This is a genomic window from Microbacterium sp. LMX7-1.2 (assembly GCF_040675935.1).
Classification (GTDB): Bacteria; Actinomycetota; Actinomycetes; order Actinomycetales; family Microbacteriaceae; genus Microbacterium.
Genome location: NZ_JBEGIL010000001.1, coordinates 502078 through 559041, shown reverse-complemented (window position 1 = coordinate 559041; position 56964 = coordinate 502078). Strand labels below are relative to the sequence as shown.

Sequence of the window (56964 nt, the reverse complement as noted above, 5' to 3'; positions counted from 1 at the left end):
CGACCCCGTCGAGGGAATGCCGACCGTCGAGCTCGACGACGAGGGAGCCCCCACCATCACCATCCCGGACGGGGACGCCCCGACCGAGACCGAGGTCGAGACGCTCAAGAAGGGCGACGGACCCGTCGTCCAGTCCGGTGATCTCGTCACCGTTCAGTACCGCGGCGTCAAGTGGTCCGACGGCAGCGAGTTCGACTCAAGCTGGGGTCGCGGTGCCGTGCCCGCGCAGTTCCCGACCACCGGCGTCGTGACCGGCTTCAAGATGGCTCTCGAGGGGCAGACCGTCGGATCGCAGGTCCTCGTCGCGATGCCGCCGAAGGACGGCTACGGCGTATCCGAGGGCAACGAGCTCCAGAACGAGAGCCTGGTGTTCGTCGTCGACATCCTCGGGACGACGCCGATCGCGCAGGCCGGCTGATCCGTTCGAGCCGAGGGCGTGGCATAGGCTGACGTCATGCGTCGCATCATCGTCCTCGGCTCCACCGGTTCCATCGGCACCCAGGCGCTCGACGTCATCCGCGCGAACCCGCGACGGTTCGAGCTCGTCGGTCTGGCCGCAGGCAGCAACGCCGAGATGCTGGCGGAGCAGGCCGCGCGCTTCCAGGTCGAGGACACGGCATTGGGTGCCGAGCAGGCCGAACAGCTCGTCCGCGATGTCGAGGCGGATGTGGTGCTGAACGCCATCACCGGATCGATCGGACTCGGATCCACCCTCGCCGCGCTCACGGCAGGTCGCACGCTCGCGCTCGCGAACAAGGAGTCGCTGATCGTCGGCGGGGAGCTCGTGCTCGCCGCGGCGGCGCCCGACCAGATCGTCCCCGTCGACTCCGAGCATTCCGCGCTCGCGCAGGCGCTCCGCAGCGGCACGCACGATGAGGTCCGCCGTCTCGTCGTGACCGCGTCCGGCGGACCGTTTCGCGGGCGCACCCGCTCCGAGATGGCCGAGGTCAGCCCGCAGGAGGCCCTCGCGCATCCGACCTGGGACATGGGTCGCATGGTGACGACGAACTCCGCGACCCTCGTCAACAAGGGGCTCGAGGTGATCGAGGCGCACCTCCTGTTCGACATCGCGTACGACGACATCGAGGTCGTGGTGCATCCGCAGTCCATCGTGCACTCCATGGTGGAGTTCGTCGACGGGTCGACCATCGCGCAGGCCTCACCGCCCGACATGCGCCTGCCGATCTCGCTCGGCCTCGACTGGCCGAGCCGTGTCGGTGGTGTCGGGCGTCCGCTCGACTGGACGAAGGCCACATCCTGGACGTTCGAACCGCTGGACGACGACGCGTTCCCGGCCGTCGCGCTCGCGAAGGCCGTCGGACGCGCCGGCGCCACGTTCCCCGCGGTCTACAACGCCGCGAACGAACAGGCCGTCACGGCGTTCCACGAGGGGCGTCTGACCTTCCTCGGGATCGTCGACACGATCTCCCGGGTCGTCGACGCGCACGAGCCGCCGGCATCGCTCACGGTCGAATCGCTCGCCGACGCCGAACTCTGGGCGCGTCGCACGGCGGACGCGCTCATCGCCAAGGTCTGAGCGCAGTCTGCACGCCGACGTCCGTCACCGCGCAGGACGCCGCAGTCAGTCCTCTGGCGCGTAGGGGACGGGCCACGCAGGATCCGGCACAGGCCACCCTGCGGCCTTGAGTGCACGCCGCGCGAGCTCTCGCGCCGAGTACGGCGTGCGCACGCCACGGATGTCGCGGTAGTCCTGGTGGCCGGGTCCCGCCCACAGGATCGCGTCGCCGTCGCCCACCATGCCGACCGCCGCCACGATCGCCGTCTCGGGCGGCGAGAACTCGTGGATCTCGGCATCCGGCTGCGCCGCGCGGGCGCCGGCGACGAGGGTGGCCCTGATGGACTGTGGATCCTCGAAGCGCGGGTGATGGTCGGTGACGACGAGGATGTCGCTGCCCTCCACGGCCGTGCGGGCCATGTCGTAGCGCTTGCTCGCGTCGCGATCCCCGTCGGCGCCGAACAGCATCAGCACCTTACCCGGCGTGACGCGACGCACGGCGGCGAGGGTCTTCTCGAACGCGTCGGGGGAGTGGCCGAAGTCGACGAACACCGCGGGTCCTGTCCCGCCCGAGACGAGCTGGGTGCGCCCGGGAAGGTGCGCGTGGATGCCGCCGTCTCTCGCGAGCGCTCCGGTGATCCGCTCCCAGGAGTAGCCGCCTTCGAGCAGCATGACGATCGCGAGAGCGGCGTTCGCCGCCATGTGCGGGCCGATCACGGGGACGGTCGTCGTGAGGGAGCCGGAGGGGCCGGTCATGGTGAACGTCGTGCCGGCGGCGCGCTCCTCGTCGATCGTGACGACCCAGTCCGCGCGCTCGGCGGCCGCGCGGTCGGTCGCGATCGCTGGCGTCGCCACGGTCACCACGGGGATCTCGGCACGCTGGGCGACGATCGCACCCGACGCGGAGTCGAGGCACACGACGGACGTGATCGCGCGGTCCGGACGGAACAGGGGAAGCTTGGCCTCGAAGTACTCCTCCATGTCGGCGTAGTCGTCGAGGTGGTCGTGGCTCAGGTTGGTGAACCCTGCGACGTCGAAGCGGATGCCGTCGACGCGGTGCCTGGAGAGCGCCTGCGCGCTCACCTCGACGGCCACGGCCTCGACCTCACGCTCGCGCATGAGCGCGAGAAGGGCGTGCATCTCGGAGGCCTCGGGCGTGGTCAGACGAGAGACGATGACCTCGCCGGCGATGTGACGCTCGGCGGTCGACGACAGGCCCGTCACCACGCCGAGCTGGTCGAGGATGCCCTCGAGCAGATGCGAGACGCTCGTCTTGCCATTCGTTCCGGTGGTCGCGAACAGAAGCGGCAGCGGGTCGTCGGCTCCGGTCCCGTACACCCACGCGCTCAGATCCCCGAGCACACCGCGAGGATCGTCGACCACCACGATCGGAAGGCCGGCGGATGCCGCGATGTCGGCGCCGGCGTCGTCGGTGATGATCGCGACCGCGCCCTTCTCCGCGGCCACCGGTGCGAACTCCGCGCCGTGGCGGTTCACCCCCTGGATCGCGACGAAGGCCTCTCCGGCGCGGAGGTCGGCGGTGGCGAGGGTGATCCCGGTCAGGGTCACTCCCGTCGCGTCGCCGCGCACGTCACGCGCGAATCGGGAGGCGAGTTCGGACAGCTCACGCCGGGGCGGGTTCGCGGGGCGGAGCACGGGCGGCAGGCTCGGTTGCTGTTCAATCGACATGTCGTCTCCATGATCTCACGGAGGGACGGTCGAATCGGGGTGCGGCACGTCCCCCGCCCAGACGTGGGGCGGGGGACGTGCGCGTCTCAGGCCCGGCGGCGGAACGCGAGGATCGACACGACGAGCGCGGCGACGCCTGCGACGAGTCCGCCTGCTCCGAGTGCCACGCCGAGCGCGCCTTGTCCGTCGCTGCCTGCGTCCGTGTCCTCGGGCGCGGTCGTGGACTCGTCGCTGCCTGCGGCATCCTGCTCGCCGTGCCCGCCGTGCCCGCCGGTGGCCTCGCCGACCGTCACGACAGGGGCGGGGGCGTCGAGGCTGTGCGGATCCTCGCCGTCCTCGGCGACCTGGGTCCACTCGGTGCTCCCGACGACGCAGGACTGCACGACGGGGAACACGAGCGTGTCGGGGGTGCTGTCATCGAGGCCCACTCCGAGCGTGACCGCACCGCGCAGGCCGTTCGCCACGGGCGCCACGGCGGTGTACGTCACCGCGCTCACGAGGCCGTCGTCGCCGCGCTCGACGTCGATCGTCCAGTTCGGGTCGATGGTGGGCGCGACCGACGTGAGGCCATCGGGCATCGCGATGCGCAGGGCGGTGGTGGGCGAGTCCTCGCAGCCGTGCGAGAAGGCGAACGTGAGGGTGCCGTGATCGCCGGCCGCGAGCTCATCGGGGCTCACCGTGACGTGGGCGCTGGCAATCGCGGGAACGGCGAGAGCGAGGACGGCGCCGGTGACGAGTCCGGCGACGACCGAGCGACGGGCGGTCGAGGGGCGGGTGCTGAAGGTACGCATGATTACTCCTGAGTCTGAGGTGCGGAGCGCGCCGCGGGCGCGCGGAGACCGCGGGAAGCACCGCCTCGTCGGAGACGGCGCAGGATGTGAGGGGCTCAGACCAGCGCGGGCGGACCCCGACGCGACACGGATGCCGTGAGCGACGGGTCGACGAGAGCGGGCGTCAGCGACGAGAGGGGCTGGCGTCGACGATGAGGGAGGCGGACGGATGTCGAGCGGTCGCGCAGTCGCGCGACGATCCAGCGTGCGATCGCACGGATCAGGGCCTCGCCCCGCCACAGCAGTGCCGTCGTGAGGAGGGCCGCGACGATGTGGGCGACGAGCATCAGCGCATCAGGGGCAACGACGGCGACCACGGGGCCGAAGGACGTCGGATCGACATGATGCTGATGCGCGGCGGTCGACGGCCCGGCGAAGGATCCGGCAGTGGGCGCCCCGAGTACAGCGAAGACGACGTGGAACGCCGCCTGTGCGACGATCACCGCGAGGGCGACTCGGGTGCGCGACGCGCGGCTGCCGACGAGCAGCCCCGCGACAGGGATCAGGAGCACGGCCATCGCCATCACGAGCAGCGGATGCGGGGCCGCTCCGCCGCCGATCGTGTGCGACACCGCGGCGAGAACCGTCGCGACCGAGGACGCCGCCGCTGCACGCACGAGTCGCAGCTGGCGGGGAGTCACGGATCAACCCTAGACCGCCTGCGGCCGCATCCGAGCACGGGCGCCCGACGCGATGTGGGCTGATTCCTAGGCGGAGACCAGTACCGTGGGGGAGTGGAAGCACTGCTCTATCTGGGTGGCATCGTGTTCATGCTGATCGGCCTCGGCCTGTCGATCGGTCTGCACGAGGTCGGTCACCTCCTCCCCGCCAAGCTGTTCGGCGTCCGCGTCGGCCAGTACATGATCGGCTTCGGACCGCGACTCTGGTCGAAGCGCATCGGGGAGACCGAATACGGCTTCAAGCTCCTCCCGCTCGGCGGGTTCATCTCGATGTCGGGAATGTATCCGGCCTCGAAGGACGCCGGTCCCGCCAAGGGCGTGTTCCGTGCACTCGTGCAGGATGCGCGCACCGCGAACGACGAGACGATTGCGGACGGCGCCGAGGACCGTGTCTTCTATCGGCTGCCGGTGTGGAAGCGCGTGATCGTGATGCTGGGCGGCCCGCTCATGAACCTGGTGCTCGCTGTCGTGATCTTCACCGTGCTCGTATCCGGGATCGGCGTGCAGCAGGGCACGACGACCATCGCCTCGGTGAGCGAGTGCGTGCTGCCCGCGGGGTCCACCGCGACCGAGTGCGCCCCCGACGACCCCGCTACCCCCGCGGCAGAGGGCGGGGTCGAGCCGGGCGACGTGCTCGTCTCGATCGACGGCACGCCGGTGTCGACGTTCGCCGAGGCCACAGCGATCGTGCAGGCGTCTCCGGGCGAGATGCTCGACGTGGTGGTGCGCCGCGACGGCGCGGAGCAGACGCTGCGCATCACGCCCGTGAGTGCTGAGCGGACGATCACCGACGCGAGCGGCCAGCCGGTGCTGGGGGACGACGGCGAGCCGGTGGTGAAGGAGGTCGGCTACGTCGGCATGGGTGCCCAGATGGGCTACATCCCGCAGCCGCTCTCAGCCGGTCCGGAGATGGCCGGCGACACCGTCGCACGTGTCGGGTCGATGATCCTCACGCTTCCGGTGCGGCTCTGGGACATCGGCGCGTCGCTCGTCACCGGCGGGGAGCGCGATCCCAACGGTCCGCTGAGCGTCGTGGGTGTGGGGCGCCTGGCCGGCGAGGTCGCGGCCACAGACGCGCCGGTGCTGAATCGCTTCGCCGTGCTGCTCGGCCTCTTGGGCTCGCTGAACGTGGCGTTGTTCGTGTTCAACCTGCTCCCGCTGCTGCCGCTGGACGGCGGTCACATCGTCGTCGCGCTGTGGGACGGCATCCGGCGTGCATGGGCGCGGATCTTCCGCCGCCCGCCGCCCGCACCGGTCGATGCGACGCGACTCGTGCCGCTGACGGTCGTCGTCGCGATCGCGCTGATCGCCATGGGCGCGCTGTTGCTCGTGGCCGATGTGTTCAACCCGATCACGCTCCTCGGCGGCTGAGCTCCGGCACCGTCAGGCGAGCGCCTTCTCCACGAGACGGTGGAGGGTGCGGATGCCGTCGCGCGACAGGATCGACTCCAGGTGGCCCTGCACCGAGGCGACGTGCGGTCCGCCCAGGGCGTACACGTCTCCGGTGGCCGGATCCGCCGACACCTCGACATCGCCCACCTGCGTCGTGCCGGGGGCGACCCGCGCCGTGAACGTGTTGTAGAAGCCGATCGAGGCGTCCTCGCCGAACACGGGGACGGACTTCTGCAGTCCCTGGTGCGGAGCGTCGAGCGGTGTGAGCACGATTCCCAGCCTGTCGGCGAGGATCTGGTGGCTCAGACACACCGCGAGCAGCGGCTTCCGTGCGTCGACCCGCCGGCCGACGATCTCCCGCATGCGGGCGATCCGCGGGTCGGCCCCGTCGCGGGGGTCACCCGGTCCGGGACCCGCGATCATCAGGTCCGCCGAGTCGACCTCGTCATCCCTGGCGTCGCTCCACGGAGCGATCGTCACGTCGAGTCCGAGGTGGCGCAGCTGGTGCGCGAGCATCGTGGTGAAGCGGTCCTCCGCGTCGACCACGAGCGCCGTGCGCCCCGTGAACGGTCCCGTGAAGTCCTCGCCCTGCGGGTTCAGCCAGAAGTCGGCGAGGCGCGCGTTGCGGGAGGAGAGCAACGCGGCGATGTCGGGGTCGTCGGCCAGCGCCTGGCGTCCGCCGGGCTCATCCGCGTCCTGACGGGCTTCCGCGGCACGGTCGCGATCGATCGCGCCGATCGCACCGAGCACTCCCGCCGCCTTGCCGTGCGTCTCGGACACCTCCCCGTGCGGATCGGAATGGCGCACGAGGGTCGCACCCACCGGCACGCTGAGCGAGCCGCCCTGCACGTACACGGTGCGGATCAGGATGGGGGCGTCGAGGTCGTGTCCCCCCGCGTCGTTCGGGGTGAAGAGAGCGGCGACGCCGGAGTAGTACCCCCGGGGCTTCGTCTCGTGACGCCGGATCACCGCGCAGGCGTTCTGCATCGGCGACCCGGTGACGGTCGGAGCGAACATGGTCTCGCGCAGGATGTCACGCGGATCGAGCCGACTGCGCCCGCGGAGCATGTACTCGGTGTGCGTGAGACGAGACATCTCCTTCAGGTGCGGACCGGTGATCCGCCCGCCGTCCGAGCACACCGCGCTCATCATCTTCAGCTCCTCGTCGACCACCATGAAGAGCTCCTCGGTCTCCTTGGTCGACGAGAGGAAGTCCATGAGGGTCTCCCGCGTCGAGCCGCCGGCCGGGTGCCGGAAGGTGCCGGAGATCGGGTTCATCGTCACGATCCCCTCGCGGGCGACGACGTGGGCTTCGGGGCTCGCGCCGACCGCGATGTGGCCGGGGGTGACGACCGCGAAAGTCCAGTACGCGCCGCGTTCGTGGGCCAGCAGTGCGCGGAACCACGTGAGGGCGGCCGTGCGGTCATCCGTGTCGATCTCGGCGGTGTAATCGCGTCGGATCACGAAGTTCGCACCCTCGCCGCGACCGATCTCGTCGGCGATGACCGTCTCGACGATCTGCGCGTAGTCCTCGTCCGAGACGTCGAAGCCTCCGTCGCGCAGCGGGATGCTCTCGGCCGGGAGCGCGGTGAGCAGCTCGGGTGTCGCGATGTGGAGATGCTCGTCGACGACGACGCAGCGCAACGGGGCGCCGTCGTCCTGGGCGACGAACCCGCGCTCGCGGACCTGACGATAGGGGACCATCGCGAAGATCTCGCGGGCCGTGCCGTCGATCGTCAGAGGGATGTCGGCGAGCAGGTCGACGTCGACGACTTCGCCGGTGAGCAGCTCGACGGTGTCGGCGCCGTCCCGGGCGATGAGGACGAAGGACGCCTCCGGGTCGGCAGTGAGCTCGGCGAGGCGAGAGAGGGTCATCGGGGTCTCCTGTGCATGGCTCCGGCTCGGCTCAACGAAAAGACCGCCCCGGAGGCGGTCTGGATTCGTGGGAACGCGAACACACCGCCTAGGAGGCGGGCCACCAGGTGAGGTTCGCGAGCATGCGCCGAAACTATCACACCGCCGATGCCGGCGACGGGCGCGTGACGGTGGGCTGACATCCAGCCCTCGTGCATCTCAGCGGCGTAGGCTGAGCATGTGCCAGCAGTGAATATCGGAATGCCGAAGATCCCCGAGGTCCTCGCCCCGCGACGCAAGTCCCGCCAGATCAAGGTCGGCAAGGTGCTCGTCGGGGGCGACGCACCCGTCAGCGTGCAGTCCATGACGACGACGAAGACCACCGACATCAACGGCACCCTCCAGCAGATCGCCGAGCTGACGGCATCCGGCTGCGAGATCGTGCGCGTGGCCGTGCCGCACCAGGACGACGCGGACGCGCTCAAGATCATCGCGATGAAGAGCCAGATCCCCGTGATCGCCGACATCCACTTCCAGCCCCGCTACATCTACACCGCCATCGACGCCGGCTGTGGTGCGGTGCGCGTGAACCCGGGCAACATCCGGGAGTTCGACGGCAACGTGGGCAAGATCGCCGCGGCTGCCAAGGCTGCGGGGGTCTCCCTCCGGATCGGTGTGAATGCCGGCTCGCTCGACAAGCGCATTCTCGCCAAGTACGGCAAGGCCACGGCCGAGGCGCTCGTCGAGAGCGCCGTGTGGGAGGCCTCGCTGTTCGAGGAGCACGACTTCCACGACTTCAAGATCTCGGTCAAGCACAACGACCCGATCGTTATGGTCAAGGCCTACCGGCAGCTCGCCGAGCGGGGCGACTGGCCGCTTCACCTCGGCGTCACCGAGGCCGGCCCCGCGTTCCAGGGCACGATCAAGAGCGCCACGGCCTTCGGCATCCTCCTGGGCGAAGGCATCGGCGACACCATCCGCGTCTCGCTCTCCGCTCCTCCCGCCGAGGAAGTCAAGGTCGGACACCAGATCCTGCAGTCGCTGAACCTGCGCGAGCGCAAGCTCGAGATCGTCTCGTGCCCGTCGTGCGGTCGCGCTCAGGTCGACGTGTACACGCTCGCCGAGAACGTCACGGACGGCCTGAAGGACATGACGGTCCCGCTGCGCGTGGCGGTCATGGGGTGCGTCGTCAACGGTCCGGGCGAGGCGCGTGAGGCCGACCTCGGAGTCGCGTCCGGAAACGGCAAGGGTCAGATCTTCGTCAAGGGCGAGGTCATCAAGACCGTGCCGGAAGCGGACATCGTCGCGACGCTGATCGAGGAAGCCAATCGCATCGCGGCCGAGATGGGACCCGACGCGCCGCTCGGCACCGCGCAGGTCGTCACGGCCTGATCCACCCGCGTCGATCTTCAGACAGGAGACACCGATGCCCTCTTCCGACCTTCCGGCACCCGCGCAGAGGATGATCGACGCGATCAACGCCGCCGACACGGAGGCCTTCGTCGATGCGTTCACCGCCGACGGGTTCGTGAGCGACTGGGGCACGGTGAAAGCCGGGGCCGATGGTGTCCGAGCCTGGGCTGCGAGCGATGCCATCGGAGCAGACGCGCGGATGACGGTGCTGTCGTCGTCCACGGAGGGCGACACCACCCGCATCCGCTTCGACTGGGTCAGCCGCAAGTTCACGGGGGAGTCGGACGGCATCTTCGTCGTGGACGGCGAGCGGCTCGCGAGCTTCACGATCCCGCCTTCCCACTGAACCTTCGCCGTCTGCTCGTCGTTGTCGCTTCGTGACATGGCGGGCCATCATCGCTTCGTGCCCCGGCCCTAATCTCGACGTATGAACTCCCCTCGTCGCGTACCCCTGACCATGGCAGCGATCGCCGCCGTTGTCGTCACCCTGGCCGCGTGCGCGCCCGAACCGCAGGAATCCGCGTCGCCGTCGCCGCGTCCCTTAGCCACAGCGGCGCCTGAGCCGACGCCCACCGGACCAGTTGCGGCGTTCGGCGGAGACTGCTCCGCCGCCGTCGACACAGCCGCGGTCACCGCCGCCATGGGGGAAGCGATGTCGTTCTGGGAACCTGCCTGGGAGGACGGCGCGGATGCGGAACTGGGAGGTCTGCGATGCGGCTGGACCTCGGACCAGTATCTGTCCGGATTCGCCACCGTGTGGGTGTACCCGGTGGCGGTCCTCGACCCCACATACGTGTCGGGGGAGGAGTCGAACTCGTGCCAGACCGCCGATCCGATCTGCATGGCCTCGGAGGTCTTCGGCGGCACATGGGTCGGAGTGCAGGCTTACTCGAACACCGCTGCGACGCAGATCGAAAGGCTCCGGCCGCTGCTCGCCGACATCGGCGAGCGCGTTGCGGAGTCGGCGCCGCCCGTGCCGGGTCCGCGGCAGGGGTGGTGGTTGCCGGTGGCGACCTGCGAGGAGCTCGCAGCGTCATTGACTACGGATGGGTTTCCCAGCACGTCCACCGATGATCGCCCCGCGACCGGGCCTGTCTTCGTGGACGGCCCACGATCGCGGGGATGCTCGCTGAACATGGAGATAGAGGGCGAGGAGCGAGGCGTCACCCTTCTTCTCGACGCGGGCGCCGGCCGCGGCGTGGAGGCCGTTCTGACGCGCGATCCGTCGCAGCGCATCGACTTCGAGGGACGGACGTTCGCGAATGCGCCTGAGCAGTACCCGCTCGACGGGAATCCTGGGCTGATCATCGGATCGGACGGCGTCAATCTCGTCTCCGTCCTGCGGAGCGATGGGGACGGACAGGCGGCGCTCGACGCCCCCATCCTCGCGGCCCTGCTGAAGGCCCTCGACGGGTGACCGCGCTCGACCGCACGCGCGCTGTGGAAGAGTTGATGTCATGACCGCTTCGCCCTCGTCCACCGTCGTCTCGTTCGCGGAAGGCGCGGTCCGGGGAACCGGCACCGTCCACAGGGTGGAAGAGCAGGGTGCTGGCGCGGTCGTCATCGTGGACCGGACGCCCTTCCACCCTGTGGACCACACCTGGCCGGACCAGCCCGGTGACAGCGGCGTCATCGATCTCGACGGTTCCTCCGTCCGGGTGACGGAGGCGGTCATGGCCGCCGTGTCCGACGAGGGCGTGCTCGTGATCGGGACGGACATCCCCGTGAAGCGCGGCGTCGAGGGCTGGACGTGGCTGGTCGCTCATCCGATCGAAGGCGAGGCGCCGACGTGGCTCGTCCCCGGCGCGGAGGTCGGGCTGTACGTCGACGAATCGCGCCGCGCCGGCCTGAGCCGAGGGCACACGGCGTGCCACCTCGCCTCACTCGCTCTCGATCTCGCGCTCGCCGACCTGTGGCGCAAGGACCCCGGCGCAGACGCACTCGGGACTCCCGACTTCGAGGGCAGGGCGAACCAGTCGAGCCGGATCCACGAGGACGGCTCCGTCGACGAGTATCGCCTCGGCAAAAGTCTGCGTCGTGCGGGATTCGACACCGAGACGTTCGGCGCCACACTCGACGACCGGGCCGCGGCGATCAACGCGAAGCTCGCAGACTGGGTGGCCTCCGGCGTCGGGAGTCGTGTGGTGCCGGCCGGTCCGACGATCGTGGACCGACGCACCTGGCAGTGCGCGCTGCCCGAGGGGACGGCCGAGATCCTGTGCGGTGGCACGCACGCGGCATCCCTCTCCGAGTTCGCGTCGATCACGGTCGCACTCGATCTCAGCGACCCGCAGCTGCTCGTGATGACGACGACCGTCGTGCCCGCCTGAGCGCGCTGGCCGAGCTCAGCGCACGAAACCGCCCTGCACGCGGCCGCCCGCGCGCTCGAGCTCCTCGTCGACGCGTGCGGCGAAGAGGTCGAGGTCATTCGCGAGGAGGGGAGCGCTCAGTCGTTCCGCGCGTAGTGGATCAAGAGCGCGGAGCCGTCGGGGCAGCCACTTGCCGGCCGCGATCCATCGACCGGCCTCGAGGAGCATGAGCTCTGCGATCCGTTCGAACAGCAGGGATGCCTCCACTCGGCGCTCGAGCGGATCGGTCGCGTCGCGGAGGTCGTCGAGCACGTCCGTGATCACGTAGCGGCGGAACCGCGACTCCGCATCGTTCAGGACCGGACCCGCGTCCAGCACCGGGCGCCATGTCGAGCGGAGACCCTCGAGGCCTCCGTCGTCGCGGATAGCGGTGCCCTCGATCAGCATGTGCACGATGACGGGTCGATGCTGATCGATGCTGCGCTGCGCCCATTCGTCGAAACCGCTGTGGGTGTAGGCGAAGACCTCGACCACTTCGCCGCGGAAATCGTGCGTCGAGGCTTCGCTCTGCCGGTCGTCGTCGAAGAGATCGTCTCCGAGCAGCAACAGGTCGATGTCGCTGCTCGCCGTGCGGTCGCCGCGACCGGCGCTTCCGGCGACGATCGCGATGGCGGCGCGTGGGAAGCGGGCGGCGACGAAACGCTCGGCGACCGCGAAGGGGCTCTCTGCTGCCGAGTGCGTCACAGCGCGAATTCCACGGTCCCGGCGGAGATGTCGGTGTCGACGATACGGAGACGCACGACGGATCCGGGCGCCGTGTCGGGCGGGACGGGAGCGGATGCCGTGACGGCGGGCTCCGCGATCTGCACGGTCGCCCGCTCGCCGCGGACCTCGATCACGGTCGCGTCGACGACCGTGCCGATCAGAGGGGAGAGCAGGGCTGCCTCGACGCAGTTGACGGTCTGCGCGTCGAGCCTCGAGGCGCGCTGCCCGGACTCCTGCATGAGCCCGGGGATGTCGGCCAGCGAGTCCCTGGCCCAAGGCGGGACGTCCCGCCCTTCCGAGACCGCGAGGCAGATCGCCAGCGACCAGCGATCCACGAGACGACGGAGCGGTGCCGTGGCGTGGGCGTACGGCGCGGCGATCGCGGCCTGTTCGGTGGACGAGGGGAGCGAGCCGTCGAACGTCGCGTAGCCGGCTCCGCGGAAGAGCATCGCCGCCGCCTCCAGCACCGGGAGTGTGAGGGGATCCGCTCGATCCAACGCCCGGAGGTAGTCGCCATAGCGCCCGGTCGTCCACGGTCTTCCGAGGGCCTCGGTCTGGTGTCGGAACGCGTCGAAAGCCTTCTCGTCGGGCTGGGGCATCGTCCGAAGGATGCCGACCTTCGCGTCGAGCATCAGCGACGCGGCGGCCATGCCGGTCATGAGCGAGAGCTGGGCGTTCCACTCCTCGACGGGGAGCGGATGCCGTCGCTCGATCGCGTAGCTGCCGTCCTCCGTGCGCACGACCTCCTCCTCCGGGAGGTTGAGGCTGGCTCCGCCACGCAGCCGCTCCTGCTCGAACCGCAGGGCACCGATCTCGGGGAGCAGGGCCGCTGGACCGTCCTCGCCACGGTCCAGCGATGCCTGCGTCGTGGTGTAGTCGAGCTGCACCCGGGAGCGGATGAGTGCGCGTTCGAGACGGAAGTCCTCGACCAGTCCGGCCTCGTCGAGGGCGAACGTCCAGACGAGGGCCGGGCGCTCGACCTCCGGGAGCAGCGACGCACGGTCCTCGCTCAGGACTCTTGGGTGCAGCGGGATCGTCCCGTCGGCGGCGTACAGGGTCTGGCCGCGGCGCCGCGCCTCGGTGTCGACCGCTCCTCCGGGCGTCACGAATCCCGGGACGTCGGCGATCGCGTAGCGCACGGTGTACCCCGCTCCGCGGCGTTCGAGCTGGAACGCCTGGTCGAGATCGCGAGACCCCTGCGGATCGAGCGTGGCGAAGGGAACGTCTCGGAGATCGAGCGCGGGGGCGGGTGCGGTCGATGAATCGGCCTCGGCCAGTACCGCGGACGGGAACTCCGCTGGTGCGTCGAGCGACTCGCGCAATCCGGCGAGTGCTACGGCCAGCTCAGTCTGCTCGGCGGACGGGGCGACATGTGAGCGGCGCTGGGGCATGCCCCCACCCTAAGCGGATGTCCGGAGCGGGTGCTCGGAAGTGGGTGAGCGCGCGGAGCGCGGGCATGCGGACAGCGGTGGTGCCGCTGCTGGCAACGGTGACGTGCCGCGCAGTCTCAGAACGGCGGAGTCGCGTAGGCCATCGTCTGCGACTCGCTCGGTGTCGGCGGGGCATCGAGGTACACGCGTCCGGTCGGACTTGTCCACGAGAGGAAGCCGCCGCCGAGATTCTCGACGTGCCATGGGCTGTGGTGTTTCAGAGTGTGATGACGCCGGCAGAGCGGAGCGAGGTTCGCCGAGGACGTCTCACCGCCGAGCGCGTGGTCCTGCGTGTGGTCGAGATCGCAGTCGCGCGCGGAGAATCCGCAGGTGGGGAAGCGGCAGCGCTGATCGCGCGCTCGCAGCAGTCGCTTGAGATCGGCCGAGGGGCGATATCGATCGACCGCGAGAACCGAGCCCGTTATGGGATGGGTGAGCACCCGATCCCAGCCGGGTGCCGCGCCGGCCAGGCGACGTGCGGTATCCAGGTCGATGGGTGTGCGTCCGTCGAGCTCGGCGGGAATTGTCGAGAGACCCATCACCGTGAGCACCGGCACGGTGATGGAGACGGAGCCACGGATCGCGGCGAGCATGCCGTCGGCGGTGTCGTGTCCTGCGGGCGCGCCGCCGAGCAGCAGGTCGAGCGCAAGGTCGCACCGCGTCTGCGCGAGGCTGCGGGTGTCCGAGCGGGAGAGGGTGCTTCGGTCCAGTCCCTCATGCTCGTTGCTCTCCGTACGAGCAGTCGCCCCATCGAGCGTTGCGTCCGGAAGAACAGCGGGCGGATCGCTGGAGACCCGACTTTCGTCACGCACTGCCTTCGCCATGTCCGTGAGTCGGTCATAGACGCCGTGTACGAGCGTCGCCGGCCCGAGGATTCCGAGCTCTGCCATCCCGTCTCGTCGAGCTTTCACCCATACGGTCCTCTGCTGTCGCGCAGTCCGGTGCCGCTCGTCGATCGTCCGACGCTGATACCGCTCCGCGAGCCGCCGGGCGTGCCGCGCTACTCGATTCGGCGACTCCTCTGTCGCGTGCTCCAGGATCTCTTTCTCATACGCGTCTCGCTGTTCGTGATCGTCCAGGTGGATCCCGGCGTCGATGATCGCGCGGGCATGTGTGGGTGAGATGTCGCCGGCGCCCTGGGCTCGCCATACGCGAGGGAAGCGCGCGACGAGCAGCTCGGCGTCGGCCATTCGGCGCTGGACGGACCGATCGCTCACGTGCAGAGCGGCGCCGAACTCCGCGGCGACCATGCGAAAGGCGAGATCGGGCCCGTCGGGACCTGCGTACGGTGAACCTTCGTCGCGTCTCCCGGTTTCCGCCAGCTCGAGGGCGATCCGGCTTCCCACCGCGAGCAGTCCGTCACGGGCGGCGAGCAGAGCGGAGATCGTGCGCTCGACGGACACGAGAGTGTCGGTCACTGAATCGAGCGCGTCGATCTGCTCGCGGGTCACGTCGAGGAGAGCTGTCATGACCCGATTCCATCAGCCGCCACCGACATTCGGAGCCCAGATCAGGAGTGAAAACCGCAAGAGGAGAGCGCGAGTATCGGAGTGCTGGGATGCTACAGAGACGGCCGCCGGCGAGCCGCCGAAGAGAACCCCGACTCCGGCCCACGAGCGCCGCGCTCGCGTTAGCGTGGAGGCATGACCACTGCTGACAAGGCCAAGACCCTCATCGGACTGTACGAAGCACCCGAGATCCTCCGCGTCGTGAACGTGTGGGACGTCGTGTCCGCACGCGCCGTCGCGGCACTGCCCGAGACGAAGGCGATCGCGACCGCGGGCCACGGCGTCGCCGCGTCCTTCGGATACGACGACGGCGCGACGCCTCGCGACATCATGATCGACATGGTGGGTCGCATCGCGGCATCCGTGTCCGTCCCCGTCACGGCCGACCTCGACGACGGCTACGAGGACGCGGGCGAGACCACGCGCCTCGCGATCCAGGCAGGCGTCGTCGGCGCGAACGTCGAGGACCGTCTCAAGCCGCTCGACGAGTCCGTCGCAGCGGTCGAGGCCATCGTCAAGGCCGCCGAGGCGGAGGGCGTGCCCTTCGCACTCAACGCCCGCACCGACGCCTTCGTGCGCGCAGGTCATCGTCCGATCGCCGAGAGCGTCGCCGATGCGATCCAGCGCGGACGGGCCTTCCTCGACGCCGGCGCCACGTGCGTGTTCGTGCCCGGGATGCTCGACGCAGCCGTCACCCGGCAGCTCGTCGACGGCATCGGCGAGGGCAAGGTCAGCGTGATCGGCCTCCCCGGTGCGCTCGCCGCCTCCGAGTACGAGAAGCTCGGTGTCGCGCGCATCTCCTACGGACCGCTGCCGCAGCGCGTCGCGCTCACGGCCACGCAGGAGCTCGCCGCGAGCCTCTACGCCGGTGGAGTCATCCCGCAGGGGCTTCCCGCCCTCAACTGACCGACGTGAGGACGGGTGGCCGCCGGTCACTAGACTTGGCCCGTGGTCACTCGTCTCTCCAACTTCTTCCTCCGTACGCTCCGCGAAGACCCTGCCGAGGCAGAGGTCACCAGCCACAAGCTGCTCATCCGCGCCGGATACATCCGCCGCGCAGCTCCAGGAGTGTTCACGTGGCTGCCGCTCGGTCTCAAGGTGAAGGCCAGGATCGAGGCGATCATCCGCGATGAGATGAGCAACGCGGGAGCCCAGGAAGTGCACTTCCCCGCGCTGCTACCGCGCGAGCCCTACGAGCTCTCCGGACGGTGGGAGTCATACGGCGACGGGATCTTCCGTCTCCAGGATCGCAAGGGCGCGGACTATCTGCTCGCCCCCACCCACGAGGAGATGTTCACGCTCCTCGTGAAGGACCTGTACTCGTCGTATAAGGACCTCCCTCTCACGATCTACCAGATCCAGGACAAGTACCGCGACGAGGCACGTCCCCGCGCGGGCCTGCTCCGCGGCCGAGAGTTCACGATGAAGGACGCCTACTCCTTCGACTCCTCGGATGCAGGACTCGACGTCAGCTATCAGGCGCAGCGCGATGCGTACGAGCGCATCTTCCAGCGTCTCGGCCTCGAGTACGTGATCGTGAACGCCGACAACGGCCTCATGGGTGGCGCTCGCAGTGAGGAGTTCCTGCACCCGACGCCCGTCGGAGAGGACACGTTCGTCCGAAGCGCCGGCGGATTCGCCGCGAACGTCGAGGCCTTCTCCACGGCAGCGCCCGAAGCGGTCGCCTTCGACCCCGATGCCGCACCCGAGGTGTTCGACTCACCGGACACACCGACGATCGAGACGCTCGTCGCGCACTCGAACGCGCATCTGGACGGCGAGTACACCGCGGCGGACACGCTCAAGAACGTCGTGCTCGCTCTGACGCACCTGGACGGCACGCGTGAGCTCGTCGTCGTCGGCATCCCCGGGGACCGCGACGTCGACGAGAAGCGCGCCGAGGTGGCGTTCGCGCCCGCCGAGGTCGAGACGGCGACGGCCGAGGACTTCGAGAACAACCCGCTGCTCGTCAAGGGCTACATCGGGCCCTGGTCGCCGACCGGCGCCGTTCTCGGCGAGGAGTCGGCGACCGGCATCCGCTATCTCGTCGACCCGCGCGTGAGCGAGGGCACGAGCTGGATCACGGGCGCGAACATCGACCAGAAGCATGCGCACTCGGTCGTCGCAGGTCGTGACTTCGAAGCCGACGGCATCGTCGAGATCGCGAACGTCCGCGCCGGTGACCCCGCGCCCGACGGCTCCGGTCCGGTCGAGCTCGCCCGGGGCATGGAGATCGGACACGTGTTCCAGCTGGGCCGGTTCTTCGCCGAGACTCTCGGACTCAAGGTGCTCGACGAGAACGGCAAGCTCGTCACCGTGACCATGGGCTCGTACGGCATCGGCGTGACCCGCATCCTCGCGATCATCGCCGAGCTGAACAACGACGACAAGGGACTGATCTGGCCGGCGTCGGTCGCCCCGTTCGACGTCCAGGTCGTGGCTGCCGGCCGCGATCAGGTGGCGTTCGAGGTCGCGGCCGACATCTCGGCACAGCTCGAGGCATCGGGCCTCGACGTGCTCTACGACGACCGTCCGAAGGTCTCGCCGGGAGTCAAATTCGGCGATGCCGAGCTCGTCGGCGTCCCGAAGATCGTGATCGTCGGACGCGGTGCCGCCGACGGACAGGTCGAACTGTGGGACCGCGCCTCCGGAGACCGGGACACCGTCTCGGTGGCGGAGGCCATCGCGACGCTCGCGCGCGGCTAGCGGATCGACGACGAACGCCGCACCCGTTCGACGGGTGCGGCGTTCGGCGCTCTCCGAGGGGACGGCGTCAGCAGACGATGCGTCCGTGATCCATGATGTCGTCGTCGGGTGTGTCGCGGGTGACGAGCGCCTTCAGTGCTCCGGCGGCCATCGCGATCGGGCCCTTGGAGGACTCCCAGAACTCCGTGACGACGGGCGTGACCTTCAGCAGCACGACCCCCGGGGTGTCGAGTCCGTCCTCGAACCAGATGTCGAGGGAGGGGGAGTAGAGCTCCTCCATCTTCTGAGGGTCACGCACGATGCTCGCCGTGCCGGCGACGGAGACGTAGCGCATGCCTTTCGCGTCGCAGTACGAGAGTCCGACCTGCCGGTGCTCCTGGGCCTCCTCGACCTTCTCGGTGTCCTCCGAGGTGAAGAACCAGATGTCGCCGGACTCGTCCATCTGCCGGGTCGACATGGGCCTGCTGACCAGGTTGCCGTCGTCGTCGACTGTCGTGAGCATGGTGAAGTCGATGTCCTCGACGAGGGCGGTGACGCGGGCGAGTGCTTCGGGGCCGGTGATCTCTGTCATGGGACGATCCTCCCGCCGACCCGGGCGCGACGGCAGGGGAGTTGACAGGAGCCGGTCGCCGTGATCCGCGTGGACGTCGGGTGACGACGCGGTGAACCGGCGGCGTTTCGACGGCCGTGCCCGCTCTCTTGCGTGACAGGGTGGAGGCATGACAGAGGAACCGCTGCCGGAGTCCCTGGCCGCCGAGATCAACGCCGTGCTCGACGAGGCCGGCGTGCGCACCGATCGACGACTGGTGATGCGCATGATGCGCACGGCGGTGCTGCTGGGGGAGGACGACACCGAGCGCCTCGACCTCAAGATCGCCTCCGCGGCCCTGGCGGAGATGCGCGACGCGTTCCGGCTGTTCGCGCCGTACCGGGGCGTTCCCAAGGTCACGGTCTTCGGCTCCGCGCGCACGCGCACGGACGACCCGCTCTACGTGCAGGCGCGGGACGTCGCCGCAGCGCTCGCAACCGACGGCTGGATGGTCGTGACAGGGGCCGGGCCAGGCATCATGCAGGCCGCCGCGGAGGGCGCGGGACCTGCGCTGTCGCTCGGCGTGTCGATCCGGCTGCCCTTCGAGGAGAAGGCGAACAGCCTGGTCGCGGGCAGCGACCACGTCGTCGCGATGAAGTACTTCTTCACCCGCAAGCTCATGCTCATCAAGGAGTCCAGCGGCTTCATCTGCCTGCCCGGGGGGTTCGGGACTCTCGACGAGATGTTCGAGCTTCTGACGCTGCAGCAGACGGGCAAGGCCGAGCCCACTCCCATCGTGCTGCTCGACGAGCGGGGCGGCACATTCTGGAACGGTCTCAAGCGTTTCGTCGACGAGGATCTCGCGCCGACAGGGGTGATCTCCGAGGGCGATTTCGATCGCGTTGTGGTCACCGACTCCGTCGAGGCCGCAGTGGCGGAGATCGCGGGGTTCTGGCGCAACTACGATTCGCTGCGCTGGGTGGGCGACACCCTCGTGCTGCGGTTGCGCTCCGAGCCGACGGATGCAGAGATCGCCGATCTCAACACACGCTTCGGCGGGATGCTGTCGAGCGGACGCATCGAACGGACCTTGCCGCGGTCGCCGGAGGTCGCCGACGACGACGTGCTGCACCTCCCACGGCTGGCGCTGCATCTCGATCAGCGTCAGGTGGGGAACCTGTTCCGACTCATCGGCGCGATCAACGACCTGGCCGGCGCTCCCGCTGCCTGAGCGCCGCCCCTGCGGCATCCGCTCCGCGTCCGTCTCCGCCGTCGTGGCACGGGGATGCGGGCACAGGGTATCGTTGTACGGATGTCGCGCGTGCGAACCGGCGCGACGAGAGCTGAATAGGGAGCCGTCATGGATATCGAACTGAGTCTGCTGCGTGGGATCGAGAAGGAGAAGGCGATCCCCTTCGACGAACTCGTCGCGATCATCGAACAGGCCATCCTGACCGCCTACTCGAAGCACGTCTCGGCCGACGGCGCGACCCCCGAGGGCGTGCGCGTCGAACTCGATCGCCGCAGCGGGCACGTCGCCGTGCTCCAGGCCGTGAAGGACGACGAAGGCGCCGTCATCGGCGAGGAGGACGCGACTCCCGACGACTTCGGACGCATCGCGGCCTTCGCCGCCAAGCAGGTGATCAGTCAGCGCCTGCGCGACATCGCCGACGACGTGGTTCTGGGCGACTTCAAGGACAAGGAAGGCGACATCGTCGCCGGCGTGATCCAGCAGGGTCCGAACCCGCGCATGATCCACGTCGACCTCGGCACGGTCGAGGCGATCCTCCCGCCCGAAGAGCAGGTCCCCGGCGAGGAGTACACGCACGGCTCGCGCCTGCGCGTGTACGTCACGAGCGTCGCGAAGGGACTCAAGGGTCCGCAGATCACCGTCTCCCGCACGCATCCGGGCCTGGTGCGCAAGCTGTTCGCCCTCGAAGTGCCCGAGATCGCGGCGGGTCTCGTGGAGATCGTCTCGCTCGCGCGAGAGGCAGGGCACCGCACGAAGATCGCGGTCAAGGCCAACGACCCCTCCATCAACGCCAAGGGCGCATGCATCGGGGAGATGGGCCGCCGTGTGCGGGCCGTGACCGAGGAGCTCGCGGGGGAGAAGATCGACATCGTCGACTACAACCCCGAACTGGCGGCGTTCGTCGCGAACGCGCTGTCACCCGCGAAGGTGACGAGCTCGTTCATCCTGGATGCGGGCACCAAGGCCGTTCGCGCCCTCGTGCCCGACTACCAGCTCTCGCTCGCGATCGGCAAGGAGGGGCAGAACGCCCGACTCGCCGCCAAGCTGACGGGCGCGAAGATCGACATCCAGCCCGACAGCGTCCTGGACTGACCCATTCCGACACCCGACTCGCCCCGCCGGCGCGAGTCGGGTGGGAACGCAGGTGTAAGATGGAACCCGTACGAACGTGCGTCGGCTGTCGCACGCGTGCTTCCCGCTCCGCCCTTCTCAGGGTGGTGTCCCAGAACGACATCCTCGTCATCGATGAGCGTGCCGTCCTGCCGGGAAGGGGCGCGTGGCTGCATCCGACGCAGGAATGCATGGATGCCGCGCTGCGGCGACGTGCTTTCGGACGAGCACTGCGCGTGTCCGGTCCCCTGGACACGCAGACCATCGAGAAACAAAGGCTGAACAGCTATGGAAACAAAGTGAACGGCTCGAAATGAGACCCGTCCGCGACTAGTGGTCTGCCCTGTCTGGGTAGACCGACCCAGACAGGAGAATTGTGGCTGGTAAACCACGCGTACATGAGATCGCCGCTGAGTTCGGCGTCGACAGCAAGGTCGCACTTGCGAAGCTCAAGGAACTCGGAGAGTTCGTCAAGAGCCCCTCTTCGACCATCGAACCGCCGGTGGCGCGCAAGCTGCGCGCGGCGATCGAGGCCGACCCCTCGCTGAAGTCCTCGGGCGAGGCGGCTCCCGCCGCCAAGCCCGCTGCGGCGAAGCCGGCTGCCGCCAAGAGCGCGGCGCCGACCCCCGGTCCGAAGCCCGGTCCCAAACCGGCCCCGGCCCCCGAGGCTCCCGCCGCTGCGGCTCCCGCAGCCCCGGCGGAGGCTCCTGCGGCGACCCCCGGCCCGGCTGCGGCCAAGCCGGGCCCGGCTGCCCCGAAGCCCGGCGCCGAAGGCGGGCCCAAGCCCGCTGGAGACAGCGCGCCGAAGCCCGGCGCCCCCCGTCCCGGCAACAACCCCTTCGCCTCGAACCAGGGCATGGGCCAGCGCCCGACCGGTCCCCGTCCGGGCAACAACCCCTTCGCCTCGGCGCAGGGCATGGGCCAGCGCCCGACGCCCGGCAACATCCCGCGTCCGCAGGCTCCTCGTCCCGGCGCTCCGCGTCCCGGCGCCCCGCGTCCTGGCTCGCCCCGTCCCGGCGCCCCTCGCGGCGGCCAGGGCGGTCGTCCCGGCGCACCGTTCCAGCAGCGTCCCGGCGGCCCCGGTCGTCCCGGTGGCGCCGGCGGACCCGGTGCCGGCGGACCCGGTGCTCGTCCCGGCGGAGGTTTCGCCGGACGTCCCGGTGGCGGCGGCCGTGGTCGCGGCCCGGGCGGCGGTACCGCAGGCGCCTTCGGCAAGGGCGGCGGCAAGAGCAAGCAGCGCAAGTCGCGGCGGGCGAAGCGGCAAGAGTTCGAGATGCGGAGTGCTCCGGTCGTCGGCGGCGTCAACGTCACCCGCGGCAACGGAGAGACGATCCGCATGCGTCGTGGCGCGTCCATCGCGGACTTCGCCGACAAGATCGAGACGCTGACCGGCTACACGGTCCAGCCCGGAACGCTCGTCACCATCCTCTTCAACCTCGGAGAGATGGCCACGGCCACCGAGTCGCTGGACGAGGCGACGTTCGAGGTCCTCGGCGAGGAGCTCGGCTACAAGATCCAGATGGTCTCGCCCGAGGACGAGGACAAGGAGCTCCTCGAGGGCTTCGGCCTCGACCTCGAGGCGGAGCTGGAGGCGGAGAGCGAGGACGACCTCGAGATCCGTCCTCCGGTGGTCACCGTCATGGGTCACGTCGACCACGGTAAGACGCGACTGCTCGACGCGATCCGTCAGACCAACGTCATCGAGGGCGAGGCCGGCGGCATCACCCAGCACATCGGTGCCTACCAGGTGTGGACCGAGCACGAGGGCGTCGAGCGTGCCGTCACCTTCATCGACACCCCGGGTCACGAGGCGTTCACCGCCATGCGTGCCCGCGGTGCGCAGGTGACCGACCTTGCGATCCTCGTGGTCGCGGCCGACGACGGCATCATGCCGCAGACGGTCGAGGCGCTGAACCACGCTCAGGCGGCGAACGTGCCGATCGTGGTCGCGGTGAACAAGGTCGACAAGCCCGAGGCCAACCCGGCCAAGGTACGTCAGCAGCTCACCGAGTACGGTCTGGTCGCCGAGGAGTACGGCGGCGACGTCATGTTCGTCGACGTCTCGGCTCGTGCCGGAACCGGCATCCAGGACCTCCTGGACGCTGTGCTGCTCACGGCCGACGCCGGACTCGACCTCACGGCCAATCCGAACAAGGCAGCTCGCGGTGTCGCCATCGAGGCGAAGCTCGACAAGGGTCGCGGTTCGGTCGCCACGGTGCTCATCCAGTCCGGTACGCTCCGCGTCGGCGACGCGATCGTCGCGGGTACGGCTTACGGCCGCGTCCGCGCGATGGCGGACGAGAACGGCGAGCAGGTCCTCGAGGCCTTCCCGTCGCGCCCCGTGCAGGTGCAGGGTCTCAACTCGGTCCCGCGTGCCGGCGACGTCTTCATCGTGACCGAGGAAGACCGCATGGCCCGTCAGATCGCCGAGAAGCGCGAGGCCGTCGAGCGCAACGCCCAGCTGGCCAAGGCCCGCAAGCGCATCTCGCTCGAGGACTTCACCCGTGCTCTCGAAGAGGGCAAGGTCGAGTCGCTCAACCTCATCATCAAGGGTGACGTCTCGGGTGCCGTCGAGGCGCTCGAGGAGTCGCTGCTCAAGATCGAGGTCGACGAGTCGGTGCAGCTGCGCATCATCCACCGCGGTGTGGGTGCGATCACCGAGTCCGACGTGAACCTCGCGACGATCGACAACGCGATCATCGTGGGCTTCAACGTCCGCCCCGACACGAAGGCGCGCGAGCGCGCTCAGCGCGAGGGCGTGGACATCCGGTTCTACTCCGTCATCTACAACGCGATCGACGAGATCGAGAGCTCGCTCAAGGGCATGCTCAAGCCGGAGTACGAAGAGGTCCAGTCGGGTGTCGCCGAGATCCGCGAGGTGTTCCGCTCCTCGAAGTTCGGCAACATCGCCGGTGTCATCGTCCGCTCCGGAACGATCACGCGCAACGCCAAGGCGCGCGTCATCCGTGACGGCGTCGTGCTCGCCGATGGCCTGGCCATCGAGTCGCTGCGTCGCTTCAAGGACGACGTCACCGAGGTCCGCACGGACTACGAGGCCGGTATCGGTCTCGGCAAGTACAACGACATCCAGATCGGCGACGAGATCGAGACCACCGAGATGGTCGAGAAGCCGCGCGGCTGATCGGGTTCGATATCGTCGGGCGAGGGTGCGTGAAGCATCCTCGCCCGACGGGCTTTCGCAGGAGGAGAAGGAACAATGGCTGGAGAACGACAGGCCCGACTCGCTGATCGCATCCGTGTGATCCTCGCGGAGCGGCTCGAGAAGGGGCTCCGCGACCCGCGGCTCGGCTTCGTCACCATCACGGATGTCCGGGTGAGCGGCGACCTCCAGCACGCCTCGGTGTTCTACACGGTGCTCGGCACGGAGGAGGAGCGGCTCTCGAGCGGTGCCGCGCTCACCTCGGCGACAGGGATGCTGCGCAGCGAGGTCGGGCGGCAGCTGAGCACGCGTCTCGTCCCGACGCTGGAGTTCATCCCCGACGCCTTGCCCGAGAACGCGGACCACATCACCGCTCTTCTCCGGGAAGCGCAGGAGCGGGATGCGGAGGTCGCGAAGCTCGCGTCCTCGGCGTCCCACGCCGGTGAGGCGGACCCGTACCGTCATGAGGACGACGACGCGGTCTCCTGACGTCCCGCGCACCTCTCCGTCGACACGGATGTGAAGTTCCGGCATCTCGCACGGGGTGCCGTATCCGGTTGCTACCGTCGGCACAGGGCCGAGCGGAGGTTCGGCCGGAGGGGGGCGGTAAGTGTCGAGCGTGCGCGCAGGGACGCAGGTCGTCGTCGTCGAGAGGATCCTGGCGGACCTGCTCGATCACGAACTTCCCTGTGCACCGTGGGTCGCGGCGCGTCTCGCCGAACGCCTCGACAGCGACGTGCACACGATCCGGGAGGTCGCAGCACTGCTGGATCCCGCGGAGCGCGCAGGCCTGCGTCCCCTGCCGCTCCCACTGCCCGCCGTGCCGACCATCGTCGATCGCTTCGCCGACGTCGCGGTCGCCGCGGAGGAGCGGACGTTGCTGCTCACCGCGGCTGTGAGCCTGGACGACGGGATCGGCCCCGTGCTCGCCGCCTGCGCGCGCAGCGTCGACGACGAGACCGCGCTCTCGCAGCATCTGTGGGTGCACGCCGGGCGCTTCCGGTTCGTCGAGCAGCGTTTCGCGATCTGGATCGTGGCGGTGAGCAGCCCCGTCATGGTCGTGGACGCGCATCGCCGACTCGCGGCGGCGCTCCGGGCAGCCGGTGAGCCCGCCACTGCGGTGTGGCATCGGGCGCGGAGCTCGTCGCGGAGCGACCCGGCATCCGCCCGTCTGCTCGTGCGAGCCGCACGCGAGCTCGCCGATGCCGGAGACACCGAACGCGCGCTCCTGTTCGCCTCGGAGGCTGCCGCGCACGCGAATCCGGCGGATCGGGATCCTGTGCGGCTGGTCGCGGGGAGTGCCGTGGTCGGCTCCGGGTGCATGGCTGAGGCGGCGGGATGGCTCGCTCCGATGTACCCCGACGGCGAGGGCAGCTCCCGACTGCACGGACTCGCGGCATTGCTCGTCGCGCACGCGCACCTGCAGGGCACCGTGCCGGACGTGGATATGGCGCTGCTCCGCCCGCAGAGGGACACAGGGGAGGAATGGCACGCGTGGACCCGCGCAGCGGCATTCGGTGCCGCCCTGTGCGCGGAGCGGGGCGATCGACAGGGAGCGCGGGCGTGGCTCGACCTCCTGCGCGAGGGGGCCAAGCGCACGGACGACGACGGGCGGCTCCGGGATCCCGTCGTATCGCTGATCTGGCTGCTGCTCGGCGAAGGGGAGGCCGATGACGCCAGTGGGACGGGCGCGGTCACCGGCATCGTACTCGGTGCGCTGCAACGTGCCGTCGTCGGAGACCTCGAGGGCGGGTTGCAGGTCCTGGCGACGGGGGAGTCGGGTGTCGTCCCGCAGATCGATCCGTTCATCGCCGGATACGAGCGGACCGACTTGATCGCTGCGCACCGCATCGTGATCGAGGTGCTGCTGCACGTGTGGCGCGGCGATATCGCGCGTGCGCGCACGCGCCTCTGCGAGGCATCCCTCGCCCTGCCCATCGCGGTGCCGTTCGCAGGCCTCGGAGTCGTGCTCGCCCGGCGCCTCGACCTCGCGGTCCTCGGTCGGCTCGGGCCGTTCGCCCACACGCTCACCGCAGCCCTTCCCGCCCCCTCGCGCACGGATCAGCTCGTCGATCGCGCGATCCGGTCGCACCTGGCCGGCGAGCCGAACGTCGCCACGTCGTGCCTCAGGCTGTGGCTCGATCGCGGTGCACCGCAGACGGCGCTGTCGGTTCCGGGGCTCGACGAGGACCTGCCGATCGGGGCGGATCCGGCCCCTCGTGCGCGGCAGATGGTCGAACCACCCGACATGGCGCTCGGGCGTCTGCTGAGAACGAGAGCGGCGACGAGCTCCGCCCCGATCTGGCGGAGTGAAGCCGCCGAGGTCGCGGACGCCGCCCGCTCGATCGCCTCGCCGTTCGAGCGGGCACGAGTGGAGTCGTCGCTCGGCACCAGGGCGCTGATCGACGGTGACTCCGACGTCGCGCGGACTCATCTGCGCGCAGCCTGGCAGCTCTTCGACGAGTCCGGCGCGACCGCGTGGGCGGATGCGGTCGCCGACCGGCTGGACGGGCTCGGCGCCGAGCGGGACGCCGAGCGGTTCGCCACCGTGCGCCGTCGATGGGAGAGCCTCCTCACACCGCGGGAGCTGGAGGTCGCGCTGATAGCGGTGCAGGGCGGATCGAATCGCGATATCGCCGGCACGCTGACCGTGTCGGTCCGCACGGTCGAGGTGCACCTGGGTCGCGTGTTCACCAAGCTCGGGGTGCGGAGCCGCATAGACCTCGTGCTGCTGGGACATCGAACTGCGCGGCACGGCTGAGGCCCCACGCCGGAGTACGTCAGCGCGGCAGCGAGAGCAGTTCGCCGTCCGCCTCGGCCAGACCGTCGGCGATGAGCGAGTCGATGGCCCGGTCGCGTTGCAGTGCGTCCGGCCAGTCGGCGAGCACGGAGACCAAGGGCACGGCCTCGGGCGCGGCCGTGCGGAGAACCCGCAGCGCCGCGCCGCGCGCCTGACGATCAGACCCCTCGAACGCCGCCTGACGGCGGCGGCTGTCGCCGGTGTCGGGACGCCCGGCGACGACCCACGCGCACGACTCGATCAGGGGACACTGCTCGCAGCGAGGGCGCCGCGACACGCACACGGTCGCGCCGAGCTCCATGGCGGCGGCATTGAAGATCGCCGCATCGTCGTCCTCCTCCGGCAGGAGCGACGACATGAGCTCGAGGTCCTTGCGCGACGGTGCGCCGGGCTGCGCCTGGCCGAGGACCGCCCTCGCGAGCACTCGTCGGGTGTTCGTGTCGACGACGGGGTGACGGTCGCCGTACGCGAAGGCGGCGACCGCGCGCGCCGTGTAGTCGCCGATTCCGGAGAGTGCCAGGAGCGCCTCGACGTCGCGGGGAACGACGCCGTCGTGCCGGTCCGTGACCTCGATCGCCGCACGGTGCAGCCACAGTGCGCGCCGGGGGTAACCGAGGTTCGCCCACTGCTGGAGCACCTCCGCGGGCGTGGCCGCGGCAAGCGCGGGGGCGCTCGGCCAGCGGGCGAGCCATGCCTCGAGGTGCGGGAGCACCCGCGACACAGGGGTCTGCTGCAGCATGAACTCGCTGACGAGCGTTCCCCACGCCCCGAACTCCTCATGGAACTCGGTGCGTCGCCAGGGGAGATCTCGCGCCGACGCCCGGTACCATCCGATCAAGGCAGACAGTCCGGGGGAGTCGGGGCGAGAGGCCGGGGGCACCCCGACAGCCTAAGCGAGAATCCTCTCCCTCCCCGCGAGAGCCGTGGCAGGATCCGGAGTGCGCTCGGCCGGTCGACATCCGCCCGGTGCGCGCATGCCGCATACGGCTGAGCGCAGGCCCGCCCCGTAGGCTGGGGGGATGGTCTCGCCCGGCATCCTCCTCGTCGACAAGCCTGCTGGCCTGACCAGCCACGATGTCGTCGCCCGCGTCCGCCGCGCGTTCGGCACGCGCAAGGTCGGCCACGCGGGCACCCTGGATCCCCTGGCGACCGGGTTGCTCGTAATCGGCATCGAGGGGGCGACGCGCCTGCTCACGTACATCGTCGGTGCGGACAAGACCTACGAGACGACGATCCGTCTCGGCATCACCACGTCCACCGACGACGCCGAGGGGGAGATCCGCGCGCGCGCGGAGGCCGGCGTCATCGGCGCCGTGACCGACGCGGGCATCGACGCCGGCGTCCGAGCCCTCACGGGACGGATCTCGCAGGTGCCGAGCTCGGTCTCGGCCATCAAGGTCGACGGTCGTCGCGCCTACGACCGCGTCCGCGCCGGCGAGGAGGTGGTGCTCGCCGCACGCGACGTCACCGTGTCACGGTTCGACGTCCGCGATCGTCGCGCCGTCGATGGAGCCATCGACCTCGACGCGGTCGTCGACTGCTCCTCCGGTACCTACATCCGCTCGCTCGCCCGCGATCTCGGTGCGGGTCTCGGCGTCGGCGGCCACTTGACGGCACTGCGCCGGACGAAGGTCGGGAGCTTCGACGTCGCGGACGCCGTGACCCTCGACGACCTCGCCACGGCAGTGCCGATGACACCCGCCGCGGCGGCCTCCCGCGTTCTCGACGTTCTGCACGTGACCGCGGAGGAGGCCCGCGACCTCCGACACGGCAAGCGTCTGAACGACCAGGCGTCGCGCCTCGCGGGGGCACTCGCGGCCGCGATCGACGAGGACGGCACGCTCGTGGGCGTCGTCGAGAGGCGCGGCGCCGATCTGAAGAGCGCCATGAACATGCCGGAGGTCGCGCAATGATCCTGTGGTTCACGATCGCGCAGGTCGCCGTCGCCGTCGCCGCGGGGCTGTTCTGTGTGATCGTCGGACTTGCCGGACGCCGCCCGAGCGACTTGTCCGTCGGCGCCCTCGCGCTGGTCGAGCTGCTGCTCGTGGCGCAGGTCGTGACCGCGATCGTCGCGCCGTTCGCCGGCAACCCGCCGACCGGCGATCTTCTCGAGTACTGGGTATACCTCGTCTCGGCCGTGCTTCTCCCGATCGGGGCCGTACTGTGGGCGCTCATGGAGCGCAGCAGATGGAGCACCGTGATCCTCGGCGTCGCGGCTCTCGCGGTCGCGGTCATGGTGTGGCGGATGCACGTGATCTGGACTGTCCAGATCGCATGACGGGCGCTCGGTCATGATCCGTCACGGCCGTCCAGCGCACGACTCCGGTGTGCTCGGGGCGCGCCTAGAATGGATCGAGCTATGAGCACCTCCCACCCTTCCTCTCGGATGACCGGCATCGGCCGTGTCCTCGTGATCGTCTACGCCGTGATGGCGCTGGCCGCGACCGGTCGCAGCTTCGTGCAGATCGTCCGCCAGTTCGACGAGGCGCCTCTCGCCTACGCGCTCTCCGCGCTCGCGGCGGTCGTCTACGTCCTGGCGACGCTGGCTCTCGTGTTCGCCCGACGCGCCGGCTGGTACACGGTCGCCTGGGTCGCGATCGTCTTCGAGCTCACCGGGGTGCTCGTGGTGGGAGCGCTGAGCCTCTTCCTGCCGGACCTGTTCCCGCACGACACCGTGTGGTCGATGTTCGGCCGAGGCTACCTCTTCATCCCGCTCGTGCTCCCCGTGTTCGGCATCTGGTGGCTGCGCACGCATCGCCCGGTGGTTGCGGATGCCGAGGCCCGGGGCGCCGAGGTGCGGGCGTGATCGTCTTCCGCGACCCGCAGGAGGTGCCCGTGGACTTCGGTCCGTCGGCTGTCGCGATCGGCAAGTTCGACGGTGTCCACGCCGGGCACCGTGCGGTGATCCGCCGACTCCGCGACGCGGCGTCGGCCTCCGGGGTGCGCTCGGTGGCCGTGACCTTCGACCGCAATCCCCTCGCCGTGCTGCGTCCAGACCGATGCCCCGAGAACGTCGTCACCGTCGACCGCAAGCTCGAGCTGCTCGGCGAGCTCGAACTCGATGCGACCCTGATGCTCACCTTCGACGAGCGGCTCGCCGCGCTCACGGCGGAGGACTTCGTGACTCAGATCCTCGTCGGCGCACTGCGGGTGTCGACCGTCCTCGTGGGTGAGGACTTCCGCTTCGGACACGGCGGAGCCGGTACCCCCGAGCTCCTCCGTGAACTCGGGCCCGCGCACGGCTTCACCGTCGAGGTGGTCGACGACGTGTACCTCGACGGCTCCGACCGACGGGTCTCGTCGACCTGGATCCGCGAGCTGCTGATCGAGGGCGACGTGTCGACCGCCGCTCGCGTGCTCGGCCGTCGTGTCGACGTGCGCGGCGAAGTCGTCCACGGGCTCAAGCGCGGGCGCGAGCTCGGCTTCCCCACGGCGAACCTCTCGGCGACCGTCGATTCGTTCGTCCCCGCCGACGGCGTGTACGCGGGCTGGCTCGTGGATCACGACACGGGTCTGCGACACCGGGCCGCGATCTCCGTCGGCACCAATCCGACGTTCGACGACGTGCTCGAGCGGCAGGTGGAGGCTCATGTGCTGGGGGAGACCGACCTCGACCTCTACGGGCACGACGTCAGCGTCGAGTTCGTCCAGAGGCTGCGCGGTATGGTCGCGTTCGAGGGTATCGAGAAGCTCAAGGCGCAGATGGCGGCAGATGTGACCGACGCCGAGCGGGTCCTGGACTCCGTCGTCCCCTGACCGCCGGCCTCCGGCGTGGCGGGGACTGCGCACGCGCGTCGCGATGGCATAGACTGGACGTGGTCGTCACCGATCTCCCGCTGCAATCGCGCATCGATGTCGACCGGTACTGCAGTCCGCACGGTCCTGGCTCGCGCCACACGCGGACATCGAGAACGGCTTCGCATCATGGGGATGCAGGGGCCTTCACGCTCAGGAGGAGCATGCCGACCACGGCAACTGCCGCCACGCGGCGCAAGAAGACATCCCGTCGCGACGATGAGGCGCCCCTCATCCCGATCCTCGCGCGCAAGGTGCGCGAGATCGAGGCGAAGTCGCAGCGAGGCAAGCTCGGCCCGACGAACCGGGTCAAGTTCCAGGTGATCGCGTTCCTGGTGCGCGAGGAGCGCGCCAGGGTCAAGGCGGATGCCGAGATCGCCGACGCTGCGCGCGCCGAGCTCCTCAAGCGTCTGGACGGAGTCGCGACGATCCTTGCGAAGACCGCTGCGCGCGACACCTCGCTGATCCAGCTGCTCGAGGCCGACCAGGCCACCTCGCCCGTGGCCAAGCGCATGCGTCGCGACTGGTTGCTCGAGTCCGGCGCGGAGCTCGCGCCGGAGGAGCTCATCATCGCGGACGTCGCGCCCATCCAGGTGCCGGTCGTGCCCGCCGCGATCGCCGAGCGGCAGGTCACTCCGCCGTCGGTCGAGGCGCGTCAGCTCGCGAACCCGTTCCTCGCGCCCGATCTGACGCCGCGCGCCACCACGACTCCGCGTCGCCGGCTCGACGGGTGGGAGCTCATGGGCCCGCTCTACAAGGCGTTCGAGTCGGGAGCCGGTGGCTCCGCAGCCAGCATGGACCTCCCGCCCGCGCCCGAGTTCGACCACGTGTCGCCCAAGGGCCTCGAGGTCATGGTGCACCAGTCGCGCTTCCTCGAAGCGGTCCGCGAAGGGCACCGCAGCTTCCTCCTCGCTGACGAGCCGGGCCTCGGCAAGACCGCGCAATCCGTGCTCGCCGCGTCGGTCGCGGGCGCGTACCCGCTCCTGGTCGTGGTGCCGAACGTGGTCAAGATGAACTGGGCGCGCGAAGTCGAGCGCTGGACGCCCCAGCGCCGCGCCACCGTCATCCAGGGCGATGGCGACGACATCGACGCCTTCGCCGACGTGTTCATCGTGAACTACGAGATCCTCGACCGGCACATGTCGTGGCTCGCCTCCATCGGACTGCGCGGCATGGTCGTCGACGAAGCGCACTTCATCAAGAACCTCAGTTCGCAGCGGTCGCAGAACGTGCTGTCCCTCGCCTCGCGCGTGCGGGAGCGCACGCCGGGCGGCAACCCGCTCATGCTCGCCCTCACCGGTACGCCGCTCATCAACGACGTCGAGGACTTCGACGCGATCTGGCGTTTCCTGGGGTGGACCACGGGGGAGAAGCCCGGGCCCGTGCTCATGGAGAAACTCGACGCGACCGGATTCACGCCCGCCGACAAGGCGTTCTATCCGGAGGCGCGTGACGCCGTGATCTCTATGGGGATCGTGCGCCGCAAGAAGAAGGACGTCGCGGCAGATCTCCCCGACAAGCTCATCGCGGATCTGCCGGTGCAGCTCGACGACGAGTTCGGGCGCAGCATCCGGCAGGCGGAGCGCGAACTCGGCGAGCGTCTCGCGGCGCGCTATCGGCGCATCATCGAGGCTCGCGGCGACCGCGGCCTCGCTCCGGGGGAGATCGATGACGACATCGTCCGTCTCGTGGCGCAGAACGAGCTCGAGGAGTCGAAGGCGGCGGGAACGGGCGGCGACAACGTCTTCACGATGGTGCGCCGGATCGGACAGGCCAAGGCCCAGCTCGCCGCCGACTACGCGGCTCAGCTGCAGCGGTCGGTCGGAAAGGTGGTGTTCTTCGCGAAGCACATCGACGTGATGGATCAGGCGGAGGCGCACTTCGCCGCCGCCGGCATCCGCTCGGTGTCGATCCGCGGGGACCAGACCTCGGCCGCGCGCCAGCAGGCGATCGACGACTTCAACGGCGATCCCGAGGTGGGCATCGCGGTGTGCTCGCTCACCGCCGCCGGCGTCGGACTCAACATGCAGGCAGCGTCGAACGTCGTGCTCGCCGAGCTGTCGTGGACCGCGGCTGAGCAGACGCAGGCGATCGACCGCGTGCACCGCATCGGTCAGGACGAGCCCGTGACGGCGTGGCGCATCATCGCCGCTCACACGGTCGACACGAAGATCGCCGAGCTGATCGACCAGAAGCAGGGGCTCGCAGCGCGGGCCCTCGACGGGGAGGCCACGGACGACGCGGCGGCGGAGCCCGTGCAGCTCGGAGCCCTGATGCACCTGCTGCGCGAGGCTCTGGGCGCGGCCTGAGCGCCATCCGCAGCTGACTCGGACGAGAAGAGATCGGCGTCAAGAAGTTCGCTTCTTGACGCCGATTTCTCGTCTCGCGTCCCGTTCCGTCGAATCTCTGCCGATTCGTCTCGATCCGGTGGCAAGATCGGCTGTTTTCACCACCCCGAATGGCGGATGCTCGCTCCCGACCGCTAGTGTCGATCGCAGGCAGAGTCGCCTTTCCCCCTGTTCCCGAATCCCTCTGAGGCAAGCATGAAGATCGGCATCCTGACGAGCGGCGGCGACTGCCCCGGACTCAACGCGGTCATCCGCGGCATCGTGCTCAAGGGCACCACGACCTACGATCTCGAGTTCGTCGGCATCCGTGACGGATGGCGCGGTGTCGTCGACGGCGACTTCTTCCCGCTCACTCGCCACGAGGTCAAGGGACTCTCGAAGGTCGGCGGCACGATCCTCGGCACCAGTCGTACCAATCCCTACGAGGGCGAACGCGGCGGCGCGGAGAACATAGCCAAGACCCTGTACGGGCACAAGATCGACGGCATCATCGCGATCGGCGGCGAGGGGACGCTCGCGGCAGCGGACCGCCTCTCGAAGGACGGCATCAACGTCATCGGCGTGCCGAAGACCATCGACAACGATCTGCGAGCCACCGACTATTCGTTCGGCTTCGACACGGCCGTCAACATCGCCACGGACGCGATGGACCGCCTGCGCACGACCGGCGACTCGCATCAGCGCTGCATGGTCGCCGAGGTCATGGGGCGGCACGTGGGGTGGATCGCCCTGCACGCCGGCATGGCCGCGGGCGCTCACGCGATCCTCATCCCCGAGGTCCCGCAGACGCTCGAGGAGATCACGGCGCTCGTGACGAGCGCTCATGACCGCGGTCGCGCGCCTCTGGTCGTCGTGTCCGAGGGATTCAAGCTGCAGGGCATGGACGAGGCCTACAGCGACAAGGGGCTGGATGCCTTCAACCGCCCGCGGCTGGGCGGCATCGGCGACCGGCTCGCCCCCGAGATCGAGCGCCTCACGGGCATCGAGACCCGCGCGACGATCCTCGGTCACATCCAGCGCGGTGGATCGCCCTCGGCCTTCGACCGTGTCCTCGCGACGCGCCTCGGCCTGCATGCTGCCGATGCCATCGTCGACGGTGCGTGGGGCCAGATGGTCGCCATGCAGGGCACCGACATCGTACGAGTGCCCTTCGCGGAGGCGCTCGGCGAGCTCAACACCGTCCCGCGCAGCCGGTACGACGAAGCCGCCGCCCTGTTCGGCTGAGCGCAGCCGCCGCGCTTTCTCCCGCCGACGGCATCCGCTGAGCTCCGGTAGACCGCTCGAAATCCGGATGCTGCCGGCGCGCGCATCCGCATTCCGAGCGGTTCACCGGATCTCGCGACCGGTCGGAGCCTCGTGCACACGTTGCGCGAGGGCGGTCTGGATGATCTCCAGCACCCAGGCCGAGTCGAACAGCACCTGCTGGTAGTCGAAACGGAAAACGGTGTATCCACGGAGTCGCAGGCGGGCGTCGGCGGCGATGTCCCGCCGACGGGATGCCGGATCGCTGTGATGCGCGAAGCCGTCGAGCTGCACGACGAGCATTCGGCCGATGAGCACGTCGACGGGCCGCCCGTCGATCCACACCTGCTGACGGACGGCGATCCCGTGCACGCGCAGGAGCTCCACGAACGCCGTCTCGAGTCCAGAGTCGGATGAACCCGAGGCTGTCGACGCGAGGCGCCGCGCCCGACGATCCTGCCAGTGGACGAGCGCGAGTTCGTCGCCGGTGATCATTCCGCGGTTGAGTGCCGACTCCCAGATCGCGAGGGCTGCCGGAAACGACTGGCAGCAGGCGACATGGTGGAGCACGTTGAGCAGCGGATCGCTGGTGGCACGACGGGGGACGGGCACGGGGCCGCGCGACCAGTGGATGCGGAGTCCCGGCGCCTTCATGCTGCCGCTTCCCTCCGGTGCTGCGACGTGGGTCTCGCCGTCTGCCGCAGGGATCCAGAGCCCCAGGCGGGCGGCCTGGCTCAGGCAGGTGAGCACGCCTCCCGCTCGCACGGCCCTGACCACATTCTCGTCGCAGTCAGGAAGAGCGATCCACGAGCGTCGGATCCGGAGCATCCGTCGCCTGGAGACTGCCGACGCGACCGCGTGCCTGCTGAATCCGGCGCGGAAGATCTCCGAGGTATGTGCGATCCCGCCGTGTTCGTGGAGCCAATCGTCGAGCAGCATCCCCACACCCTGGCAGCCGAGGGGAAGCCTCCGCGGGTTTCAGGCGTCTCACTCCAGGGTGTGTGGACAACCGGCCAGCGACACCGATCTGTTGACAAGAGGTGACCGTGTCTGAGATTCGGTCAACCGCGTGAGATGCGGACGCCGCGGAGGAACGCATCCGGATCTCACGCGGTTTACCGGATCCCGGGGCGGAGCCCCGGCGACAAAGACGCGGATGCCGTCAGGCGAGGCCGACCGTGTCGAGGAGCCAGGCCAGCTCGAACGCCCGCTCTTTCCACGAGTTGTACCGGCCGCTGACGCCGCCATGGCCGGCGACCATCTCGCACTTGAGCAGCACGTCCTCCACGCCGGCCTCGCGCAGCGCGGCGACCCACTTCGCGGGTTCGACGTATGCCACGCGCGAGTCGTTCAGCGAGGTGACGGCGAGGATCCGCGGATAAGTTGAACCGTCGCCGATGTTCTCGTACGGCGTGTACGACTTCATGTACGCGTACACGTCGGGGTCGTGCAGCGGGTCGCCCCACTCGTCCCACTCGATCACGGTGAGCGGCAGCGAGGGGTCGAGGATCGTGGTCAGCGCGTCGACGAAGGGCACGGCCGCGAGCACGCCGGCGAAGAGCTCCGGGGCCAGGTTCGTGATCGCGCCCATCAGCAGTCCGCCCGCGCTGCCGCCCTCGGCGACCAGGCGCTCTGGCGTCGTGACGCCGCTCGCAATGAGATGCTCGGCGCAGGCGACGAAGTCCGTGAACGTGTTGCGCTTGTGCAGCAGCTTGCCGTCCTCATACCACTGGCGACCCATCTCGCCACCGCCGCGCACGTGCGCGACGGCGAAGACCACGCCGCGATCCAGCTCCGACAGGCGCATGACCGAGAAGCCGGGGTCGATCGAGTGCTCGTACGAGCCGTAGCCGTAGAGGTGCACGGGGCGGGGTGCATCTCCGGGGTCGCCGAACGATCTCTTCCACACCAGGGAGATCGGCACCTGTGTTCCGTCGGACGCCGTCGCCCACGCGCGCCGCTGGTCGTAATCCTGCGGGTCGTAGCCGCCGAGCACCGTCACCTGCTTGCGCAGCACGAGCTCCCGCGTCGCGAGGTCCAGCTCGTACACCGTGCCGGGGGTCACGAAGGACGTGTAGCCGAGGCGCAGGAACGGCGAATGCCACTCCGGGTTGCCGCTCACGCCGGCGGAGTACAGCGGCTCGTCGAAGACGACGTCCTCGACGGCATCCGTGGAGTAGTCGAGCAGTCCGACGCGCTCGAGACCCTCACGGCGGTACTCGACGGTCGCGAAGTCACGGAACGCGTCCATGCCGAGCAGGCGTCGGCCCGGCTCATGGGCCAGCACGACGCGTCGGTCGCCCTGCGGATCGTCCGCGCGGACCGATACGAGCTCGAAGTCCAGGGCGCCATCGTTGTGCAGGATGAACAGGCGATCCTCGCCGTCGACGATCGCGTGCTCGAGCGAGTACTCCACGCCCTCGCGTCGCGGCCAGACCATCTGCGGCTCCGCCGTGAGGTCACCGGTCAGGTCGACCAGACGCTCCTCGCTCGTGACGCTCGATCCGACGGCGATCACGAGGTAGCGGCGGCTGCGCGTGATGCCGGCGCCGAGCCAGAACTTCTCGTCGGGTTCATGGAAGAGCTGCACGTCGTCGGCGACGGGAGTGCCGAGGCGGTGCAGCCACAGGGTGTCGGGACGCCATGCGTCGTCACGGGTGGTGTAGAGCACGCCGGTCCCGTCCGGCGTGAAGAACGCCCCACCGGTGTTCGGGATCTCGTCGAGGAGCGTCTCGCCGCTCTCGAGGTCGCGGACGCGCACCGTGTAGAGCTCGTCGCCCTCGAAATCGGTCGACCAGAGCAGCTTCGTGGCGTCGTCGGAGGTGTCGAACGCTCCGAGTGAGAAGAACTCGTGCCCCTCGGCCTCGGCGTTGCCGTCGAGCAACACGACCTCGCCGGGGACGGGCACCCCGGGCTCCAGCACCGGGGGAGTCCAGTCGTCCCCTGCGGCCGCCGTGCGGCAGTGGATGCCGTATTGCGAGCCCTCCTCGGTGCGGCTGTAGTACCACCACGAGCCGCGACGGGTCGGCACGGAGAGATCGGTCTCCTGCACGCGGCCCTTGATCTCCTGGAACAGCGTCTCGCGCAGTCCGGCGAGCCCCGCGAGCTCGGAGTCGGTGTGGGCGTTCTCGGCTTCGAGATGCGAGATCACCTCGGGGGAGTCCTTGTCGCGCAGCCACTCGTAGGGATCGTCGAACGTGTCGCCGTGGTGAGTGCGGAGGGCGGAGCGGCGGGCGGCGATCGGAGCATCAGTCACCCGCTCCACGCTAGTCCAGGTCGAGTTGACCGTCACCCGGCAGGGTGGGAGGATCTACCGGGGCCGGTTAACGGAAGTCAAACCCACGGTGAACTCTTCGTTCATCACGTCGATCCCGTCGACACCTCCTTCTTCCCGACGACCGAAAGAGAACGGTGGAAACCGCAGTCCTCATCGTCGTGCTGGTGATCGCGCTGGCACTCTTCTTCGACTTCACCAACGGGTTCCACGACACCGCGAACGCGATGGCCACCCCCATCGCCACCGGTGCGTTGAAGCCCAAGACGGCCGTGCTGCTCGCGGCGGTCCTGAACCTCGTCGGCGCGTTCCTGTCGACCGAGGTGTCCAAGACCGTCTCACACGGAATCATCCGCGAGGACAGCATGCAGGGAGAGCTGTTCCTCCCGATGATCTTCGCCGGACTCATCGGCGCCATCACGTGGAACATGCTCACCTGGCTGCTCGGTCTGCCGTCGAGCTCCTCCCACGCTCTCTTCGGCGGTCTGATCGGTGCCACGCTCGTGGGCGTCGGGGTCGCCGGCATCGACTTCGGGATGGTGCTGTCCAAGATCATCCTCCCGGCGCTGATCGCTCCGCTCACCGCCGGGATCATCGCGTTCGCAGCGACGAAGATCGCCTATTCGATCACTCGTCGGTACGACGGCAAGCCGGATGGACGCGACGGCTTCCGCTGGGGACAGAGCTTCACCTCTTCGCTCGTGGCGCTCGCGCACGGTACCAACGACGCGCAGAAGACCATGGGCGTCATCACCCTCGCGCTGATCGCCGTCGGCTGGCAGAACAGCGAGCAGGCCGATCCGTACCTCTGGGTCATCATCGCCTGCGCCGTCACGATCGCGCTCGGCACCTATCTCGGCGGCTGGCGCATCATCCGCACCCTCGGCAAGGGACTCACCGAGGTCAAGCCCGCGCAGGGGTTCTCGGCCGAGAGCTCGACCGCGGCCACGATCCTCGCCTCCAGCGCCTTCGGCTTCGCCCTGTCGACCACGCAGGTCGCCTCGGGCTCGGTCATCGGGTCGGGTCTGGGCCGGCGCGGCTCGACGGTGCGCTGGCGGACCGCAGGGCGCATCGCGATCGGCTGGGTGCTTACGCTCCCCGCCGCCGGCGCCGTGGGCGCGGTCGCCGCGCTTCTGGTCACCTGGCTCGGCAACTGGGGCATCGCGATCGATGCGGTCCTCGCGCTCGCCGCGATCGTCGGTCTGTTCCTGCGTTCGCGCAAGGATGCCGTGACGCACGCGAACGCGATGAGCGACGTCGCCGAGTCCGGTCTCGCGGTCGACCTCCCCGACACGCCCCCGCCGACGCGACGCCAGCAGCGCATCGCCGAGGCCAAGGCCGAGGCGAAGGCCCGCGCCGAGGCGCGCGAGCAGGCGAAGACCAAGGCCAAGGCCGACGCGAAGGCGAAGTCCGAGGCCAAGGCGAAGGGCAAGGGCGATGCGAAGGGCAAGGGGAAGCCGCAGAGCGGCGTCTCCGCGACGAGCGGGTCGCCTGCAGACGAGGAGGGATCGAAGTGACTGTCGCCATCGACTGGGAGGCGTTCGCGCTCGTCTTCATCGCCGCACTGCTCGGAGCCTGCGCCGTCGTGACCTTCTATGCGACGGGCCTGCGGCTGCTGGTGCGCAGCGGGCGCGCGCCCGTCGTGAGCCCCGCCGAGTTCACCGACGCGATCACGGTCGTGACCGAGAAGGAGCTCAAGCGGGCCGCGAAGCAGGCGGCGAAGGCGGCGCGCAAGAGCCCGCTCACCGAGGGGCAGAAGCGCCTCGCGCTGGTCGGGGCCTACGCGTGCTTCGCGCTGTGCGCGGCAGCGGTCGTCGTCGGCATCCTCATCATCGTGGTGGGCCACTGAGGTAGACCGGAGCCGCCTCCGGTGATCAGTGGAGAAGACCCGCCACCAGGTCGTCGATGATCTCGTCGGTCGAGGTCTCGGGGTCGATCGGCGTCGTGAGCCGGTCGAGCAGGAGCCCGTCGATCGCATAGTGGAAGAGCGCGATCTCGCGGCGGCCGCCGGGCAGCCCCGCCGAGGCGTTGAAGGCCACGTCGCCCTCGAAGCCCGCGCGCTGCCATGCCCCGAGGAGAGCCGCGACCTCCGGACGACGACTGCTCTCCAGGCGCAGCTCGAACAGGGCCATCGTGACGTCGGGATCCGCGGTGAGTCGCCGCACGATGTCCCGCAGGTAGTCCGCGAACAGCGCGGGACTCGGGGAATCAGCGGCTCGGCGCGCGAGGTCGTCCTCTGTCGGGGCGAGCCGCTCGCTGATGCGGTCGACCAGCCCTTCGATGAGGGCATCGCGGCTGCGGAAGTAGTTCGAGGTCGTGCCGACGGGGAGCCCGGCTCCCTGGTCGATGGCCCGGTGGGTGAGCCCTCGGGCCCCCTCTGAAGCGAGCACGCTCAGCCCGGCATCCGCGATCGCCCGGCGCCGCGCCTCGTTCTTGGCCATCCCCGCACTCTATCCGAAGCACTACAGCTGATGTGATCGTGGGTGCGCTGCGCGCCCTAGGCTGGGGACATGACCGCGCCCTCCGAGAGCGAGTACGTGTTCGGACGCCACCGTCCGGCATCCCACGTGGTGGTGCACGTGAGCGACCCGCACTTCCTGGCCGGCGGTGCCCACCTCGGCGGTCGGTATGACGTCGAGTCGACCTTCGCGCGCACGCTCGACGCGATCCGGGCTGTTCATCCGAGTCCTGCGGCCATCGTCGTCACCGGCGACCTCGCCGACTTGGGGGAGCCCGACGCCTACCGACGCCTCCGTGACGCCGTCGAGCCGGTCGCCGAGGAACTCGGCACGGTCGTGGTGTGGGTCGCGGGCAACCACGACGAGAGGCCGGCGTTGCGGGAGGGACTGCTCGACCTGGCTCCGACCCAGGAACCGGTCACCGGCGTCTGGGATCTCGACGGACTGCGCCTGATCGCCCTGGACTCGAGCGTCCCCGGCTGGCACCACGGCGATCTCGACGAGGCTCAGCTGACCTGGCTCGCCGAGATCCTCCGCGAGCCGGCCCCGCACGGGACGCTCCTCGCGATGCACCACCCGCCGCTCCCGAGCCACCTTCCGCTGTTCGACATCCTCGAACTGCGACACCAGGACGAGTTGGCCGACGTGATCCGAGGCACCGACGTGCGCGGCATCCTGGCCGGGCATCTGCACTACTCCTCGCACGGCACGTTCGCCGGCATCCCCGTGAGCGTGTCCTCGGCGACGTGCTACACGATGAACGTCGCTCGACCGGCAGCCGAGGTCAACGGGATGGATGCCGCGCAGGCCTTCCAGCTCGTGCACGTGCACCCCGACACGATCACCCACACAGTCGTGCCCGTGGTCGACGCGCCGACCGGCACCTTCTTCTCCGAGGACTGGCTGGAGAGGATGGCGCGTCTCGGCCCGGACGGGCGCCTCGAGGCGTTCTCGCGCAAACGGTGACGCGCGGTCGTATCCCGGTCGACGCATGCGTGCGGGCGTAGACTTGTCGCATCCCCCGCTTCACACACTCGCCACTACCCACAAGGATGTGACATGGCTTCTGCCGCGCCCGCACTGACCCGTACTGAGACCGATTCCCTGGGGAGCATGGAGATCCCGGTCGACGCGTACTGGGGGATCCACACGGCTCGCGCCGATGCGAACTTCCCCATTACGAAGCGGCCCATCTCGGTGTACCCGGACCTCGTGATCGCGCTCGCGATGGTCAAGCAGGCCAGTGCCAGGGCGAACCGCCAGATCGGCGTGCTCGACCCGGAGCGTGCCGACCTGATCGACCGCGCCGCGCAGCGGGTGATCGACGGCGAGTTCCACGATCAGTTCACGGTCGGCGTCATCCAGGGCGGCGCGGGCACCTCGACGAACATGAACGCGAACGAGGTCATCACCAACATCGCGCTCGAGATGGCCGGCCGTGAGAAGGGCGACTACGCGTTCCTCTCGCCGATCGACCACACCAACCGCAGCCAGTCGACCAACGACGTGTACCCGACCGCGGTCAAGATCGGTCTCTCGCTCACGCTGCGCTCGCTGCTCGAGGAGCTCGACCTGCTGCGTGTGTCGTTCCTGCACAAGTCGCACGAGTTCCACGACGTGCTCAAGGTCGGCCGTACGCAGCTGCAGGATGCCGTGCCGATGACGCTCGGACAGGAGTTCCACGGCTTCGCCACGACGCTCGGCTACGACCACACGCGCCTCACCGAGAACGCCTCGCTCATGTTCGAGATCAACATGGGCGCCACGGCGATCGGCACGGGCATCACGACCCACATCGACTACGCCCCGGCCGTGCTGAAGCACCTGCGCGAGATCACCGAGCTCGACCTCGTCACCGCCGGCGACCTCGTCGAGGCCACGAGCGACACGGGATCGTTCATGTCGTTCTCCTCGACGCTCAAGCGCAACGCCATGAAGCTGTCGAAGATCTGCAACGACCTGCGCCTGCTGTCGTCGGGACCGCAGGCCGGGTTCGGCGAGATCAACCTCCCGGCGATGCAGGCCGGTTCCAGCATCATGCCCGGCAAGGTCAACCCTGTGATCCCCGAGGTCGTCAACCAGGTGGCGTTCGCGGTCGCGGGCGCCGACATGACGGTCACGATGGCCGCCGAGGCCGGTCAGCTGCAGCTCAACGCGTTCGAGCCGGTCATCGCGCACTCGATCTTCCAGTCGATCACGTGGATGCGTCAGGCCATGTGGACGCTTCGCGTCAACTGCGTCGACGGCATCACGGCCAACCGCGACCGCCTCGGCGCGATGGTGGGCGCGTCAGTCGGCGTCATCACGGCGCTCACGCCCTTCATCGGCTACGCGGCCGCGGCCGCACTCGCGAAGACCGCGCTCCTGACGAACCGCAACGTCGCCGACCTCGTGGTCGAGGCGGGGCTGATGTCGCGCGACGAGGTCACGAAGCAGCTGTCCCCGGCACGTCTCTCGGGTCTCGAGGCCGTCACCGCCGCGATCCCGGTCATCACTCCCGAGGATCTGATCGAGATCTGATCTCGCGATCACAGGAGAACATGCAGAAGGGCCCCGGCGATCCGCCGGGGCCCTTCTCATGCACGCTCGTCAGTCGATGACGCGGCAGTGGGTCGTGAGCTCGCCGATGCCGTCGATGCCGACCGTCACGACCGAGCGGTCGCGGAGGAAGATCTGCGGGTCGCGCGAGTAGCCGGCCCCGCCCGGGCTGCCCGTGGAGATCAGCGTGCCCGGCAGCAGCGTGAGCGACTGCGACAGGTGGGCGATGAGCGTGGCGACCGAGCGCACCATCTGGTCGGTGCTCGCGTCCTGAACGGTCTGTCCGTCGACCACTGCCCAGATGTGCAGGTCCTGCGGGTCGGCGATCTCGTCGGCCGTCACCGCGAAAGGCCCGGTCGGCGTGAAGCCGTCGAACGACTTGCACCGCGACCACTGCGCCTCGGAGAACTGCACGTTGCGCGCCGTGATGTCGTTCACGACCGTGTAGCCCCAGACGTACGAGAGTGCGTCGTCCGCGGAGACGTCCTTGGCCGGTGTGCCGATGAGCACACCCAGCTCCGCCTCGTAGTCGACGGCCTCGCTGAGCGCGCGCGGCCAGGACGTCGTCTGCTCATGGCCCGTGAGCGAGTTGGGCCACAGTGTGAAGACGGTCGGCGCCGCATCGGTCTTGAGCCCGAGCTCGCTGGAATGCGCGGCGTAGTTGAGGCCGACGGCGAGCACAGCCGGGGGAGCGATCACTGCCGACGCGAAGCTCCAGCCGTCCAGCGGATGCCGCACGGCCGCGCCGTCCGCGAGAGCGGCGCGCAGGGCGTCGAGGGCCGGTGCGCCGCGCTCGATGAGCTGCTGCAGGGTCGCCGGAGCATCGGGGAGGAGATCTGAGACGAGGATGGCGTCGGTGCCGTCCACGACCGCGAGATTCGCGGCAGGGGAGTCGGCGCGACGCAGATGAGCGAACCGCATGTCTCTACGGTATCCGGTGCCACGTGCTCGGCGCTGGAGGAAGTCGCCAGAGCCCGGCCGAGTTGATTGTTGCCAATATGCTGTCGCTATGAGTTCCGGAGGACCGTCGCAGCCATCGCCGTACACGCCGCCGCCCGCTCAGCGGCCCGCGGGACAGCAGCCCGGGTATGGGCAGCCGGGATATCCGCAGCAGCCGCCGGCGCCGGCGCACCCGCAACAGCCGGCGTCAGCGCCGAGCTACGGGGCGCAGCAGTACGCGCAGTCCGCCTATACGCCCGCCGCGTTCTCGCAGCGCCCGGCGTACGCCTCGGTGCTTGCGCAGCCCACTCCGTACTCGCCGCCCGCGCCCGTCGCTCCGTCGCCGTCGCAGGGACTGCCGGCGCTTCCTGCGGGAAAGCGCGGCGGGCGCATCGCCCTCGGCATCCTCTTCGTCTTCCTCGGGTTGCTGCTGCTCGCGCTCGTCGCCTACTTCGGACTGGCTCTCGGCGCGCTGGCGTCCGTGATCGGGCTCGTGCTCGCGCTCATCCCGCTCACGGCGGTGTTCCTGGTGGTGCGGATGATCGATCGCTGGGAGCCCGAGCCCAAGTCGCTCGTGTTCTTCGCGATCGCCTGGGGTGCGATCGCCGCCGTCGGTCTCACGCTCCTCGTCGACCTCGGCCTCACGATCCTGTTCGGGGTGCGGGGCGAGGTGGCCGGAGCCGTCGTCCAGGCTCCGATCGTCGAGGAGCTCTGGAAGGGCGTCGGCGTCTTCCTCATCTTCCTGATCGCGCGCCGTTCCTTCGACGGCCCGATCGACGGCGTCGTCTACGGCGCGCTGGTCGGTGCGGGCTTCGCCTTCACCGAGAACATCCAGTACTTCGCGATCAGCCTCATCGAGGGCGGTGGCCAGCAGCTCACGGTGACGTTCATCCTGCGCGCGATCATGTCGCCGTTCGCGCACGCCATGTTCACCTCGCTCACCGGACTCGCGATCGGTCTCGCCGCACGTCGCGGTGCGTCGACGGGCGCGGCGATCGGATTCGGCCTCCTCGGGATGCTCGGGGCGATGTTCTTGCACGGACTGTGGAACGGCTCGTCGTTCGCGAACTTCTTCCTGCTGTACTTCGTCCTGCAGGTCCCGCTGTTCGTGGGGTTCATCCTCGGCGTCGTCGCCCTGCGGCGGGAGGAGGCCCGACTCACCCGGGCCCGGCTCGGCGACTACGCGGCGGCCGGGTGGTTCACGCCGGAGGAGGTCACGATGCTCGCGACTCCGGCCGGACGCAAGACGGGGCTGCGCTGGGCGGCGCAGCTGCGCGGGGATCGACGTCCGCTCATGCGCGAGTTCATCAAGGACGCCACGACACTCGCGGCGGTCCGGCAGCGGGCGATCACCGGACGCGATCCGATGGCCCCGGCGGAGGAGCAGGCTCTGCTCGTGCGGACCAGGGCCGCGCGAGCGGCGCTGCTGGCGTACTGAGGAGGCCAGACCATGACCACGTTCATCCTGCTGCACGGCGGAGGAGATGTGGGATGGTCCTGGCACCTCGTCGCCGCGGCGCTCCGGCGCGAGGGGCACGAGGTCTTCGCCCCCGACCTCCTGGCCGACGACGACTCCGCCACGCTCGACGACTACGCGGATGCGGTCGTCGCCGAGGCGGGTCCGTGGCGCGGAGGGGTGGTCGTCGGGCATTCGTTCGGAGGCTTCACCGCGCCCCTCGTCGCGGACCGCATCGGAGCGGACGTGCTGGTGCTGCTCGCGGGCATGATCCCGAGGCCGGGGGAGCGACCCGAGGACTGGTGGGAGAACACCGGCTACGGCGAGGCCGTCGCTGCACAGGCGGCAAGAGACGGTGGCCTCACCGGGAACGAGGATCCTCTCGTGAGCTTCTATCACGACGTGCCGCGGGAGCTCGCCGTCGAGGCGATCAGCAGTGAACGCGCGCACCCCTCGACGGCGGCCATGGAGACGCCGTGGCCGTTGGCCGCGTGGCCGAGCATCCCGACCGAGTTCATCGTGTGCACGCAGGACCGATTCTTCCCGGCCGAGTTCCTCCGCCGCCTTGCCGCCGATCGGCTGGGCGTCGTCGCCGACGAGATCGACGGGAGCCACTGCGTCGCGTTGAGCAGGCCGGTGGAGCTCGCGCGGATGCTCATGGGGTACGCGGACAGGTATGGCCCGTCCGCATCCGCTCGGTCGTGACATCGGCACGGGCAGCGGCCGGGGACAGACTCAGCGCCCGGTGCTGCGGCGATGCCTGCATGTCTCCCGGGCGCTGAGTTGGTCTACGACCAGGGTGCACCCGTGTCCCGCGAGTGTCAAGACCCTCTGCCCCGACCCCGCCGGTCGGAGGTGTTCGCTCTGAGCAGGTCCGACCGCGTTGACCGGGATCACGGGCTCCGGTTGGATGGATGGCATGACTGATCGTACGAAGCCTGAGTTCGACGCCCCCACCGCCCCCGCCCCGTCGGAGCTCGTGATCCGCGACCTCATCGAGGGCGACGGAGACGCCGCGAAGCCCGGCGACACCGTCACCATCCACTACGCGGGAGTCGAGTACGAGTCCGGTGAGGAGTTCGACTCCTCGTGGAGCCGCGGTCAGACCGCGCGGTTCCCGCTGCCGGACCTGATCCGCGGATGGCAGGACGGCATCCCCGGCATGAAGGTCGGCGGTCGCCGTGAGCTCGTCATCCCGCCGCACCTCGCCTACGGTCCGGCCGGCGGCGGACACTTCCTCTCCGGAAAGACCCTCATCTTCATCATCGACCTCGTCGCGGTCGGCTGAGTCCCGCACGACTCGCGCAAGGCGTCGCATCCGTTCGGGTGCGGCGCCTTCGTCGTCGAGGAAGACAGTCCGCATTCAGGGGAATACATGCAAGTGCATGTAAGTTATGTCCCGTGACGCCGCGCCAGCGGTCCACCTTCCTGGTCGCAGATGCGACTGACGTCTTCAGAGGAGCACCACATGACCATCGACATCCCCGGCTACCGTCCCGGCACCTACGTCCTCGACCCCGCGCACAGCGAGGTCACGTTCAGCGTCCGCCACATGATGATCTCGAAGGTGCGCGGCACGTTCGGCGTCAAGAGCGCCACGCTCACCGCGCCCGAGAATCCGCTCGACACCACGGTCGAGGCCAGCGTCGACGTTACGTCCGTCGACACCAAGGACGAGGGTCGCGACCAGCACCTGCGCTCGGCCGACTTCTTCGACACCGAGAACTTCCCGACCATGGACTTCGTCTCCACGGGCGCCCGCGCCGAGAACGGCGAGCTGTACGTCGACGGCGACCTCACCATCCGCGGCATCACGAAGCCCGTCACCTTCGAGGTCGACTTCGGCGGCTTCGGCTCCGACCCGTGGGGCAACTACAAGGCCGGCGCCTCGGCGAAGGCCGTCATCAATCGCGAGGACTTCGGCCTCACCTGGAACGCTGCGCTCGAGACCGGTGGTGTGCTCGTCGGTAAGGACGTCACGATCAACCTCGACCTGCAGGGAGCCCTGCAGCAGGACGCCTGACCTCGGCGGATCGCGTTCGAAGAGCCCCGTCCCTCTCGAGGGGCCGGGCTCTTCGTCGTCCGCGCCGCGAACTCAGGGCGCCGAACTCAGGCCTCCGGGCTCTCCGCGTCATAGGAGCGGAAGCGCGGGCTGCGTGCCGCGAGGAACGCGACGAGGGCGATCACCAGGAACCCGCCGAACAGCGGCGGGAACCAGAGCGTCGTCAGCGAGGCGAGAGCTCCGGCGTAGAGCGCGCCGAGCCGTGGTCCTCCGGCCACCACGACGATGAACACCCCCTGCAGACGCCCGCGCATGGCGTCGGGCACCGCGGCCTGCATCATCGTGTTCCGGTAGATCGAACTGACGTTGTCGGATGCTCCGGAGACGGCGAGAGCGATGCACGCGGCGACGATGAGCGCGATGTTCGCGGTGCTATCCGACACGGGTGCGGAGAACGCCCCGATCAGCAGCACGACGCCGAACAGCAGGATCGCGGCCCCGTACACCTCGACGGCACGAGCGATGCCTCGGCCGTGCCAGCGATACTGGACCACGCGCCCCGAGAACAGGCTCGAGGCGAAGGTGCCGACCGCGACCGAGGCCGTGAGCACGCCGGTGGTGACCGCGCCGCCTCCCAGCAGCAGAGTGCCGAGCGCCGGGAACAGCGCCAGCGGCTGCCCGAAGGTCATCGCGATGATGTCGATCACGTACTGCATCCGGATGTTGCTCGCACGGCGCAGGAAGCGCCAGCCATCGACGAGAGACGCCAGGCCGGGACGCACGATGTCCCCCTCCGGGCGCAGCGCAGGCAGAGTCCAGAGGCCGAGGAACATGGACAGCATCAGTACGACATCGATCGTGTAGGTCCACCCGTAGCCGGTGAGCGCCACCAGGATGCCGGCGAGCGCAGGACCGGCCATGACCGTGAGGCCGAAGGCCACGCCGTTCAGGGCCGAGGCGGCCGCGAGCATGTCGCGCGGTATCAGGCGGGGGACGATCGCGGTGCGCGTGGCCATGCCGACGGAGTTCGCGGCGGAGTTCACGATGCTCAGGACGTACAGCCACCAGATGGTCTCGGCCCCGGTCCAGGTGAGTGCGGCGAGAAGGGCGGTCGACAGGAACGTCACGGTCGCGGCGATCAGGGCCACGCGGCGGCGGTCGAAGGCGTCGGCGAGCATCCCGCCGTAGAGCCCCGCGAGCACCATGGGCACGAGCCCCGCGACGGCGATCATCGAGACCGCGAAGGTGCTGCCGGTCAGCGCGAAGACGTGCAGCATGACCGTGACGATCGTGAGCTGGCCGCCGATCCCGGCGAGCGAGGAGCCGATCCACATCCGGGCGAACGCGGGGCTCGCCTTCAGGGGGCTGAGGTCGATGAGATGGCCGCGAGCGCCGCTCACCGGTCGTGCCTGTCGTGCATCCTCCGAGCGTATCCGAGCGTCAGGGGAGCCGGGCGCTGGCGCGGTTCTCAGCGTGCGTGATCACTGGTAGACTCGTCAGGTTGCCGTTCGATCGGCCGCGGATAAAGAGAGCCCACGCATCAGGCGTCGGGCGCCGCGCAACAAGCAGAGAGGGGATCGAATCTATGGCACTGGAAGCAGACGTCAAGAAGGCGATCATCGAAGAGTACGCGACGCACCCCGGTGACACCGGATCCCCCGAGGTGCAGGCCGCGATGCTGACGCAGCGCATCAAGGACCTCACCGAGCACCTGAAGGAGCACAAGCACGACCACCACTCGCGTCGTGGCCTCTTCCTGCTCGTGGGTCAGCGCCGTCGTCTGCTCGGCTACCTCCAGAGCGTCGACATCGAGCGCTACCGCTCGCTGATCGCACGCCTGGGTCTCCGCCGATAACGCAGAGCGCCCCCGCGTACAATCGCGCAAAACATTCTTGAGAAGGCCGCCCCACGGTGTGGGGCGGCCTTCGGCGTAGACCGGGTTGATCCCGTCCTGACTTTCCGTTAGGAAAGTAGAAAGCTTTCCGTCAGGAAAGCGAACGGGGGAGTGATGGATCAGAAACCGGTCGCGGGACAGGACCCACTCGAGCAGCCGGATGCCGGAATCGCGCAGCGGTTCCTCGACGAGGCGGATGCCGTCGCCGAGCGCCGTGACCGGACGGTCAATCGTCGGGCGCTCGCATGGCTCCAGATCGCGAACACCACGGTCCTCTCGGTGTATCTGCTGGTTCTCTGCACGCTGCTCCGCTCGGAGGGCGGTCTCGCGCAGGTTCTCGTCTTCGCCTTCCTCGTCTGGGGGCAGATCTCCTCGGGGATGGCGCAGCGCTGGGGCATGCAGCGCCGTCTCTCCCGCTCACGGTGGCCCCTCTTCGTCGGAGGCGGCATCCTGGTGGCGATCGCCTTCGGGCTGATGCTCGCTGCGGTGTTCGTCCCGTCCTTCCCGGTAGTTCCCGTATACGTGTCGATCGGACTCTTCGCGCTGAGCTTCGGAGGCTACGCAGTGGCGGGGCTGATCCGCGCCCGCCGCGACCCTCGGCCGCAGGCCTCGCCGCGTATGCCGCTCGACCCGGCCGCCCGGTGGGGTACCATCCTCGTCGGCGCGGCCTTCGGAGCACTCGTCGCTCTCGCGGGTGCGCCCGACGACGTCCTGAGGGCGATCCTCCTGCTGTTCGTCGTCCTCGGGATCGCGGTCTGGCTCTTCGCCTCGGGCACGGAGCTCGGACTGTCGGAGATCGGAGCGGTCTGGCGCTGGCCGCACGTCCTCGCCGTCGCCGTGGCAGGAGGTGTCCTGGTGGGCGTCGTACTCCTCGATCTGGGTGCCCGCGGGCTGTCCTCGGCCGCGGTGGGGCTCGGCGCGGTCGTGCTGGCGGTGTTCGTCGCTGTTTCGTTCGCGCAGGGATACGCGCGCCGTGGCTGACGGCACGCGGGCACCCCACCCGCGCACCCGACTGGACGACAACTTCGCCTCGCCCATCCGCTTCTCGATGCTGGCGTCGCTCGGCGAGGGCATCGAGCTCGACTTCGTCACGCTGCGGGAGATTCTTCAGTGCGCGGACTCCCCGCTCAGCAAGGCCATCGCGCACCTGCATGCCGCGGGCTACGTCATCGCACGAAAGGCGTCGGCCGGGACGCGGCAGCGCACATGGGTGCGATCGACGCGCGCCGGGCGTGATGCCTTCGCGGGACACCTGCAAGCGCTGCGGGAGATCGTGGCTCTCGGAGACGGCCCCGCTCTGTGATGCCGCGACCTCAGGAGGGCTGACCCACCAGGTCCGGGTGGTGGATCGCCGCGACGTCAGGGTGCGCCCGCAGACGCGATTTCATCGCGTTCTCTCCGTAGGTGGCGTGGATCGGGTTGCTCGGATCCTCGGTGATGCCGGTGGCCTGCGCCGCGAGGTCGGCGGGGAGTTCGAGGAGCGGGAGCTGCTGGTCGAGTGCGGGGTTGAAGAAGAACGGGATGGAAATGCGTTCCTCGGGTGCCTTCGGTGAGATGACGCGGTGGTTCGTCGCCTTGAGGTAGCCGCCGGTCGCATACTCCAGCAGCTCGCCGATGTTCACGACGAACGCACCGGGAACGGACGGGGCGGAGACCCACTCCCCGTCGCGCTCGACCTGCAGGCCGCCCTTGCCCGGCTCGACCCAGAGCAGCGTCAGCACGCCCGAGTCCTTGTGCGCGCCGACGCCCTGCTGCGGCTCGGGCTCGTGCGTTCCGGGGTAGCGGACGATCTTGATGAGTGTCGAGGGATCGCGGAACGACTCGTCGAAGTACGTCTCTTCAGCGCCGAGCGTGAGCGCCCATTCGCGCAGGAGCCTCCGGGCGATCTCCGTGAGGGTGTCGTGCCACTCCGTCACGATCTCCTTGAGCTCCGGCTGTGCGTCCGGCCACAGATTCGGCCCGGTCAGACGGTTGAAGGCGGGACCTCCCTCGACGGGCTCGCGCTCGGGACCGATGTCGATCTGCTCGCGCCAGTCGACCTTGCCCTGTGTGCGCTCGCCTCCGACGCGGGTGTAGCCGCGGAAGTGCGGGCTCTTCACGTTCTCGATCGCCAGCTTGTCGGCCTCCGGCAGCGCGAAGAAGTCGAGGGCGGCCTGGTGCAGCCGGGCCTCGAGCTCGGGGGAGATGCCCGTGCCGGTGAGGTAGAAGAACCCGACGTCGTGCGTCGCGGCGCGCAGGTCGTCGCGGAACTGCGCCGCGGCCTCGGGGCCGGCGTCGAGCTGGGACAGGTCGAGGATGGGGAGCGAGAGATCAGCCATGACCCGAGCGTAAATCGGTCGTACCGCGGGCGGGCGAGTGTTGCGTCGGATTACCCGGGAGCCGTCGCGGAGCATCCGGTCGAAACATTCCGCGCGCTGGTGCCGAAGTCTCCCTTCGGTAAGGCAAGGCTGGCCTTATCGTGCTAGCGTGACCGGTTGTGTTCTCTGCATTCCTCATCGGTCTCCGTGAAGGACTGGAAGCCGCCCTCGTTGTCGGTGTGCTCTTCGCGTACCTCCGTCGGCTGAAACGCTCGGACGCGATCCCCGCGATGTCCGCCGGTGTCGTTCTCGCGATCCTGCTGGCCGCCGCGTTCGGGGCTGTACTCACGTTCGGGCCCTATGCACTCGCGCCGAACGCACAGGAGCTCATCGGCGGCCTCATGTCGCTGCTCGCGGTCGGGATGGTCACCTGGATGATCTTCTGGATGCAGAAGGCCGGCCGGACGATGAAGGCGACGCTCGAGAGCGGGATCGACCGCGCGCTCACGCAGGGCGGCATCTGGGCTCTCGTCGCGATCGGCTTCGTGTCCGTCGCTCGCGAGGGCATCGAGACGACCCTGCTCCTGTGGTCGATGGTGCAGTCCTTCGGCGATGCGCCCTCGGCTCTTCTGGGCGCCGTCCTGGGCCTGCTCACCGCGGTCCTCGTGGGCTGGCTGCTCGCGCGAGGCGCGGTGCGTCTCGACCTGCGCCGGTTCTTCCTCTGGACGAGCGGTTTCCTCGTGGTGGTGGCGGCCGGCGTCCTCGCCTACGCCATCATGGACCTGCAGGAGGCCGGTGCGCTGCCAGGGCCGTTCACCGCTCTCGCGCCCGTCGACGCCCTCACCGGAGCCGTCGCGACCGGATGGTCGGCGTTCCCGTTCGGCTGGGCCTTCGACGTCAGCGCCGTGATCGCGCCGGGACAGACGCTCGCTACGATCCTCCAAGCCACGATCGGCTTCATGCCCCGCATGACCTGGCTGCAGGTCGTCGCCTGGGCCGCGTACATGCTCGTCGTTGGCTTCCTCTTCGTCCGCGGGGTCCGCTCCCGTCGGCCCGTCACCCCTCGCACGGCACCTGAGCCCGCGCACGCGACGCCCGTGCCGTCCCTCACCGATCAAGGAGCACCATGACCACCTCCCGCCGAGTCCTCGCCGCCGTCGCGGCCGCGGGTGCGGCCGTCCTCGTCCTGAGCGGATGCGTCGCGAAGAGCGACGTCGCCGCGGGGGCCGCGTTCGACGTCACCTCGAGCGATTCCGACTGCTCCGTCTCGGGCTCGACGGCCCAGAGCGGCACGCTGACCTTCGACGTCACGAACGACAGCGCCCAGACGACCGAGTTCTATCTGCTCGCCGAGGACGGCCTGCGCATCGTCGGCGAGGTCGAGAACATCGCGCCCGCAGCATCGCGCACCCTGACGGTAGTGGCACAGCCCGGGAAGTACTTCACGCTGTGCAAGCCGGGAATGATCGGCGACGGCGTCGGAAAGTCCGAGTTCACGGTGACGGGTGACCGCGTTGCGCTCGCGGGGGAGGACGCCGAGCAGAAGCAGCAGGCGGTCGACCTGTACGCCGCGTTCGTGAAGGACCAGGTCGGCCAGCTCGTCCCCGCCGTCGAGGAGCTCGTCACGGCGTACCAGTCCGGCGACGACGAGACCGCGCGGACGCTGTTCCCGCAGACGCGGGCGTTCTACGAGCGCATCGAACCCGTGGCCGAGGCGCTGGGCACGCTCGATCCCCGCATCGACTACCGAGAGGTCGATGCCGTCGCCGAGGGACTGGACTGGACCGGCTTCCACCGCATAGAGAAGGACCTCTGGGTCCCGGCCCAGGACGCGCTGAACGCGGACGGTGAGACCCCCGCCTGGCAGGACTGGGCGCCCTCGACGACCGAGGAGCGCGCGGGCTACGGCGACCAGCTCCTCGCCGACGTGCAGGAGCTGTACGACTACGTGCACTCCGACGACTTCACGACCGCGCTGGACGACCAGGGCATCGGCGGCATCTCGAACGGCGCGATCGCGCTGCTCGACGAGGTCGCTACCGGCAAGATCTCCGGCGAGGAGGACTGGTGGTCCGGCACCGACCTCTACGACTTCGCGGCGAACGTCGAGGGATCCAAGATGGCCTTCTCGCTCGTGCAGGACTTCGCGGCAGCGCAGGGCGATGACGGCGAGGACCTCGTCGGTGAGATCGAGGACGGATATGCCGCGCTCGAGGCCTCGCTCGCGGCACACGGCTCTCTCGCGGACGGGTTCGTCGGGTACTCCGAGCTCACGGATGCCGACAAGCGCGAGTTCACCGACCTCATCAACGCGCTCGCCGAACCGCTGTCGCAGCTCACCGGCACGGTCCTCGACTGACTCCGAGAGTACGATCGCGCACGTGAACGACAGCACGAACGACGGCGCCGCCGACTCCCTCGAGGAGCCGGCGGCGTCCGTCGACGCACAGTCCGCGCCGACCGGTCTCAGCCGACGCGGCCTCCTCGGCCTCGCGCTCGGCGGGGGCGTCGCCTCGCTCGCCGTCGGCGTGGGCGCCGGCCTCACGGGCGGCGTCGCCCTCGGACGAGCGCGTGCCGCGGAGGATGCCGAGAACACCTACTCGTTCTTCGGCGCGCACCAGGCGGGGATCACGACGCCCGTGCAGGAGCATCTGCACTTCGCCTCGTTCGACATGATGCCGCGCACGGACCGCGACGACCTGATCAGCCTGCTGCAGGACTGGAGCTATGCGGCGTCCCGGATGACGCAGGGACTCGAGGTGAGCGCGACCGGGGCGGTCGGCGGCGACGCCGAGGTGCCGCCCGACGACACGGGGGAGGCGCTGGGGCTGCCGGCGTCGGGTCTCACGCTCACGTTCGGCTTCGGGCCGAGCCTGTTCGAGAACGAGGACGGTGACCGCTACGGCATCGCCGCGCAGAGCCCATCCGGCCTCGAACGACTGCCCGCCTTCCTCGGCGACGACCTCGACCCGCAGAGCTCGCACGGCGACCTCTGCATCCAGGCCTGCGCGAACGACCCGCAGGTGGCCGTGCACGCGATCCGCAACCTCAGTCGGATCGCGTTCGGGCGCGCGAAGCTGCGCTGGTCGCAGCTCGGGTTCGGCAAGACCTCCCGGACGACCTCGGATCAGGCGACGCCGCGCAACCTCTTCGGGTTCAAGGACGGCACCGCGAACATCCTCGCGGACGACGCCGACGCGCTGGACCGGAACGTCTGGGTCGCGGCATCCGACGACCCCGCGTGGATGGCCGGCGGCTCGTACCTCGTGGCGCGCAAGATCGCGATGCTGATCGAGACCTGGGATCGCGTGCGCCTCTCGGAGCAGAACACGATCATCGGCCGGGACAAGGGCGTCGGTGCTCCGCTGTCCGGTGGAGACGAGTTCACGGCACCCGACCTCGACTCCGCGAAGATCGATGTGAACTCGCACGTGCGCCTCGCCCACCCGGACGAGAACGACGGGATCCGCATCCTCCGTCGGGGCTTCAACTACGTCGACGGCAACAACGAGCTCGGACGTCTGGACGCCGGACTCTTCTTCCTGTCCTACCAGCGCGACCCCGCGCAGTTCGTCACCCTGCAGCGCAAGCTCTCCACGGATCGACTGAACGAGTACATCAGGCACGTCGGCTCCGGGATCTGGGCGGTGCCGGGCGGGGCCTCGCCCGGGTCGTACGTCGGCGCCGCCCTGTTCTCCTGAGCAGTTCGGCGAATCGCTCGATCAGTGCTGCGCCAGGATGCCGACGACCCGCTCCGCGAACGCATCGGCGCCGAAATGGTCGTCCGCGGTGATCGTCACGACGGCGTCACCGCGGAAGATGAGGAGCTGACCGTAGGCGCCGTGCAAGCGCCACGCATCACCGGGGCCGTCCCAGCCGGCGAGGGCATACCGCTCGTAGCCGGGCGCGTCTCCGGCTGCCACCCAGTCGGCGTGCATCGCGTCCACGACCTCCGCGGGGACGAGCTGCCGGCCGTGCCACGCGCCGCGATCGCGGATCAGCCTCCCGAGCCGGGCGAGCTCCTCGGTGCGCAGCGCGATGCCCTCGCCCGCGAGCACCCGCCCGTTCGGGCACCGGCGCCACGTGACGTCGTCGAGCCCGAGCGGCGCGAACAGCCGCGGCTCGAGATAGGCGGCGATGTCGCCGGTGCGCCTGGCGAGGATGGCCATCGCCGTGTACGTGCTCGCGTTCGAATACTGGAAGACGTGGCCGCGCGAGTCGCGCGACAGGAACTCGGCAGCGAGGTCGGGCCAGTCGGTCATCATCGTCTCGGACCACGGCAGATCGATCCCGCTCGACATCGACAGCAGGCGACGCAGCGTGAGGTCGGACACTCCGGCGCCGAGCGGCAGGTCGTCGACCAGGTCTCCGATCGGAGCGTCAAGGTCGATGAGCCCTTCCGCCTCGGCGACGCCCGCCGCCAGCACGCTCACACCCTTCACGATGGAGTGGATCTCCTCCCGCGTGTCGGGCGTCCAGCGATGGTCTGCGACCTCGTCGCCGAGGCGCACGTGGAGTCCGTGGATGCCGAAGCCCGTGGCATCCGCCTCTCGGACGATCTCGTCGCGGACCCGTTGCGCGAGGTCGGGCGCGACGATCACCGGGTCGCGCCCGCGGTCGGACGCGGGCGCCGCGATCCCGTCGGATCGCTGCGATGTCCCTCGCGCCCGGCCAGATCGGGGTCGACGAACAACCACTTCGGGCGCGGCTCGACGAACGGGCGGAACACCCACCGCACCGGGCGGGTCGCGAGGAGGAGCGCGAGTCCGACGGAGAGCAGGGTCACCAGCGGTAGCCAGATCCAGGTCGGATCGAGGTCGCGGAGGATGCCGGACTCGCGGAACGGATAGAGCGCGAAGGAGTGCAGCAGGAAGACGTACATCGTGTACTGGCCGAACCTCGTCCACCAGTACGTGCCGCGCGGGATGAGCGCGAAGAACGAGACGCTCAGGAGCACCGCGAGCAGCATCAGTGCGATGCGCACGCCGCCGGCCCACCAATGCTCGCCGCCGAGGTCGGCGTAGGCGTCCTCGTAGAAGAGCCAGTGCCGAAGGTCGACGTCCTTCCACAGGTCGATGCCCGCCCAGGCGACGAATCCCGCGGTGCCCAGCACTGCGACCGCCGCGACGCGGGTCCACCACGGGCGGGCTTCGAGAAGGCGGAAGCGCGTGACGATATCGCGCTCGCGCAGCCACCAGCCGAGCGTGAAGAACGGGAGGAGTCCGAGGGTGCGGGAGAGGGAGAACGTGCTGTCGACGTTGGGCAGGTAGCCCACGCCGATCGAGATCAGGACCGTCCAGAGCAGCGGCCAGCGCAGGAGCGCGAGGTAGGGGAGGACGAGGCGGAAGATGCCGAGGGCGAGCAGGAACCACAGGGTCCACGAGGGCTTGGTCAGATTGGGGTCGGCCTGGCCTTCGACCAGCCACTTCGTCAGCGTCCACAGCAGCTCGAAGATCACGTACGGCACGAGGATGTCGGTGATCACGCGGGCCATCTGCACCCGTGTCGGCGATCCGGACTTCGAGAAGTAGCCGGAGATGATCGCGAAGGCGGGCATGTGGAACGCGTACAGCGCGAGGTAGGCCGCGAGTGCGATGTCCGAGTCGTAGGTGAGGCGCTGGATGGCGTGGCCCAGCACCACGAGCACGATGCACGCGTAGCGCGCGTTGTCCCAGAAGGGCACGCGTCGGCGGGGCTTGGAAGCGGTCGCGGTGACGGGGTTCGGGTCGGCTCCGGCACTGTTCATCCTCTGAGGCTACCGCCGGGAATATATTTGC

The 56964-nt window shown here is 69.4% G+C and carries 52 protein-coding genes (1 of these 52 only partly in view); 35 read left to right on the top strand and 17 right to left on the bottom strand.

Annotation, left to right across the window (positions count from 1 at the left end; genetic code table 11):
* Together MRBLMX7_RS02770 and dxr are read left to right on the top strand one after the other, a co-directional pair.
* A protein-coding gene (locus MRBLMX7_RS02770) for an FKBP-type peptidyl-prolyl cis-trans isomerase (RefSeq protein WP_363366089.1) crosses the window boundary here: on the top strand, positions 1-418 show its 3' end. Its footprint begins 569 nt before the window's first position; the window shows 418 of its 987 coding nt (coding positions 570-987); its start codon lies beyond the left edge, outside the window; it ends in the stop codon at positions 416-418.
* Positions 419-454: 36 nt separating this feature from the next.
* Positions 455-1537 carry a 1-deoxy-D-xylulose-5-phosphate reductoisomerase gene (gene dxr, locus MRBLMX7_RS02765; protein ID WP_363366088.1) on the top strand — a complete coding sequence of 361 codons (1083 nt, stop codon included), beginning with the start codon at positions 455-457 and terminating at the stop codon, positions 1535-1537.
* A 45-nt stretch (positions 1538-1582) separates the two neighbouring features.
* On the opposite strand, the gene MRBLMX7_RS02760 is transcribed toward dxr, so the two are convergent.
* From MRBLMX7_RS02760 to MRBLMX7_RS02750, 3 genes are all read right to left on the bottom strand, one after another.
* Complete coding sequence (locus tag MRBLMX7_RS02760) at positions 1583-3205, bottom strand: Mur ligase family protein (protein ID WP_363366087.1); 1623 nt, start codon at positions 3203-3205, stop codon at positions 1583-1585.
* A gap of 86 nt (positions 3206-3291) precedes the next feature.
* The gene (locus MRBLMX7_RS02755) at positions 3292-3996 is read right to left on the bottom strand and encodes a YcnI family protein (RefSeq protein WP_363366086.1); all 705 of its coding nucleotides are present in this window, start codon (positions 3994-3996) and stop codon (positions 3292-3294) included.
* A gap of 95 nt (positions 3997-4091) precedes the next feature.
* A complete protein-coding gene (locus MRBLMX7_RS02750) occupies positions 4092-4676 on the bottom strand; it encodes a hypothetical protein (protein WP_363366085.1) in 585 nt (194 codons plus the stop codon).
* Positions 4677-4769: 93 nt separating this feature from the next.
* Between MRBLMX7_RS02750 and MRBLMX7_RS02745 the strand changes: the two genes are divergently transcribed.
* Positions 4770-6086, top strand: a complete 1317-nt coding sequence (locus tag MRBLMX7_RS02745; RefSeq protein ID WP_363366084.1) for a M50 family metallopeptidase — start codon at positions 4770-4772, stop codon at positions 6084-6086.
* 12 nt (positions 6087-6098) lie between these two features.
* On the opposite strand, the gene MRBLMX7_RS02740 is transcribed toward MRBLMX7_RS02745, so the two are convergent.
* Entirely contained in the window at positions 6099-7982 is a 1884-nt protein-coding gene (locus MRBLMX7_RS02740) for an anthranilate synthase family protein (RefSeq protein ID WP_363366083.1), read from the bottom strand.
* A 240-nt stretch (positions 7983-8222) separates the two neighbouring features.
* On the opposite strand from MRBLMX7_RS02740, the gene ispG reads away from it, so the two are divergent.
* The 4 genes from ispG to MRBLMX7_RS02720 all read left to right on the top strand — a co-directional run bounded on the left by ispG (position 8223) and on the right by MRBLMX7_RS02720 (position 11704).
* Positions 8223-9353 carry a flavodoxin-dependent (E)-4-hydroxy-3-methylbut-2-enyl-diphosphate synthase gene (gene ispG, locus MRBLMX7_RS02735; protein ID WP_363370778.1) on the top strand — a complete coding sequence of 377 codons (1131 nt, stop codon included), beginning with the start codon at positions 8223-8225 and terminating at the stop codon, positions 9351-9353.
* A gap of 34 nt (positions 9354-9387) precedes the next feature.
* A complete protein-coding gene (locus tag MRBLMX7_RS02730; RefSeq protein ID WP_363366082.1) occupies positions 9388-9720 on the top strand; it encodes a nuclear transport factor 2 family protein in 333 nt (110 codons plus the stop codon).
* Positions 9721-9801: 81 nt separating this feature from the next.
* Positions 9802-10791, top strand: a complete 990-nt coding sequence (locus MRBLMX7_RS02725) for a hypothetical protein (protein ID WP_363366081.1) — start codon at positions 9802-9804, stop codon at positions 10789-10791.
* Between the two features lie 40 nt (positions 10792-10831).
* A complete protein-coding gene (locus MRBLMX7_RS02720) occupies positions 10832-11704 on the top strand; it encodes a hypothetical protein (protein ID WP_363366080.1) in 873 nt (290 codons plus the stop codon).
* A 15-nt stretch (positions 11705-11719) separates the two neighbouring features.
* Here the strand turns inward: MRBLMX7_RS02720 and MRBLMX7_RS02715 are convergent, their stop codons facing one another.
* The 3 genes from MRBLMX7_RS02715 to MRBLMX7_RS02705 form a co-directional block, all read right to left on the bottom strand.
* Complete coding sequence (locus MRBLMX7_RS02715; RefSeq protein WP_363366079.1) at positions 11720-12427, bottom strand: hypothetical protein; 708 nt, start codon at positions 12425-12427, stop codon at positions 11720-11722.
* Positions 12424-13839 (bottom strand): RNB domain-containing ribonuclease, encoded by a 1416-nt coding sequence (locus MRBLMX7_RS02710; protein WP_363366078.1) that lies wholly within the window; start codon positions 13837-13839, stop codon positions 12424-12426. The genes MRBLMX7_RS02715 and MRBLMX7_RS02710 overlap by 4 nt, the downstream gene beginning before the upstream one ends.
* 116 nt (positions 13840-13955) lie before the next feature.
* A complete protein-coding gene (locus tag MRBLMX7_RS02705; protein WP_363366077.1) occupies positions 13956-15347 on the bottom strand; it encodes an HNH endonuclease signature motif containing protein in 1392 nt (463 codons plus the stop codon).
* Positions 15348-15521: 174 nt separating this feature from the next.
* Here MRBLMX7_RS02705 and MRBLMX7_RS02700 point away from each other — a divergent pair, with 174 nt between their 5' ends.
* Positions 15522-16292 carry an isocitrate lyase/PEP mutase family protein gene (locus MRBLMX7_RS02700; RefSeq protein WP_363366076.1) on the top strand — a complete coding sequence of 257 codons (771 nt, stop codon included), beginning with the start codon at positions 15522-15524 and terminating at the stop codon, positions 16290-16292.
* A 42-nt stretch (positions 16293-16334) separates the two neighbouring features.
* The gene (locus MRBLMX7_RS02695; protein WP_363366075.1) at positions 16335-18092 is read left to right on the top strand and encodes a proline--tRNA ligase; all 1758 of its coding nucleotides are present in this window, start codon (positions 16335-16337) and stop codon (positions 18090-18092) included.
* A gap of 67 nt (positions 18093-18159) precedes the next feature.
* On the opposite strand, the gene MRBLMX7_RS02690 is transcribed toward MRBLMX7_RS02695, so the two are convergent.
* Positions 18160-18663 carry a pyridoxamine 5'-phosphate oxidase family protein gene (locus MRBLMX7_RS02690; RefSeq protein ID WP_363366074.1) on the bottom strand — a complete coding sequence of 168 codons (504 nt, stop codon included), beginning with the start codon at positions 18661-18663 and terminating at the stop codon, positions 18160-18162.
* Positions 18664-18811: 148 nt separating this feature from the next.
* On the opposite strand from MRBLMX7_RS02690, the gene MRBLMX7_RS02685 reads away from it, so the two are divergent.
* The 6 genes from MRBLMX7_RS02685 (at position 18812) to MRBLMX7_RS02660 (ending at position 26904) form a co-directional block, all read left to right on the top strand.
* Positions 18812-19852, top strand: coding sequence for a TIGR00730 family Rossman fold protein (locus MRBLMX7_RS02685; protein ID WP_363366073.1), 1041 nt, complete (start codon positions 18812-18814; stop codon positions 19850-19852).
* A gap of 129 nt (positions 19853-19981) precedes the next feature.
* Positions 19982-20965, top strand: a complete 984-nt coding sequence (gene nusA / locus MRBLMX7_RS02680; protein ID WP_050721251.1) for a transcription termination factor NusA — start codon at positions 19982-19984, stop codon at positions 20963-20965.
* 59 nt (positions 20966-21024) lie between these two features.
* Positions 21025-21300, top strand: a complete 276-nt coding sequence (locus MRBLMX7_RS02675; protein ID WP_363366072.1) for a YlxR family protein — start codon at positions 21025-21027, stop codon at positions 21298-21300.
* A gap of 59 nt (positions 21301-21359) precedes the next feature.
* Complete coding sequence (gene infB / locus MRBLMX7_RS02670) at positions 21360-24125, top strand: translation initiation factor IF-2 (RefSeq protein WP_363366071.1); 2766 nt, start codon at positions 21360-21362, stop codon at positions 24123-24125.
* 75 nt (positions 24126-24200) lie between these two features.
* Complete coding sequence (rbfA, locus tag MRBLMX7_RS02665; RefSeq protein ID WP_050721249.1) at positions 24201-24632, top strand: 30S ribosome-binding factor RbfA; 432 nt, start codon at positions 24201-24203, stop codon at positions 24630-24632.
* Between the two features lie 121 nt (positions 24633-24753).
* Positions 24754-26904, top strand: a complete 2151-nt coding sequence (locus tag MRBLMX7_RS02660; RefSeq protein ID WP_363366070.1) for a helix-turn-helix transcriptional regulator — start codon at positions 24754-24756, stop codon at positions 26902-26904.
* Between the two features lie 19 nt (positions 26905-26923).
* Here MRBLMX7_RS02660 and MRBLMX7_RS02655 read toward each other — a convergent pair whose 3' ends face one another.
* Positions 26924-27823, bottom strand: coding sequence for an A/G-specific adenine glycosylase (locus MRBLMX7_RS02655; RefSeq protein ID WP_363366069.1), 900 nt, complete (start codon positions 27821-27823; stop codon positions 26924-26926).
* 139 nt (positions 27824-27962) lie between these two features.
* Between MRBLMX7_RS02655 and truB the strand changes: the two genes are divergently transcribed.
* The 6 genes from truB to MRBLMX7_RS02625 all read left to right on the top strand — a co-directional run bounded on the left by truB (position 27963) and on the right by MRBLMX7_RS02625 (position 34310).
* Positions 27963-28856, top strand: a complete 894-nt coding sequence (truB, locus tag MRBLMX7_RS02650) for a tRNA pseudouridine(55) synthase TruB (protein WP_363366068.1) — start codon at positions 27963-27965, stop codon at positions 28854-28856.
* Entirely contained in the window at positions 28853-29221 is a 369-nt protein-coding gene (locus MRBLMX7_RS02645) for a hypothetical protein (protein ID WP_363366067.1), read from the top strand. Before truB ends, MRBLMX7_RS02645 begins: the two co-directional genes overlap by 4 nt.
* Positions 29222-29329: 108 nt before the next feature.
* Positions 29330-29749 (top strand): hypothetical protein, encoded by a 420-nt coding sequence (locus MRBLMX7_RS02640; RefSeq protein WP_363370776.1) that lies wholly within the window; start codon positions 29330-29332, stop codon positions 29747-29749.
* The gene (locus MRBLMX7_RS02635; protein WP_363366066.1) at positions 29746-30699 is read left to right on the top strand and encodes a bifunctional riboflavin kinase/FAD synthetase; all 954 of its coding nucleotides are present in this window, start codon (positions 29746-29748) and stop codon (positions 30697-30699) included. The genes MRBLMX7_RS02640 and MRBLMX7_RS02635 overlap by 4 nt, the downstream gene beginning before the upstream one ends.
* A gap of 203 nt (positions 30700-30902) precedes the next feature.
* Positions 30903-33047, top strand: coding sequence for a DEAD/DEAH box helicase (locus MRBLMX7_RS02630; protein WP_363366065.1), 2145 nt, complete (start codon positions 30903-30905; stop codon positions 33045-33047).
* A 234-nt stretch (positions 33048-33281) separates the two neighbouring features.
* On the top strand, positions 33282-34310 hold the full coding sequence (locus MRBLMX7_RS02625; protein ID WP_363366064.1) for an ATP-dependent 6-phosphofructokinase: 1029 nt from the start codon (positions 33282-33284) through the stop codon (positions 34308-34310).
* Positions 34311-34412: 102 nt separating this feature from the next.
* Here the strand turns inward: MRBLMX7_RS02625 and MRBLMX7_RS02620 are convergent, their stop codons facing one another.
* Positions 34413-35078 (bottom strand): endonuclease domain-containing protein, encoded by a 666-nt coding sequence (locus MRBLMX7_RS02620; protein ID WP_363366063.1) that lies wholly within the window; start codon positions 35076-35078, stop codon positions 34413-34415.
* Between the two features lie 412 nt (positions 35079-35490).
* Positions 35491-37584: a S9 family peptidase gene (locus MRBLMX7_RS02615; RefSeq protein WP_363366062.1), complete on the bottom strand. Its 2094-nt coding sequence runs from the start codon at positions 37582-37584 to the stop codon at positions 35491-35493.
* A 155-nt stretch (positions 37585-37739) separates the two neighbouring features.
* Between MRBLMX7_RS02615 and MRBLMX7_RS02610 the strand changes: the two genes are divergently transcribed.
* Positions 37740-39119 carry an inorganic phosphate transporter gene (locus MRBLMX7_RS02610; RefSeq protein WP_363366061.1) on the top strand — a complete coding sequence of 460 codons (1380 nt, stop codon included), beginning with the start codon at positions 37740-37742 and terminating at the stop codon, positions 39117-39119.
* Entirely contained in the window at positions 39116-39451 is a 336-nt protein-coding gene (locus MRBLMX7_RS02605) for a hypothetical protein (protein WP_050721237.1), read from the top strand. The genes MRBLMX7_RS02610 and MRBLMX7_RS02605 overlap by 4 nt, the downstream gene beginning before the upstream one ends.
* A 25-nt stretch (positions 39452-39476) precedes the next feature.
* On the opposite strand, the gene MRBLMX7_RS02600 is transcribed toward MRBLMX7_RS02605, so the two are convergent.
* Positions 39477-40043 carry a TetR/AcrR family transcriptional regulator gene (locus MRBLMX7_RS02600; protein ID WP_363366060.1) on the bottom strand — a complete coding sequence of 189 codons (567 nt, stop codon included), beginning with the start codon at positions 40041-40043 and terminating at the stop codon, positions 39477-39479.
* 69 nt (positions 40044-40112) lie between these two features.
* On the opposite strand from MRBLMX7_RS02600, the gene MRBLMX7_RS02595 reads away from it, so the two are divergent.
* Together MRBLMX7_RS02595 and MRBLMX7_RS02590 are read left to right on the top strand one after the other, a co-directional pair.
* Entirely contained in the window at positions 40113-41027 is a 915-nt protein-coding gene (locus MRBLMX7_RS02595) for a metallophosphoesterase (RefSeq protein WP_363366059.1), read from the top strand.
* A gap of 93 nt (positions 41028-41120) precedes the next feature.
* Positions 41121-42581 carry an aspartate ammonia-lyase gene (locus MRBLMX7_RS02590; protein WP_050721234.1) on the top strand — a complete coding sequence of 487 codons (1461 nt, stop codon included), beginning with the start codon at positions 41121-41123 and terminating at the stop codon, positions 42579-42581.
* Positions 42582-42650: 69 nt separating this feature from the next.
* Here the strand turns inward: MRBLMX7_RS02590 and MRBLMX7_RS02585 are convergent, their stop codons facing one another.
* Positions 42651-43520 (bottom strand): fumarylacetoacetate hydrolase family protein, encoded by an 870-nt coding sequence (locus tag MRBLMX7_RS02585; protein ID WP_363366058.1) that lies wholly within the window; start codon positions 43518-43520, stop codon positions 42651-42653.
* A gap of 88 nt (positions 43521-43608) precedes the next feature.
* Between MRBLMX7_RS02585 and MRBLMX7_RS02580 the strand changes: the two genes are divergently transcribed.
* The 4 genes from MRBLMX7_RS02580 (at position 43609) to MRBLMX7_RS02565 (ending at position 47017) form a co-directional block, all read left to right on the top strand.
* Positions 43609-44976: a PrsW family intramembrane metalloprotease gene (locus MRBLMX7_RS02580; RefSeq protein ID WP_363366057.1), complete on the top strand. Its 1368-nt coding sequence runs from the start codon at positions 43609-43611 to the stop codon at positions 44974-44976.
* A 12-nt stretch (positions 44977-44988) separates the two neighbouring features.
* The gene (locus tag MRBLMX7_RS02575; protein WP_363366056.1) at positions 44989-45699 is read left to right on the top strand and encodes an alpha/beta fold hydrolase; all 711 of its coding nucleotides are present in this window, start codon (positions 44989-44991) and stop codon (positions 45697-45699) included.
* A gap of 214 nt (positions 45700-45913) precedes the next feature.
* The gene (locus MRBLMX7_RS02570; RefSeq protein ID WP_363366055.1) at positions 45914-46282 is read left to right on the top strand and encodes an FKBP-type peptidyl-prolyl cis-trans isomerase; all 369 of its coding nucleotides are present in this window, start codon (positions 45914-45916) and stop codon (positions 46280-46282) included.
* 180 nt (positions 46283-46462) lie between these two features.
* Entirely contained in the window at positions 46463-47017 is a 555-nt protein-coding gene (locus MRBLMX7_RS02565; RefSeq protein ID WP_050721229.1) for a YceI family protein, read from the top strand.
* An 86-nt stretch (positions 47018-47103) separates the two neighbouring features.
* Here MRBLMX7_RS02565 and MRBLMX7_RS02560 read toward each other — a convergent pair whose 3' ends face one another.
* Entirely contained in the window at positions 47104-48396 is a 1293-nt protein-coding gene (locus MRBLMX7_RS02560) for an MFS transporter (protein ID WP_363366054.1), read from the bottom strand.
* 185 nt (positions 48397-48581) lie between these two features.
* Here MRBLMX7_RS02560 and rpsO point away from each other — a divergent pair, with 185 nt between their 5' ends.
* The 3 genes from rpsO (at position 48582) to MRBLMX7_RS02545 (ending at position 50193) form a co-directional block, all read left to right on the top strand.
* Complete coding sequence (gene rpsO, locus MRBLMX7_RS02555; protein WP_017203073.1) at positions 48582-48851, top strand: 30S ribosomal protein S15; 270 nt, start codon at positions 48582-48584, stop codon at positions 48849-48851.
* Positions 48852-49004: 153 nt separating this feature from the next.
* On the top strand, positions 49005-49871 hold the full coding sequence (locus MRBLMX7_RS02550; protein WP_363366053.1) for a hypothetical protein: 867 nt from the start codon (positions 49005-49007) through the stop codon (positions 49869-49871).
* Positions 49864-50193, top strand: coding sequence for a transcriptional regulator (locus MRBLMX7_RS02545; protein ID WP_363366052.1), 330 nt, complete (start codon positions 49864-49866; stop codon positions 50191-50193). Before MRBLMX7_RS02550 ends, MRBLMX7_RS02545 begins: the two co-directional genes overlap by 8 nt.
* Positions 50194-50203: 10 nt before the next feature.
* Here MRBLMX7_RS02545 and MRBLMX7_RS02540 read toward each other — a convergent pair whose 3' ends face one another.
* Positions 50204-51208, bottom strand: coding sequence for an isopenicillin N synthase family dioxygenase (locus MRBLMX7_RS02540; RefSeq protein ID WP_363366051.1), 1005 nt, complete (start codon positions 51206-51208; stop codon positions 50204-50206).
* Between the two features lie 158 nt (positions 51209-51366).
* Between MRBLMX7_RS02540 and efeU the strand changes: the two genes are divergently transcribed.
* Genes efeU through efeB form a run of 3 tightly spaced genes read left to right on the top strand, consistent with a single transcriptional unit; the run spans position 51367 to position 54888 of the window.
* The gene (gene efeU, locus MRBLMX7_RS02535; RefSeq protein ID WP_363366050.1) at positions 51367-52317 is read left to right on the top strand and encodes an iron uptake transporter permease EfeU; all 951 of its coding nucleotides are present in this window, start codon (positions 51367-51369) and stop codon (positions 52315-52317) included.
* Positions 52314-53546 (top strand): iron uptake system protein EfeO, encoded by a 1233-nt coding sequence (gene efeO, locus MRBLMX7_RS02530; protein WP_363366049.1) that lies wholly within the window; start codon positions 52314-52316, stop codon positions 53544-53546. Before efeU ends, efeO begins: the two co-directional genes overlap by 4 nt.
* A gap of 22 nt (positions 53547-53568) precedes the next feature.
* Positions 53569-54888, top strand: coding sequence for an iron uptake transporter deferrochelatase/peroxidase subunit (efeB, locus tag MRBLMX7_RS02525; RefSeq protein WP_363366048.1), 1320 nt, complete (start codon positions 53569-53571; stop codon positions 54886-54888).
* Positions 54889-54909: 21 nt separating this feature from the next.
* Here the strand turns inward: efeB and MRBLMX7_RS02520 are convergent, their stop codons facing one another.
* The gene (locus MRBLMX7_RS02520; protein ID WP_363366047.1) at positions 54910-55788 is read right to left on the bottom strand and encodes a serine hydrolase domain-containing protein; all 879 of its coding nucleotides are present in this window, start codon (positions 55786-55788) and stop codon (positions 54910-54912) included.
* The gene (locus MRBLMX7_RS02515; RefSeq protein ID WP_363366046.1) at positions 55785-56933 is read right to left on the bottom strand and encodes an acyltransferase family protein; all 1149 of its coding nucleotides are present in this window, start codon (positions 56931-56933) and stop codon (positions 55785-55787) included. The genes MRBLMX7_RS02520 and MRBLMX7_RS02515 overlap by 4 nt, the downstream gene beginning before the upstream one ends.
* Between the last annotated feature and the right edge of the window lie 31 nt (positions 56934-56964).

Excerpts from the sequence above, each read along its gene's own strand:
- MRBLMX7_RS02705 (WP_363366077.1), bottom strand. The coding sequence starts at position 15,347 with ATGACAGCTCTCCTCGACGTGACCCGCGAGCAGATCGACGCGCTCGAT.
- rbfA (WP_050721249.1), top strand. The coding sequence starts at position 24,201 with ATGGCTGGAGAACGACAGGCCCGACTCGCTGATCGCATCCGTGTGATC.
- MRBLMX7_RS02725 (WP_363366081.1), top strand. The coding sequence starts at position 9,802 with ATGAACTCCCCTCGTCGCGTACCCCTGACCATGGCAGCGATCGCCGCC.
- MRBLMX7_RS02755 (WP_363366086.1), bottom strand. The coding sequence starts at position 3,996 with ATGCGTACCTTCAGCACCCGCCCCTCGACCGCCCGTCGCTCGGTCGTC.
- MRBLMX7_RS02515 (WP_363366046.1), bottom strand. The coding sequence starts at position 56,933 with ATGAACAGTGCCGGAGCCGACCCGAACCCCGTCACCGCGACCGCTTCC.
- MRBLMX7_RS02630 (WP_363366065.1), top strand. The coding sequence starts at position 30,903 with ATGCCGACCACGGCAACTGCCGCCACGCGGCGCAAGAAGACATCCCGT.
- MRBLMX7_RS02590 (WP_050721234.1), top strand. The coding sequence starts at position 41,121 with ATGGCTTCTGCCGCGCCCGCACTGACCCGTACTGAGACCGATTCCCTG.
- MRBLMX7_RS02585 (WP_363366058.1), bottom strand. The coding sequence starts at position 43,520 with ATGCGGTTCGCTCATCTGCGTCGCGCCGACTCCCCTGCCGCGAATCTC.
- efeO (WP_363366049.1), top strand. The coding sequence starts at position 52,314 with ATGACCACCTCCCGCCGAGTCCTCGCCGCCGTCGCGGCCGCGGGTGCG.
- MRBLMX7_RS02675 (WP_363366072.1), top strand. The coding sequence starts at position 21,025 with ATGGAACCCGTACGAACGTGCGTCGGCTGTCGCACGCGTGCTTCCCGC.
- MRBLMX7_RS02700 (WP_363366076.1), top strand. The coding sequence starts at position 15,522 with ATGACCACTGCTGACAAGGCCAAGACCCTCATCGGACTGTACGAAGCA.
- MRBLMX7_RS02540 (WP_363366051.1), bottom strand. The coding sequence starts at position 51,208 with ATGGCTGATCTCTCGCTCCCCATCCTCGACCTGTCCCAGCTCGACGCC.
- MRBLMX7_RS02720 (WP_363366080.1), top strand. The coding sequence starts at position 10,832 with ATGACCGCTTCGCCCTCGTCCACCGTCGTCTCGTTCGCGGAAGGCGCG.
- MRBLMX7_RS02685 (WP_363366073.1), top strand. The coding sequence starts at position 18,812 with ATGACAGAGGAACCGCTGCCGGAGTCCCTGGCCGCCGAGATCAACGCC.
- truB (WP_363366068.1), top strand. The coding sequence starts at position 27,963 with ATGGTCTCGCCCGGCATCCTCCTCGTCGACAAGCCTGCTGGCCTGACC.
- dxr (WP_363366088.1), top strand. The coding sequence starts at position 455 with ATGCGTCGCATCATCGTCCTCGGCTCCACCGGTTCCATCGGCACCCAG.
- MRBLMX7_RS02575 (WP_363366056.1), top strand. The coding sequence starts at position 44,989 with ATGACCACGTTCATCCTGCTGCACGGCGGAGGAGATGTGGGATGGTCC.
- MRBLMX7_RS02740 (WP_363366083.1), bottom strand. The coding sequence starts at position 7,982 with ATGACCCTCTCTCGCCTCGCCGAGCTCACTGCCGACCCGGAGGCGTCC.
- MRBLMX7_RS02595 (WP_363366059.1), top strand. The coding sequence starts at position 40,113 with ATGACCGCGCCCTCCGAGAGCGAGTACGTGTTCGGACGCCACCGTCCG.
- MRBLMX7_RS02625 (WP_363366064.1), top strand. The coding sequence starts at position 33,282 with ATGAAGATCGGCATCCTGACGAGCGGCGGCGACTGCCCCGGACTCAAC.
- nusA (WP_050721251.1), top strand. The coding sequence starts at position 19,982 with ATGGATATCGAACTGAGTCTGCTGCGTGGGATCGAGAAGGAGAAGGCG.
- MRBLMX7_RS02645 (WP_363366067.1), top strand. The coding sequence starts at position 28,853 with ATGATCCTGTGGTTCACGATCGCGCAGGTCGCCGTCGCCGTCGCCGCG.
- MRBLMX7_RS02730 (WP_363366082.1), top strand. The coding sequence starts at position 9,388 with ATGCCCTCTTCCGACCTTCCGGCACCCGCGCAGAGGATGATCGACGCG.
- MRBLMX7_RS02580 (WP_363366057.1), top strand. The coding sequence starts at position 43,609 with ATGAGTTCCGGAGGACCGTCGCAGCCATCGCCGTACACGCCGCCGCCC.
- MRBLMX7_RS02710 (WP_363366078.1), bottom strand. The coding sequence starts at position 13,839 with ATGCCCCAGCGCCGCTCACATGTCGCCCCGTCCGCCGAGCAGACTGAG.
- MRBLMX7_RS02550 (WP_363366053.1), top strand. The coding sequence starts at position 49,005 with ATGGATCAGAAACCGGTCGCGGGACAGGACCCACTCGAGCAGCCGGAT.
- MRBLMX7_RS02640 (WP_363370776.1), top strand. The coding sequence starts at position 29,330 with ATGACCGGCATCGGCCGTGTCCTCGTGATCGTCTACGCCGTGATGGCG.
- MRBLMX7_RS02570 (WP_363366055.1), top strand. The coding sequence starts at position 45,914 with ATGACTGATCGTACGAAGCCTGAGTTCGACGCCCCCACCGCCCCCGCC.
- MRBLMX7_RS02565 (WP_050721229.1), top strand. The coding sequence starts at position 46,463 with ATGACCATCGACATCCCCGGCTACCGTCCCGGCACCTACGTCCTCGAC.
- ispG (WP_363370778.1), top strand. The coding sequence starts at position 8,223 with ATGCCGAAGATCCCCGAGGTCCTCGCCCCGCGACGCAAGTCCCGCCAG.
- rpsO (WP_017203073.1), top strand. The coding sequence starts at position 48,582 with ATGGCACTGGAAGCAGACGTCAAGAAGGCGATCATCGAAGAGTACGCG.
- MRBLMX7_RS02690 (WP_363366074.1), bottom strand. The coding sequence starts at position 18,663 with ATGACAGAGATCACCGGCCCCGAAGCACTCGCCCGCGTCACCGCCCTC.
- MRBLMX7_RS02600 (WP_363366060.1), bottom strand. The coding sequence starts at position 40,043 with ATGGCCAAGAACGAGGCGCGGCGCCGGGCGATCGCGGATGCCGGGCTG.
- MRBLMX7_RS02760 (WP_363366087.1), bottom strand. The coding sequence starts at position 3,205 with ATGTCGATTGAACAGCAACCGAGCCTGCCGCCCGTGCTCCGCCCCGCG.